This window comes from Amycolatopsis thailandensis (assembly GCF_002234405.1).
In the GTDB taxonomy this organism is placed as follows: Bacteria; Actinomycetota; Actinomycetes; order Mycobacteriales; family Pseudonocardiaceae; genus Amycolatopsis; species Amycolatopsis thailandensis.
Map to the genome: position 1 here is coordinate 1 of NZ_NMQT01000118.1, position 55,568 is coordinate 55,568.

Here is a 55,568-nt window from a genome sequence, read left to right on the forward strand (position 1 = left end):
AGGCCTTCAAGATCTCCTTCGTCGAGGTGACCGTGGCGAACCCGCCGCCGTGCAGGTTCGTCGCGGTCGCCTTCGACAGCTCGTCGGCGGTGAGCACACTCCCGTCCGGCCCGGCGAGGTCGAAGGTGAACGTGGCGTCGAGCGCGAAGGTCACGTCGTAGCCGAGGTTCCCGCCGACGCGCGCGGTGGTCTCGCAGCAGAAGTTCGTCTGGATGCCGGCGAGCACGAACGAGGTGATGCCGCGGGTCTTCAGCCAGCCATCGAGATCGACGTCGCCGTGGAAGGCCGAGTTGACCTTCTTGCCGAACACCAGATCCGCGCGCACGCCGTCGAGTTCGGGCTTGAAGTGGTTGCCCTCCTGGCCGGGGCGCAGCGACGAGCCGGGCTTCACGGAGTCGTGGTGCACCAGCACGATCGGCAGCCCGCGCTCTTGCCAGGCGTCGGCGAGCGCCTTGATGTTGGCCTCCGCGCCGGGGTTGTTGCGCGGGCCCCAGACGGGCTTGTCGAAGCCGCGCTGGGCGTCGATCACGAGCAGGGCCTTGGTTTCTGTGGTCATGAGTTCGAGTTTCGTGCTTCCGGCGACCCGCGAGGGAGTGGCAGAAGACGCGCGATGCGGTACTTTCCTGCCATGCGAACCGTGGGTGTGCTCCTCCTGCCGGGCAGCCGGTCCTTCGACCTGGGCGTGATCGGGGAGGTCTGGGGTGTGGACCGGACCGACAGCGGCATCGGCCCGTTCGAGGTCCGGCTCTGCGCTCCCGGCCGCGGCCGGGTCGCCATCCACCCGTTCGGCCAGGTCGAGGCGACCCACGGGCTGACCGGACTGGACGGCTGCGATCTCGTCCTCGTGCCCGGCCGGGTCGATCCGCACGCCGAGGTGCCCGCGGCCGCCGTCGCCGCGTTGCGCAAGGCGCACCGGGCCGGGATCACCGTGGCGTCGCTGTGCTCCGGGGCCTTCACCCTCGCCGCGGCCGGGCTGCTCGACGGCCGGTCCGTCACCACGCACTGGCGGCTGCTGGACGACCTCGAAACCGCCGCTCGCGACGCCGTCGTCCAGCGGGACGTCCTGTTCACCGACGAGGGTGACGTGCTGACGTCCGCCGGTGTGGTCGGCGGACTGGACCTCTGCCTGCACCTGGTGCGGCGCGATCACGGCGCCGAGGTCGCGGCCGCGCTCGCCCGCCGGCTCGTGATGCCGCCCGCACGGGAGGGCGGCCAGCGGCAGTATGTCGACAATCCGTTGCCGCCCAAGCCGTCACGGCCGAGTGTTTCGTCCACAATGGACTGGGCGCTGGAGCGGATCGCCGACGACATCGGCGTCGACGACCTGGTCGGTCACGCGGGGCTGAGCGAGCGGACCTTCCACCGCGAGTTCGCGGCGGCCACCGGGGTGACGCCCGGACGCTGGCTGCGCGCGCAGCGGGTGCGGCTCGCGCGACGGCTGCTGGAGACGACCGAGCTCCCGGTCGAGCGGGTCGCGCAGCGCTCCGGGCTCGGCACCGCCGCCAACCTGCGTCGACGGCTCCGCGCGGACGTCGGCGTCGGGCCCGATTCGTATCGCCGGACGTTCCGGTCGGTTACCGTCGAAGCATGGCCGAGTACGAGCACATCCTCGTGAAGCGGGACGGCGACACCGTCACCATCACCATGAACCGCGCCGCGCGGCGGAACTCGCTGTCGGCGGACCACCTCGCCGAGCTGCTCGCGGCGTTCCGCGAGGCGGGGGAGACCGACGCCACCGGGATCGTCCTCGCGGGCGCCGGACCGGTGTTCTCGGCGGGACACGACTTCGGCGACGTCGCCGCGCGCGACCTGATGGCCGTCCGCGAGCTGCTGCGGCTGTGCACGGACCTGATGGGCACCATGCAGTCGGTGCCGCAGGTCGTCGTCGCGCGGGTGCACGGGCTCGCGACCGCGGCGGGCTGCCAGCTGGTGGCCTCGTGCGATCTCGCCGTCGCCGCGGAGTCCGCCGGATTCGCCTTGCCCGGTGGCAAGGGCGGCTGGTTCTGCCACACCCCCGCGGTGCCGGTGGCCCGCTCGATCGGGCGGAAACGGCTGATGGAACTGGCGCTCACCGGCGACGTCGTCGACGCCGCGACCGCGCTGGACTGGGGCCTGGTGAACCGCGTGGTCCCGGACGATTCGCTGGACGAGGCCGTCGCGTCGCTGCTGGGGCGCGCGACCCGGGGGAGCCGGGCGAGCAAGGCGATGGGGAAGCAGACCCTCTACGCGCAGTTGGACCGGCCCGAAGCCGACGCCTACGCGCTGGCGCTGGAGGTGATGGCTTCGGCGTCGCAGCTGCCCGGGGCCCGTGAGGGGATGGCCGCTTTCCTGGAGAAACGCTCTCCTGTTTGGCCCGACTGACCCCTTGGCGCGCGCAATGAAGGGGCCTTTCATAGCAAATTTTGCAATGAAAGCGTCCTTCATTGCGCGCGCGGGTGGCGGGTCAGCGGCGTTCCCGCATGAGCAGCAGCGTGTAGGCGGCCAGCGTCTGCGCGTCGGTGATGTCACCCGAGGCGATCATCTTCTCGAATTCGTCGCGCCCGATCCACGCCGTCCGCATGTCCTGCTCCTCGACCTCGCGCTGGGCGTCACCCGGCGTGAGGTCGGTGGCCAGGAACACGCGCCCGCGCTGGCTCGACAGGCCGGCGGCGACGTCGGTCACGCCGAGGTCGGTCATCGTGCCCGCGATCAGCCCGGTCTCTTCGCGCAGTTCGCGGGCGGCGAGTTCGGGCGCCGGGAGGTCGGCGAGATCGGGCGCGGTGCCCATGGGGAATTCCCAGCGCCGCAGCCCGAGCGGGTAGCGGAACTGCTCGACCAGGTGAAACCGGGCGCCGTCGAACGGGATGACGATGGCGCACGTGGGTTTGTCGACGACCGCGTAGATCCCTTCGGAGCCATCGAGCCGCCGGACGACGTCCTCGCGCACGGTCATCCAGTTGTTCCGGTACACCTCACGGGAGCTGACACGCTGAACGGGGTCCATGCGCACAGTATCGCCATGCTTGTCCTACCCTCGCGTGGTGCGCCTAGTGATCGCTCGCTGCCAGGTCGACTACGCCGGCCGTCTGACCGCCCATCTGCCGATGGCCACCCGGCTGTTGCTCGTGAAGGCCGACGGCTCGGTGTCCGTGCACTCGGACGACCGCGCCTACAAGCCGCTGAACTGGATGAGCCCGCCGTGCTGGCTGATCGAGGACGGCAAACTGTGGATCGTCGAGAACAAACAGGGGGAGAAGCTCGTCATCACGATCGACGAGATCTTCCACGACCACGCCCAGGAACTCGGCGCGGAACCGGGACTGCAGAAGGACGGCGTCGAGGCGCACCTGCAGGAACTGCTCGCCGAGCACATCAAGACCCTCGGTGACGGCTACACCCTGGTGCGGCGGGAGTTCCCGACCGCGATCGGACCGGTCGACATCATGGCCCGCGACGCCGACGGCGCCAGCGTCGCCGTCGAGATCAAGCGGCGCGGCGAGATCGACGGTGTCGAGCAGCTGACGCGGTACCTCGAACTGCTCAACCGCGACCCGCTGCTGGCGCCGGTGCAGGGCGTGTTCGCGGCGCAGATCATCAAGCCGCAGGCGCGGGTGCTGGCCGAGGACCGGGGCATCCGGTGCCTCACGCTGGATTACGACGCGCTGCGCGGCATCGAGTCGGACGAGTTCCGCCTGTTCTGAGCGGATCTTGTCGCGAGTAGTCCTCTGGATGCGGTGGTCGCACTGGGTCTCCAGTCGACGCCTGGTTCGGACCCGCTCCTTCGGGAGGTTGTGAAAGCCACTTTCACAACCTTGGACGTTGCGAGAGTGGCTTTCACAACACACCGCCGCGGATCCGCGCCGGACCACCCCGCCGCCGCTCCGGGCGTCGCGAAAGCCACTTTCGAGACATCTGACGTCCCGAAAGTGGCTTTCGCGGCACCTCAAGCCTCGTCGCCCTAGACGTACCGCGGCTCTCCGCGTCCTCGAGAGAAGCGGCGTGGGTGCCGATTCGCGACGGCCCTTCTCCGGTGAACAGCCGATATCCAATCGAGTCCTCGGTTTTGTATCTGCATTCTTTCTCGCACCACAGAATGCCCCAAAGGGCGGCGGGAAATTAACGAACTCGACTCTTCCCGCAAAAGAACCAGCTGTTTCCGGGCCATTCGGGTGAACGCCGGATTGGCCGGTCTCGCGCTGTGTCACACTCGATTTCCGCGAGGGGTATCGCCGACATACGGCGGTCGCGGGTCCAGGGGTGATGTGCCATGGCTGATTCTTCGAAGCGCGTGGATCTGGTGCTGGAAGGCGGCGGCGTCAAAGGTATCGGGTTGCTGGGAGCCGTGCTGGAGTTGCACGACGCCGGTTATTCGTTCCCGCGGATCGCCGGGACGAGCGCGGGCGCGATCGTCGCGACGCTGGTCGCCGCTTATCAGAAAGCCGGGAAGGATCTCGGCGGCCTGGAAGCGGTGATGAACGACATGGACTGCCGCCGGTTCCAGGATCGGTCCCTGTTCGACCGGATCACCGGGCCGGTCGGCGATGGCGTCGACCTGCTCCTGCACGACGGAATGCACACCGGCGACTATCTCGCCGAATGGCTCACGCCGTTGCTGGACGAGGTCGGCGTGCACACTTTCGCCGATCTCGCCATCGACGATCCCGAAAGTACTTTGGCTCCATACCAACGGTATTCCCTCGTCGTCCACGTCAGCGACCTGACCCGCCGCGTCCTGGTCCGGCTTCCTTGGGATTATTCCCAGTACGGACGCGATCCCGGGGAAGAGAAGATCGTCGACGCGGTCCGCGCGTCGATGTCCATCCCGTTCTATTTCCGGCCGGTGCAGTTCGACGTCCGCCCCGAGGGCACGGTCACCTGGGTCGACGGCGGACTGCTGTCGAACTTCCCCATCACCGTCTTCGACCGGACCGACAAGAAGGAGCCGCGCTGGCCGACCTGGGGGGTGAAGCTTTCCGGCGAACCGGCCGGCGGCAGGGACAAACCGGTGAAGAGCGCGTTGCGGATCGCCATCGGTTCGCTCGAAACCCTGCTTTCGGACTGGAATCGTTACCGGTTGCACGAGGAGGGTGTGAACCGGCGGACGGTGTACGTCGACACGACCGGGGTTTCCGCCGTCGACTTCGGGCTCGGCGAAGAGGAGAAGAAGCGCCTCTTCGAAAACGGGCGGGAGGCCGCACGGCGGTTCCTGGAAAAGATTGTGCCGCAGTGAACTCGCCGGCGGTATTCCGGTGGGACGAGGGATAGGAGGATCCCATGCGTTATCGCCCGATCGGCAGTGACCCCGCGGACGGCCGCCTCGGCCGGTTCGTCCCGGACGACTGGCGCCACGTCGAGCGCTATCCGCTGACCGCGCTGGCCACCCAGGACCGGCCGACCCGGTCGCCGGTGGTCATCGGTGTCAACTGGTACAAGGAATTCGACGTACCGGAGAAGGACGAGAAGTCCGGCGAGTTCTTCGTCGCGAAGGGCGGCGCGAAAACGCTCACCCGGATCCGCGGCGGCCACTGCGTCTGCCTCGAACCCGGTGAATCGACCGACGGAGACAAGCAATACGCCTTCTACGACCAGGGCAGCGAGGGCGCTTGCGTCGGCTTCGGCTGGTCGCGCTGCATGACGTTGTTCAACGGCGATCTCTACGCCGCGCGATGGCTGTGGGACCAGTCGAAGCTGCGCGACGAATGGGACGAGACCAATCCCGGTGACAACAACGGCACGTCCGTCCGCGCGGCGGCCGAGGTGCTGCTGGAGCTGGGGCACGTCCCGTGGTCGGAGACCTACGCCGACGACGACCACGTCAAACGGGCCGCCTACACGCCCGACGTGAAGAACGGCATCCAGGCCTATCGCTGGGCGAAGACGGTCGACGAGGTGCACGAGGTCCTCGGCAACCCGCGCGCCGACGAACTCGGCGCCGTGCCGTTCCTCAACTCCTGGGGCCCGGGCTACCCGCATCGCACGTTCCTGCCGGACGACGTCCTCGCCCGGTTGATCAAGGAGGACGGCGAAGTAGGCCTGCCCACGGACCGGTAAACCCCCACCGGTCGCGGAAGAGGGCCGTTCTCGGCGGAAACGCCGGGAGCGGCCCTTTTTCGTACCCTTTCCCGTGCCCACAACACTTCCACAACATCCCCACTGACGACGGCGTGCACCATCGGCTTTCGGTGGAGGGCCCCGGCTCCGGACTCGGTTCCGGAACAGCCTGCCCGCCACGCGTTTTCAGAAAGGGAATGGAAATGGCTGCATCCCATCTCGCTCGCCGTCGGCTAGGGTCCCGGCGGAGAGCGGCTGTCTCGGTCATCGCGGTCGGGGCGACGGTGCTCGCGAGCGCGGTCGCCGGGCTGTACGCCGGCCCGGCGCTCGCCTCCAGTCACCGGGAAGCCCCGCTGATCTCGGGCGACCCGGCCGTGGACAACACCGACGTGTACGCGTTCGTCAGCCCTGACAAGCCGGACACCGTGACACTGATCGCGAACTGGTACCCGTTCGAGGAACCCAATGGGGGACCGAACTTCTACCCGTGGGCCACGGACGCCAACCACGACATCAACATCGACAACGACGGCGACGCGAAAGCGGACCTGACCTACCGCTGGACCTTCCGCACCGAAGACCGGCGGGGGAACAACACCTACCAGTACAACGACGACCCGGTCACCTCGCTGGACGACGAGGACCTGCTGTACCGCCAGTTCTACACGCTCTCGGTGATCGACTGGCGCGGCGGGCGGACCACGAACCTGGTCACCAATGGGAGGGTCGCGCCGTCGAACGTCGGCCCGGCGTCGATGCCGAACTACGGCGCGCTCCGGAACCAGGCGATCACCGCGGTCCCCGGCGGCGGGCAGACCTTCGCCGGGCAGGCCGACGACCCGTTCTTCCTGGACCTGCGGATCTTCGACCTGCTCTACGGCAAGAACCTGTCCGAGGTCGGGCAGGACACGCTGGCCGGCTACAACGTGAACACCGTGGCGTTGCAGCTGCCCAAGAGCGCGCTGACGCTCGCCGGCAACCCGGCCCGGAACCCGGTGATCGGGGTCTGGAGCGACACCGAACGCAAGTCGATCACGCTGCGCACCCCCAGTGCGGAGCGAGCGCTCGGCGCCGACGTCCAGGTTTCGCGCCTGGGCAACCCGCTGGTGAACGAGGTCGTCGTGCCCGCCGGGCTCAAGGACCGGTTCAACGCGCTCCTGCCGGAGCAGGACCGGACGGTGCCCGCGCTGGTGAACAAGGTGACCAATCCGGAGGTGCCGGATCTCGTCCAGCGGATCTACGGCGTGCCCGCGCCTGCCAAACCCCGCAACGATCTGACGGAGATCTTCCTGACCGGGATCACCACGAAATCCGGTGACCAGATCAACCTGGATCTCAACTCGCAGCTCGACAACGCCGACGTCAACCCGGCACGGTTCGCGCCGTCGGAGCAGCTGCGGCTGAACACGTCGACCCCCGTCACCGCGCAACCCAACCGGCTCGGCGTCCTCGGCGGCGACCTCCAAGGGTTCCCGAACGGCCGGAGGCTGGCCGACGACGTGCTCGACATCAGCATCCAGGCGCTGGAAGGCGCGGCGGTCAGCGGCATCGTCAAGGCGCTCGCCGCCGTCGACCGGGTGGACCGCAACGACGTCCAGTTCGGCACCGTCTTCCCGTACCTCGCCCTGCCGAACAACAAGGCGGTCAACTCCTCCGTCCGCTGATTTCCCTCCCCCTGGTGGCCGCCGTCGAAACGGCGGCGGCCACCCCTCTCCTCTTCCAGAAGGCGGACCCGATGTCCCACGACGTCCCCGAAAGCACCACAGGTACCCAGCGCCCCCGCTTCGGGAAGCGCTCTCGCCGGGCCGCGCTCCTGGGCGTTCTCGGCGCGAGTCTGCTCACCGTCGGTGTCGCCGCGTTCCTCCCGCCCGATTCACCGGACCCGGTCCTCGTCGGAGGACCGCAGGGTGGTGTGAGCACCCTCGACCGGGCGATCCGGACAGCGGAAGCCAAGCTCGCGAAGCATCAGCAGGACCCCCAGACCTGGGCCGAACTCGGCGCCGCCTATGTCGAGGTGGCGCGGGCCAAAGCCGACCCGGCCTACTTCCCCAAAGCCGAAGAGGCGTTGCGGAAGTCCTTGGCACAGCAGCCCGACGGCAACGGGATCGCGTTGGGCGGCATGGGCGCGCTCGCCAACGCGCGGCACGATTTCGTCGGCGCTCGCGACTGGGGTGAGAAGGCCAGGGCCGCGCTTCCGGACAACGCCGAGATCCACGGCGTGCTCAACGACGCCTACACGCAGCTCGGGGACACCGCCGCGGCCACCGCCGCGTTGCAGCGGATGCTCGACCTCAAGCCGGGCGTCTCCTCGTTCACCCGCGCCGCCTACGAGTTCGAAATACACGGCCGCGTCGACGACGCCCGGCACGCGCTCGATCGCGCGCTGGCCGACGCCGTCGATCCCGGTGACGTCGCGTTCTGCCGCAACCTCCTCGGCGAACTCGCCTTCGACAACGGGGACCTCGACACCGCGCAGTCGCACTTCGAGGCGGGCCAGCGCGCGGTGCCATTGGAAACCTCGCTACAGCAAGGAAAAGCCAAGGTCGCGGCGGCCCGCGGACAGACCGCCAAAGCGCTCGCCGGCTACCAGGATCTCGTGGCCCGTCAGCCGAACGTGGGAAACCTGCGGGAGTACGCCCTGTTGCTGTCGTCGTCGGGGGCGCCGGAATCCGCCGCGCGTCAGTACGAGCTCTTCGAGGAGCAGCGGCGCCTCGAAGTCGAATCCGGGGCGAACGTCGACCTCGAAGCGTCACTGGTCGCCGCCGACCGCGGCGACGCCGCGCAAGCGCTCCGGTTCGCGCAGGCGGAGTGGGACCGCAGACAGCCCGTGTTCGTCGCGGACGCCATGGCCTGGGCATTGCACCTCAACGGCCGGAACGCCGAAGCCCTGACCTTCGCCGACCGCGCGGCGAGCACCGGCTGGCGCAGCGCGTCGTTCGCCTACCACCGCGGCATGATCCTCGCCGCGCTCGGACGGCCGGGCGAAGCCGTCAAGGCACTCGCCGAAGCCTTGCGCGTCAACCCGAACTTCTCCTTGTCCGACGCTCGGACCGCACGGACCACGCTGGCGAACCTCGGCGGTGCCGGATGAGTCCGCGACCACGGGAACACGACCGGAAAGGCTGCCGACCCATGCGTAATCTGCCCACCGAACGGGTTCCGCGCCGAGCGCGCGGAACCGTCCTGAGCACGCTGCTCTTTCTCGCCGTCGTCGTGGCGTGCTCGGCGACGGCTCCTGACACCGGACCCCGGTTCGACGACGAAACCACCGACGGTGTCGCGGCGGAACTGACCTGCATGAAGCATCAGCCGCGGGCGCCGGGCACCCGCTACACCGACGACTCGATCCGGCGCACCGACGAGACCCTCGCCCTGCTTCGCTACTACACCGCGAACGGGGCCAAACCGTACTGCGACGGCAACGACGTCACCGATGTCGACCGCCAGTGGATCGACGTCTATGTCGCGCTGGGCGCGGACGCGGAAAAGGTGAAACGCCCCTGAGACAGGACAGGAATTGTCAAGAATCGCCCCGAAACAGACACTTGAGGGCGGTCGTCCCCCACCCGCACTGCCGTTCCTGAATCCATGCAGTATGGTCCGCGATTGACGCGATACCGGCGTTTCTCGTGGACATTTTCACTATGGAGGTGGGTCGGTTGCACGTGCTGGCCGATGCGAACCTGCGACTCGACGCAAGCCCGATCGACTACGTCCTGCTCGCCTTCTATTTCGCGCTGGTGCTCGGCATCGGGTACATGGCGCGACGGTCGGTCTCGAGCAGCCTCGACTTCTTCCTCTCCGGCCGCTCGTTGCCCGCCTGGGTCACCGGCCTCGCCTTCATCTCGGCGAACCTCGGCGCTGTCGAGATCATGGGGATGTCGGCCAACGGCGTGCTCTACGGCCTGCCGACCGTCCACTACTTTTGGATCGGCGCGATCCCGGCGATGCTGTTCCTCGGCATCGTGATGATGCCGTTCTACTACGGCTCGAAGGTCCGCAGCGTCCCGGAGTTCATGCTCCGCCGGTTCGGCAAACCAGCCCACCTCGTCAACGGCATCAGCTTCGCGAGCGCGCAGATCCTCATCGCCGGCGCGAACCTGTTCCTGCTCGCCAGCGTGGTGAACCTCCTGCTCGGCTGGCCGCTGTGGGTGTCGATCATCGTCGCGGCCGTGGTCGTGCTCTCCTACACCGCGCTCGGCGGCCTGTCCGCCGCGATCTACAACGAGGTCCTGCAGTTCTTCGTGATCGTCGCGGCGCTGCTGCCGCTGACCATCGTCGGCCTGGTCAAGGTCGGCGGCTGGCAGGGCCTGGTCGACAAGCTCAGCGCCGACCCCGGCGGCGAGGCGCAGCTGTCCTCCTGGCCCGGTGACAACCTCACCGGCTTCGGCAACAGCTTCCTCTCCGTCCTCGGCCTCGTCTTCGGTCTCGGTTTCGTGCTCTCGTTCGGTTACTGGACGACGAACTTCGTCGAGGTCCAGCGCGCGATGGCGTCGAAGAGCATGTCGGCCGCGCGGAGGACGCCGATCATCGGCGCCTTCCCGAAGATGCTGATCCCGTTCATCGTGATCATCCCCGGCATGATCGCCGCGGTCACCGTGTCCGAGTACGTCCAGGACAAGCAGATCCTGCTCGACGGCGGAGACGCGCCCAGCGGCGTCACCGCGAACAACGCGATCCTGCTGCTGATGCGCGACCTGCTGCCCAACGGCATGCTCGGTGTCGCGATCGCCGGTCTCCTCGCGTCGTTCATGGCCGGGATGGCGGCGAACCTGAGTTCGTTCAACACCGTCTTCACCTACGACATCTGGCAGTCGTACGTGAAGAAGAACGAGTCGGACGGCTACTACCTCCGCCTCGGCCGCGTGGTCACCGCGGCGGGCACCGTGCTGGCCGTCGGTACCGCGTTCATCGCGTCGAACTCCGGGAACATCCTGACCTACCTGCAGGACCTGTTCTCCTTCTTCAACGCGCCGCTGTTCGCCACCTTCATCCTCGGCATGTTCTGGAAGCGGATGACGCCGACGGCGGGCTGGGTCGGCCTCGTCGCCGGTACCGCGTCCGCGATCACCGTGTGGCTGCTTTCGCAGGCCGGGGTGCTCGGGCTCACCGGGCAGGGGATCAGCTTCGTGGCCGCCGGTACGGCGTTCGTCGTCGACATCGCGGTCAGCGTCGGGGTCTCGCTGGCCACCACGCCGAAGCCGGAGTCGCAACTGGTCGGGCTCGTCTACTCCCTCACCCCGAAGGAGTCGCTGAAGCACGACGAGACCGGCGACGACGCGGGCTGGTACCGCAAGCCGGGCCTGCTCGCGGGCATCGTGCTGATCCTGACCATCGCGCTCAACATCATCTTCTAGGAGGCCGGAGATGGCTGCGTCCCAAGCTCCCAAGAAGGCCGGCGTCTTCGACATCCGGCTGATCATCGCGCTGCTCATCGGCGGCTACGGGCTGGTGCTCACGATCATGGGCATCGGCTTCACCACCGAGGAGGAGCTGGCCAAGGCGGCCGACGTCAACATCAACCTGTGGGCGGGCATCGGCATGCTGGTGTTCGCGGCGCTCTTCATGCTGTGGGCGAAGCTGCGGCCGATCGTCGTGCCGCCGTCCACCGAGGACGGAGAGGGCGAATAGCCGGGTTGTCCGGACAGCGCCGGGGCGGTCCGGCTACCGTGCACTTCGTGCTGCTCAACGCTCGACGTCGCCGGATCGCGTCCGCGCTGGCCCTGGTCGCCGCGCTCGGCGCGGTGTCGGCCTGCGGTCAGAACCTCGGCAAGTCCAACTTCGCCCGCACCACCGTCGCCGCCGAAGCCGGTTCCGGCGGTGAGGTGCCGAGCGGGGACATCAACGACCCGGCGGTCACCCCCGCGGTGATGCGCACGATCGACCCGTGCCCGCTGGTGGGCAAGGAGGCGCTCAGCGGCCTCGGCACCCCGGAGGACCCGCGGCCGTCGCTCACCTCCTTCGGCAACTGCACCGGGAAGGCCACCGACGCCGGTGGCAAGAAGCTCACGGTCAGTATCGACATCGGCTCGTCGACCTTCTCCTCGGCCAGCAACGCGGTCGTTTCGGCGGTCGAGGGACTGCCGCAGATCGAGCGGAAGAACAAGGACGGCAACAGCTGCGACATCGGCATCATGACGCTGCGCAAACCCGAGCGGGGGATCAGTTTCCTGGTCACCTACGACGGTGGTGACCCCTGCGCGACAGGGCGGGCGGTGGCGGCCAAAGCCGTGAAGAGCCTGCACGCGTCGCCGGCGAAGTTCCCCGCCGGGGCGGGCTCGCTGACCACCGTCGACCCGTGCGCCGTCGCGGACCCCGCCGTCCTCGCCGAGGTCGTACCGCACGGCGCGACCTCGCCGAGCAGCTTCCACTCCTGCGACTGGACCCCGGGCTCCAACCCGAGGATCTCCATCGGCTTCCGCCACGGCCTGCCGCCGGAGGAACGCGACGGGACCAAGAAGATCGACCTCGACGGCACGCCCGCGTACCAGAAGATCGGCACCACCAGCGACGCCGAGTGCAAGATCGAGTGGCAGCACAGGCCGTGGACCGACGACGGGGTCGAGATCGTCAGCGTGATCTACAAGAACTACGACGAGAAGAAGGACGAAGCGGCGTCCTGCGGCAAGGCCGCCAAAATCGCCGAATCGGTGATCTCCAAGCTGCCGAAGGGCTGACGCTGGCGGCATCCGGCCGGGAGAGGTAGGAAGGGGACACCCCACCCGCCGACGGCCGGAGGCCACCTTGAAGAAGATCATCAACGACCCGAAAACGGTGGTCGCGGAATCCTTGCGCGGACTCGCCGCGGCGCACGCGGACGTCCTGCGCGTGGAGGACGACCCGGCGATCGTGGTGCGCGTGGACGCGCCCGTGGCAGGCAAGGTCGCGGTGATCTCCGGCGGCGGCTCCGGGCACGAACCGCTGCACGGCGGCTTCGTCGGGCAGGGCATGCTGGCGGCGGCCGTCCCGGGCGCGGTGTTCACCTCGCCGACGCCGGACGCCGTCGAAGCCGCCGTCAAGGCCACCACCGGGGACGCGGGCGCGCTGCTGATCGTCAAGAACTACACCGGTGACGTGCTCAACTTCGAGACCGCCGGGGAACTCGCCGCCGCCGAGGGGCTCGACGTCCGCAGCGTGGTCATCGACGACGACGTCGCGGTCAAGGACTCCACCTACACCGCCGGCCGTCGCGGTGTCGGCGGCACGGTGCTGCTGGAGAAGATCACCGGTGCCGCGGCCGAACGAGGCGACGCGCTCGACGCGGTGGAGGCCTTGGCGCGCAAGGTGATCGGCCAGGTCCGCTCGATCGGCGTCGCGCTCACCGCGCCGACCGTGCCGCACGCGGGCGAGCCGAGTTTCGACCTCGCCGACGACGAGATCGAGTTCGGCATCGGCATCCACGGTGAACCCGGCATCGAACGGACGGCCGTGGTGACGGCCGACGAACTCGTCGCCCGCATGGTCGAGGCGATCGTCACGGACCTCCCGTTCGGTGAAGGCGACAAGGTCCTGCTGTTCACGAACTCGATGGGTGGCACCCCGCTGGTCGAGCTGTACCTCGCCCACGGGATCGCCGAGCGGCTGCTGGCCGAGCGTGGGATCGTGGTCGAACGCCGCCTGGTGGGGCCGTACATCACCAGCCTGGAGATGCAGGGGATGAGCCTGACGTTGCTGAGACTGGACGACGAGCTGACCGAGTTGTGGGACGCGCCGGTGAACACCCCGGCCCTGAGGTGGGGAGTCTGATGGCCTGCACCGCCGACACGCTCGCCGCCGCCTTGCGGGCGGCGGCCGCGGTGATCGCCGAGCATCGCGCCGAACTGGTCGACCTCGACCGCGCGATCGGCGACGCCGACCACGGCGAGAACCTGGACCGCGGGTTCACCGCCATCGTGTCCGCTTTGGACACCGCGACCCCCGAAACCCCGGCCGCGGTCGCGAAACTCGCCGCCACGACGTTGATCTCGAAGGTCGGCGGCGCGGCGGGCCCGTTGTACGGGACGGCTTTCCTGCGGGCGTCGGTCAAACTGGGCGACGCGGCCGAAGTGGACGGTGCGCTGCTGGTCGAGGCCCTGCGTGCCGCGCTCGAAGGAGTGCAGGCGCGGGGCAAGGCCGTCGGGGGAGACGCGACCATGGTCGACGCGCTCATCCCCGCCGTCTCCGCTGCCGAGGCCGCTTCCGGTGAGGACGTCGCGGCGATCCTGACCGCGGCCGCGGACGCCGCCGACAAGGGGGCCGAGTCCACTGTGGATCTCGTGCCGCGCAAGGGGCGGGCGTCGTACCTCGGAGAGCGCGCGAAGGGGCATATGGATCCCGGTGCCCGCTCGACGGCACTGCTGCTGCGCGCGTTCGCGGAGGCGGCCCGGTGAGCGTCGGAATCGTGCTCGTCTCCCACAGCTCCAAACTCGCCGAAGGACTCGCGGAACTCGCCGCGCAGATGGCCCCGGACGTCACCATCGTGGCGGCGGGCGGCCTCGCCGAGGGCGGGATCGGAACGGATTACGACGAGGTCGTCGCCGCGACGCAGCGTGCCGATTCGGGGGCCGGCGTCGTCCTGCTGTACGACCTCGGCAGCGCGCAGATGACCGCGGAACTGGCCGTCGAATCGCTCGCCGACCCGTCGGCCGCCCTCGTCGTGGACGCGCCGCTCGTCGAGGGCGCGATCGCCGCCGCCGTCGCGGCGCAGGGCGGAGCGGATCGCCAGGCCGTCTCCGAAGCCGCCGCGTCGGCGGGCGCCCCGCCGGACCTGACGGTCGACGACGGCGTGCACGACGGCGAGAGCAGTGTCGAACTCACGCTGCGCAACGACGTCGGACTGCACGCGCGGCCCGCCGCCGTCCTGGTCCGGAGTATCGCCGGGCTGGACGCGGAGGTCACCGTGCGGCTCGGCGAGGAGACCGCGGACGCCAACAGCGTGCTCGCGCTGATGGCGCTCGGCGCGCGTCAGGGCGACCGGATCGAGGTGCGGGCCAAGGGCGCGCAGGCCGAAGAAGCGCTCACCAAGGTCAAGGACCTCGTGGACCAGAACTTCGGGGAGTGAGCCTTTCCTAGCGCCGGACGGGTGTAAAGGACGCTTTCCCTGCATGACACGCGGGGAAAGCGTCCTTCGGCCCTCGTCCGCGAGTGACACTTACTCGATTCGGAGGGTGACAGCGGCTGCTTTCCACACCCCGGCATGGCACGATCGGAGAAACTACCAGCGAGTAACCTCCGGAGGCCGGTTGTGGCGCGGGAAATCTCGAGTGTGGGAGTCATCGGTCTCGGCACCATGGGCGCCGGGATCGCCGAGGTGCTCGCGAGGAGCGGTGTGTCCGTCGTCGCGGTCGAGATCGACGACGACGGCGTGCGCCGGGGCCAGGGTCACCTGGAGCATTCGACCGAACGGGCGGTGTCCGGCGGCAAACTCGACGCCGACGGCCGGGGCGAGCTGCTGGGTCGGATCCGCTACACCACCTCGCTGGGCGAGCTGTCCGATGTGGATCTGGTGATCGAGGCGATCCCGGAGAACCTCGAAGCGAAATCCGACGTTTTCGCCGAGCTGGACAAGATCACCGGACCGGACACGATCTTCGTGTCCAACACCTCTTCGCTGTCGATCACCGAGATCGGCGTGCACACCGCGCGGCCGGGCAAGGTCGTCGGGATGCACTTCTTCAACCCGGCGCCGATCCTCAAGCTGGTCGAGATCGTCCGCACCGTCGTCACCGAACCCGGGGTGATCACCGACGTCGTCGCGTTCGCCGAACGTCTCGGCAAGACGCCGGTGGTGATCGGCGACCGCGCCGGGTTCATCGCGAACGCCCTGCTCTTCGGGTATCTCAACCACGCCGTGCGGATGTACGAACAGCGCTACGCCACGCGCGAGGACCTCGACGCGGCGATGCGGTTCGGCTGCGGATATCCCATGGGGCCCTTGGCTTTGCTCGACCTCATCGGGCTGGACACCGCGTACGAGATCCTCGACACGATGTACCACCAGTCGCGCAACCGGCTGCACGCGCCGGCGCCGCTGCTGAAGCAGATGATCACCGCCGGGCTGCTCGGCCGGAAGACCGGCCAGGGTTTCTACGCTTACGACGAGCCCGATTCGCCGACGGTGACCGACGCGGCCACGAAGTCCACAGTGGACACCGCGGCGCCGCGGGGAGTGCGCAAGGTCGGCGTCGTCGGGACCGGGACCATGGCGACCGGCATCGTCGAGGTGTTCGCGAAACGCGGTTACGAGGTCATCCTGCGGGCGCGGAGCGCGGAGAAGGCCGCGGCTTCGGTCGCGCGGGTGAAGAAGTCGCTGGACAAGGCCGTCGTCAAGGGCAAACTGTCCGAAGAGGACGCCGCCGCCGCGCTCGGCCGGATCTCGCCCGCGGTGGAGTTCGACGAACTGGCCGACGTCGACCTCGTCATCGAGGCGGTGGCCGAGGACCTGGCCGTCAAGCAGGCCGTCTTCGCCGCGCTCGACGACGTCGTGAAGCCGGGTGCGGTCCTGGCGACGACCACGTCCTCACTGCCGGTGATCGAATGCGCGGCCGCCACCTCGCGGCCTTCGGACGTGGTCGGCGTGCACTTCTTCAACCCGGCGCCGGTGATGAAACTCGTCGAGGTCGTCTCGACCATCGCCACCGCGCCCGACGTGATCGCGACCGTCGACGCCGTCTGCGCGGCGGTGGGCAAGCATCCCGTGCACTGCGGCGACCGGGCCGGGTTCATCGTCAACGCGCTGCTGTTCCCGTACCTGAACGACGCGGTGAAGATGCTCGAAGCGCACTACGCGGAGGCCGACGACATCGACACCGCGATGAAGGTGGGCTGCGGGCTGCCGATGGGGCCGTTCGAACTGCTCGACGTCGTCGGGCTGGACGTTTCGCTGGCGATCCAGCGAACCCTCTACAACGAGTTCCGCGAAGAGGGCTTCGCGCCCGCGCCGCTGCTGGAGCATCTGGTGACCGCCGGGCGGCTGGGCCGGAAGACGGGGAAGGGCTTCAAGGACTACTCGGCCCGGTAACTTCACGTACTGCAGGGTGGCCAAAAGCGGCGGCGGGGCGTCGGTCGGGGTCGGTACCGTGGAGGACATGCCGGTTTCCGCGGGGGTCAGGAAGCGGATCGCGGAGTTCCTCGATCCGGACGACGAGATCCACTACGTGTTCCCGGCGGACGTCTTCGGCAGTACCAATCCCGGCGTGTTCTTCGCGGTGACCCGCAAGACGATCACGATCCTGACCACCGGATACCTGAGCCGGAAGACGCCGAAGAGCGTCGTCTCGACGGGCCTGCGCAACCAGCGGATCGGGCCGGTCGACACGTCGACGGTCCCGTGGTTCAAGTTCAACGGCATCGACTACGAGATCGACGACGAGTACGTCCCGGTGATCCACGCCGCCGACGCGGAGATCATGCGGGAAGCGGCAAAACCTGTAGATCCGCTGCCGGACCTCTAAGCTCCCCTGGGTGCGTCAGTTGACATACGACGGGATGCCCATCCCCGGCCTGAACGACCTGGTCCGGACGGCCATCCGGCTGCACCCCGCGCCGGGCGAGCCCCGGCCCGACGAAAGCCACTTCGGCGGCCCGCTGCTCTGGCCGTCGGACGAGCCGTGGCCGGAGTGCCCGGTGACCTGGCCGCCCGACCCGGACGCGTCCGACGACGCGTGGCTGGGCGGGCATCCGCTCGACGAGCCGGTGCCGGCGATGGTCAGCGCGGCGCAGTTCTTCCGCGACGACTTCCCGGAGCTGCCCTTCCCGGAGGGCACCGACGTCCTGCAGATCCTGTTCTGCCCGCTGGACCACAACAGCCCCTACCATCAGGGCCCCGCGGTCCGGCTGGTCTGGCGCGACTCCGGCGAGGTGGGGGACATCGCGGTCCCGCCGCCTCCTCCCGAGGACGCCAAGGCCGATTACCTGCCGGAACCCTGCGTTTTCGAACCTTGCTCGATCGACGAACTGCCCCGGCTCTGCGACTTCCCGCCGGAGACCCGCGCCGCCCTCGGTATCCCCGAGGGCGCGAGCGAAGACCCGGAGGGCTGGCCCGAGCTGGACCAGTACTCGAAGATCGGCGGCTGGACGCCCTGGTACACCACCGATCGTGACGACCTCGGCTGCCGGGACTGCGGCGCCGAACTGCGGCAGACGATCGCCCTGTCCACGGTGGAACACGAGGTCGGCTGTGGGTGCGAGGTCGCCGAGGACGAGCCCGCGGGCTGGTCGTTCGCCCGCCAGGATGTGCTGAACATCTTCACCTGCCCCACCGACGTCACGCATCCGGTCAAGGTCCGCATCGACTGACCCGGCTCAGGCGGGCGGGAGCAAAGGTCCCCCGCTCCAGTGCTGGAAGACCAGGTTCGTGTGCACCCTGGCGACCTCGTCGCGCGCGGTCAGTTCGTCGAGGACCAGCCGTTGCAGCTCGGTCGCCGAAGCGGTGGCGACATGCGCGAGGAAGTCGTCCGGGCCGGTCAGGTGGTAGACGGCGCGCACCTCGGGCAGCGCCAGCAGGTGCCCGACGAACGAGTCGACCAGCGCCCGCCGGTGCGGGCGGACCTGGACGAACAGGAGCGCTTCGAGCGGGCGGCCGAGTTTGGCGGCGTCCACCTCGGCGCGCTGGCCGGTGATCACCCCGAGTTCGCGCAGCCGGTTGACGCGGTCTAGGCAGGTCGAGGGCGCGACGCCGACCTCGGCCGCCAGGTCCTTGTTGGAGATCCGTGCGTCGTTCTGGAGGAGCCGCAGAATCCGCAGGTCGACCGTGCTCAGTTCGACAGAATCCGACATTGGCGAATGATATCCGAGGATATTGCGTGTGATCCGGAGAAAATCGCACCATCTGGAGTATGACCGCAACGCTGCGCACCCGAGCCGTCCACGCCGGCCGTGACGATCTCACGGACCTCGGCGTCCACGCCGCTCCGCTCGACCTGTCCACGACCTACCCGTCGAGGGACAGCGTCGAAGAGGCGGGCCGCATCGACGAGTTCGCCGCCACGGGCTCGCTGTCCGGGCTCCCGGTCTACGGGCGGCTGAGCAACCCGACCGTCGAGCGGTTCGAGAAGGCGCTGGCGGAGCTCGAAGGGTTCGAGGACGCCGTCGCGTTCGCCACCGGCATGGCCGCGGTGTCAGCGTCGCTGCTCGCCGTCGTCGCGCAGGGCAAACGGCACGTCGTCGCCGTCCGGCCGGTCTACGGCTGCACCGACCACATGCTCACGTCCGGCCTCCTCGGCACCGAGGTGACCTGGGCCGATCCGGAAGACGTCGCCTCCGCGCTGCGTCCCGACACCGGGCTCGTGCTGCTCGAAACGCCGGCGAACCCGACTTTGCGCGAGGTCGACGTCGCCGAGATCGTGCGCGCCGCGGGCGAGGTCCCGGTGCTGGTCGACAACACCTTCGCGACTCCGGTGCTCCAGCGGCCCGGACGCCACGGCGCCCGCTTCGTCCTGCACAGCGCGACCAAGTTCCTCGGCGGCCACGGCGACGTCATGGGCGGCGTGGTCGCGTGTAGCGCCGAAGACGCCGGGATGCTGCGGCAGATCCGCTTCGCCACCGGCGGCGTGCTGCACCCGCTGGCCGGGTACATGCTGCTTCGCGGCCTTTCGACCTTGCCGCTGCGGGTCAACGCCGCGTCCGCGACGGCCGCCGAACTCGTCGAGCGGCTGCGCGGGCACGCGAACGTGAGCGCCGTGCACTACCCGGGCATCGGCGGCCCGCTGATCGCGTTCGAGGTCGACGGCGATCCGCACGCGCTCATCGGCGCGGTCCGGTTGATCACCCCGGCCGTCAGTCTCGGCAGCGTGGACTCGCTCATCCAGCATCCCGCGTCGATCAGTCACCGGATCGTCGCCGAGGACGACCGGCACGGCGCGGGCGTCACCGACCGGCTCATCCGCATGTCGGTGGGGCTGGAGGACGTCGAGGATCTCTGGCACGACCTGGACCAGGCACTCAAAGCGTGCTGAATCACTGCGATCGTGATCACCGGGATGTCGACAAATCGTCCGGCCTGGCTAACCTGGTCGGGTGAAAGATCTGGTCTCGTCCTGGGTGGAATCTTCGGCTCGTAGCACGCTTTCCCGGCTGCACCAGCAGATCGGTGTGGCCGGGCTGGCCGCCGCGGCTGCCCTTCCCGGGCTTTCGGCCGTCTTCGATCAGCACTCGGCGGCGGTGCGGGACATCCTCGCGGCCGGGGTCGAAGGTTCGGCGGCGGTCGCCGGGGTCGTCCTGCTCGCCGGCTACACGCGCGGGCTGCTCGACGAGGCGAAGACCAAGGGATGGACGTTCCGCGCTCCGGCCGACCTGGCCGCCTGGAACACCAGCGACTGGCTGACCGCGCGCCTGGTCGGCGTGTGTTCGCTGGCCGCCACGATGGACGACCAGCGGACCGGGCCGACCGGGAACGGGTAGGGCGGCCGGACGCCCCACCCGCTCCCGTGGAAGGTCAGCGGTACTCCGGCGGAGGGGGCATTGACCCACCGGGGGGCCGCTGGCCGGGATCCTGGTGCTGCGGCACCTGACCCTGGTTCGGCGGGAACTGCTGGTGCTGCGTCATCGCGTTCGGGTCGGCCGCGTGGTGCCCGGCGGAAACCGGCTGGGCGGCCGTCCGCTCGGTCGGCACGTCACCCGAGCGGCCCGCGTCCTCGCGACCGCGCTGATAGGCCTCGGCCTGCGCCTTCGCGGCGGGGATCTCCGCCTCGGCCCGGCCGAGCCAGGTCTCCCAGCGCTGCTGCATCGGCTTGATCAGGCCGCCGCCGACACCGACGACGGCGATCCCGCCGACCGTGGCGAGCACGGTGATCAGCACCGGCAGCGTGACCGCGGTGGCCACCCCGATCTGGTTCAGCGCGGCGATCGCGCCGAGGCCCCAGATGAACACCGAGGCGATGGTGGCGAGCACCTTGCCGTAGGAGACGCCGCCGAGGGCGTTGCCCACCAGGTCCTTGACCGCCTTGGCGACGGCGCCGGCGATCACCACGATGACGATCGCGACGATGGCGCGCGGCAGCCAGGCGACGATCTCGTTGAGCAGCGAGCTCACCGGGTTCGGGCCGAACACGCCGAACGCGAACTGCAAGGCGATCAGCAGGATCGCGTAGTAGACGATCTTGCTGATGATGCTCGACGCGTCGAACTGACTCCGCGCGAGCATCTGCTTGAAGCCCCCGCGTTCGAGGAGGCGGTTGAATCCGACCTTTTCGAGGACCATGCTCACGGCCTTGGAGATCGCCTTGGCGATCAGCCAGCCGATGAACAGGATGACCAGGAACGCGAGCAGTTTCGGGACGAAGGTGGCGACCGAACTCCAGGCGCTGGACACGCCTTGACCGAAATCGACGGCCGCCAGTGCTGATGTGGCCACTGGACGTTCTCCCTTCCCACCGCTGGAGCTTCCAGACCGGTGGGAAAGGGGTACCCGCCAAATGGGCTATCACACGTTAGGTCACTCAGTCGAGTGATCAGCTGCAGCAGCCGCCGCCGCAGCAGCCGCCCCCGCCACCCGCGGGGACGGGGGCCGGGCCGGCCGCCGACCCGGTCAGCGCGACGGTCGTCAGCAGCTTGACGGTGTCCTGGTGGCCCTCCGGGCACGGCGCGGGCGCACCGGACTCGCTCATCGGCCGCAGCAGTTCGAAGGTTCCGGCGCATTCGCGGCAGCGGTAGGCGTAAGTCGGCATGCCCGGCATTATTTCATCTCCTCACCCGCCGGGGGATGGCAAGCTGGCCGGGTGGAACTGCCTGTCGCGGCGCATGTGCCGCACCTCGGCCAAGTCGTCCCGTCCGTGCTTTCCGCCCTCGGCGCCGCGGAGTTCGCCAACACGCTGAGCCTGTCCGAGGCGTCCAGCGCCTGCGTCCTGCTCATCGACGGTCTCGGCTGGGAACTGCTGGCCGAGCACGCCGCCGACGCGCCCGTGCTCACTCAACTGGCGAAGTCGCCGCTGCGGGTCGGTTTCCCGGCGACGACGGCCGCCGGTCTCGGCGCGATCGGCACAGGGCTGGCCTCGGGGGAGCACGGCCTGGTCGGCTACAGCTTCGAGGTGCCGGGCGCCGGCGTCCTGAACGCGTTGCGCTGGCGCAGTCACGTTGACGGCGGCGATCTCCGCGGCGCGCTTCCGCCACGCGAGGTGCAGCCGCTGCCGACGACGTTCGAGCGCGCGGCGGCCGCGGGGATCACGACCAGCGTGGTCTCTTCGGCGAAGTTCGCCGACACCGCGCTGACCCGCGCGACGCAGTCCGGCGGCCGCTATGTGGGCGTGCACGCGCTGGGCGACCTGGCCGCCTGCATCCTGCACTGCCTCGCGGCGCGGCCGGCGTTCTGCTGGGGCTACCACAGCGAACTCGACATGCTCGGGCACATCTACGGGCCGGGTTCGTCGCCGTGGCGGATGCAGTTGCGCCACGTCGACAGGCTGGTCGAGTCCATCGTGGACGGCCTGCCCGCCGGCGCGCTCCTCGCGGTCGTCGCCGACCACGGCATGGTGACCGTCGAAGGCGCGCTCGACATCGACGAGACCCCCGCGTTGCTCGGCGGCGTCCGGGCCATCGGGGGCGAGGTCCGGGCCCGGCACGTCTACAGCGAACCGGGCGCGGAGGCCGACGTCCTGGCGGCCTGGCGCGAGGTGATCGGTGACCGGGCGTGGATCCTCTCGCGCGACGAGGCCGTCGACGCGGGCTGGTTCGGACCGGTCGCCGACCGGGTCCGGCCGCGGATCGGCGACGTCGTCGTGGCGGCGAAGGGGCGCTTCGGGCTCGTGCGGGAACTGGCCGAGGCCGTCGAGTCCTCCCTCGTCGGTCAGCACGGCTCGCTGACCCCGGCCGAACAACTCGTGCCGTTGGTTCTCGCGCGCGGCTGACCCCGCGTTTCGTCCTCTGAATGCGGTCCTTGCGCGTGCAACTACCGCATTCAGAGGACGAAATGCGTCAGGCGGGCTTCCGGGCGGAGAACTCGATGCTGCGCTTGGGAACGTGGCCGACCTTGATGTCGGTGAACCCGGCGCCGGTGAGCCGGGGCCAGACCGAAACCGGGTCGAGCGCGTTCATCGTGTCGCCGAGGTGGAGGAGCCGGAACGGGAAGCTCTCCAGGCTGTCCATCGCGCGCAGGATCCCGCCGGGACGGAGCACACGGAACGCCTCGGCGAAGATCGCGTCCTGCAGCGCCGTCGTCGGCACGTGGTGCAGCATCGTGAAGCAGACGACCGACGAGAACTCGCCGTCCTCGAAGGGCATCGCCGCGCCGTCGCCCTGGACGATCCGCACGCGGCCGTCGAACTCCCGCTTGAGGAGTTCCGCCGACGCCTCGTCGATCTCGATGGCGGTGAGCCCGGGGACCAGCCCCACGAGCGCCCGGGTGGTGGCGCCGAAGCCCGGCCCGATCTCCAGCACGGACTCGCCCAGGTCGAAGCCCGCGACGTTGCCCGGCATCTCGGCGGCCACGGCCTTCGCCCACAGCGCGGAACTGCACAGTTTGCGGTGCACCAGGTTCATCGGCATGAATCCGACGCTAACGGTGACCGGCAGGCGATAGGCTGCCAAGTGATGTCGAATATCGGACGCCTTCCGCCGATGTCGACGGCGATGACGCTCGGCGAGATGGACCTGCCCGCCGGCAGCTGGCTCCCGTGGCACGAGCACGACGGTCACCAGCTCGCCTGGGCGGCACGCGGGATCCTCAGCGTGAACGTCGGCGAGCGGCACTGGGTGCTGCCGCCGACGCGTGCGCTGTGGATCCCGGCCGGGGTCGTCCACCGGACCGGTGCCACCGCGCAGACCGTGCTGCGGGGGATCTACGCCGCGCGGGATCGGTGCCCGGTGCGCTGGCCCGCGCCGACCCTCGTCGCCGTCCGGCCGCTGCTGCGGGAACTGCTGGAGCACCTCGGCGCGGCCGACCTCACCGACGACGCGCGCCGCCGGGCCGAAGCCGTCGCCTTCGACCTGCTCGAACCGGTCGACGTGGTGCCGATCAACGTGCCGATGCCGTCGGACGAGCGCGCGCTGACCGTCGCGCGGGCGGTGATCGCCGATCCGGCGGACCGGCGGTCGCTCGCGGACTTCGCGCACGACGCGGGCGCGAGCGAACGCACGCTGGCACGGCTGTTCCTCGCCGAATGCCGGACGACGTTCGGCGCGTGGCGGGTGCAGGCCCGGTTGCGCGCGTCGCTGCCGCTGCTGGCCGGAGGCATGCCGCTGAGCGCGGTCTCCCGCCGGATCGGCTACTCCTCGCCGAGCGCGTTCGTCGTCGCCTTCCGCCGGGCCGTCGGGGTGACGCCGGGCGCCTACTTCGACGGTTAGCGGCACGCGATCGCGTGTGATCAGACGGACGGCGCGCGTGTTTGGAGGGACGGCGCGCGTGATCAGACGGACGACACGTGTGCTTGGAGGGACGGCACGTGTGATCAGACGGACGGCACACGTGCGGCACGGGCCAGATACCGTTTCGGACGTGCCTCGACGTAATCGGCCCGACCGCGGTGGACGCCCCGACCTGGGCGCGTCGACCGGCTGGGCGCGCTCCGAATCGGCCAGCGACGGGGAATGGCTGGTCCGGACGGTGCCCGGCGCGCAGGCCACCAAGGACTACCGCTGTCCCGGCTGCGACCATGAGATCCGGCCGGGAACCCCGCATCTGGTCGTCTGGCCCGCCGACGACACCGGCGGTGTCGCCGACCGCCGCCATTGGCACAAGCCGTGCTGGGACGCGCGGTCCCGGCGCCGCCCCGGCCGCTGGTGAGTCAGCGCCGCAGGTGCAGTGAAGGTTCTCCCTCGTACTCCTCCTCCGTGTGGATCTTGAAGCCGAGCCGCTCGGCGACCCGGACCGACGGTTGGTTGGACACCATGATGTTGGCGATCACCGGGACATCGGGGATCTCCCGCTCCGCCCATTCGACGACGGCCGCCGCCATCTCCGTCGCGTAGCCCTTTCCCCAGGTGGACGGCCAGAAACGGTACGCGAGGTTCAGTACGCGCTCGCCGTTCCATTCGTGGTACCGCACGCCGCCGAAACCCAGGATCACCTCGGGATCGTCCAAAGCGGACACCACGAGATAACCGAAGCCGTGCTCGGCCCATTGCTTCAGCCAGGCGTCGTAAAGCTCGTTCGCACCCTCGACGGTGTGCGGCACCGGGTTGAACTTGTTCGTCTCCGGATCGGCCTGGAGCGCGACGATGTTCTCGCGATCCGCCTCGCGCAGCCGCCGCAGCAGCAACCTCTCCGTCTTGATCTCTGTCAGCACGGATCCGACGGTAGCGCGGGGGTGCGACAGAATTATCGCCATGAAGGAACTCCCGCTGGTACTGCTGCACGCCTTTCCCGTCGACGCCCGCATGTGGGACGGGGTGCGAGCGCCGCTTTCCGAACGCCTGAGGCTGATCACCCCCGACCAGCGCGGTCTCGGCCGCAGCCCGTTGCCGGAAACCGACCGTGAGCCGGACCTGGACGACGCCGCCCGCGACGTCGTGGCGCTGCTCGACCGGCTCGGACTGGACAAGGTCGTCCTCGGTGGCTGTTCGATGGGCGGCTACCTGACGATGGCGGTGCTGCGTCTCGCGCCGGAACGCGTGGGCGGGCTGGTGTTCATCGACACGAAGGCGACGGCCGACACTCCCGAGGCCGTGCGGGCCCGGCACGACGTCGCGGCCCGTGTCGAGGCGGAAGGCGCCGGATGGATGCCCGAAGCCGTCACGCCCGGGCTGCTCGCGGAGAAGGCCGCGCCTGAAGTCGCGGAGCGGCTTCGCGAGCTGATCACGACGCAGCCGCCGTCGGGGATCGCGTGGGCGGCGCGCGCGATGGCGGCCCGGCCCGATTCGCTCGAAACGCTGCGCTCGGCCGACGTTCCCGCGCTGGTCGTGGTCGGCGAAGAGGACGGCCTTACCCCGCTGGAAGCGGCGAACACCCTGGTGGAAACGCTGCCGGACGCGACACTGGTCGTGCTTCCGGAGGCGGGACATCTGACGCCGCTGGAGGATCCGGCCGGAGTCGTCGAAGCGATCTTGGGCTGGTACCCCGCGTAAGAAACGGTTTCCCTTGCCCCTTCAAAGGTATAGCGGACCCCGGGGCTTGCGGCAAGCCCTCATTCCCGGTCCACAATTCGTGCCTTCACGTATTTGCCGAAGGGGGATTCCCATGCGTGTACTCCTGTCCACGATCGGGACGAGGGGTGAGGTGCAGCCGCTGGTGGCATTGGCGGTGCGATTACGGGAACTCGGTCAGGAGGTCCGGCTCTGCGCGCCGCCGGATTTCCGTGACTGGGCCGAAGGTCTCGGGATCTCCTTCGCCCCGCTGGGGCCGGAACTCCGGTCGACCGCGAAACCGGATTCCGCGATGACCAAGGCGATGGCTTCACCCGAAGGGCGGCGCGAGATGGCCGAGGCCATGGTCGTCGACCAGTTCGAGACGATGCCGGAGGCGGCCGAGGGTTGCGACGCCGTCGTCGCGGGAATGGCGTTGAACATCGCCGCCCATTCGGTGGCCGAGCGAAAAGGGATTCCCTATTTCTTCACCGCCTACTGCCCGATAACGCTGCCTTCCCTGCACCATCGTCCGCCCGTTTTCCCGGGGTGGGCGCCGGAGAATCCCGACGCCGCCATCCCGGCCTTGTGGGCCGACGACGCGGAACGGTGGAACGCTCAATGGGGTGGTGTGCTCGGCGCGCGGCGGAAACTGCTCGGCCTCCCGCCGGTCGACGACGTCCGCGGGCACATCTTCACCGAGGCGCCGTGGCTGGCCGCCGATCCGGTGCTGGCGCCGTGGCGGGGACCGTCGGCGCTGGACGTGCACCAGACCGGCGCCTGGATCCTGCCGGACGACAGTCCGCTGTCCCTGGAGCTGGAGGCGTTCCTCGACGACGGGGAACCGCCGGTCTACTTCGGCTTCGGGAGCATCCGCGCGCCGGAGGAGATCGCGAAGGCGATGATCGAATCCGCGAGGGCGCACGGGCGGCGGGCGATCGTGTTCCGCGGCTGGACCGAACTGGCGCTGATCGACGACGAACCCGACTGCCTCGCCATCGGGGACGTCAACCAGCAGGCGCTCTTCCCGCGCGTCGCGGCGGTCGTGCACCACGGCGGCGCCGGGACGACCACGGCGGCGACCCGGGCCGGGGTGCCGCAGGTGCTCGTCCCGCAGATGTTCGACCAGCCCTACTTCGCGCGGCGTGTCCGGGAACTCGGGGTGGGGACCTCGATCACGGGAGAGCCTTCCGCCGATGCGCTGACGCTCGCCTTGGAGGAGGTGCTTCGGCCCGACGTCGCTTCGCGCGCCGCTCGAGTCGGTGGTGAGGTGCGGACGGACGGCGTCGACGTGGCGGCGAAGCTCCTGATGGCGGCCGTCTGAAACCCCGCATTTAGTCCTCTGAATGCGGTAGTTCGCACTGCCAACGACCGCATTCAGAGGACTAAACGCGGGAGAAGTAGCGCGCGAGGGCGGCTTCGGCCTCTCCGAGTCGCTCCGGGAACCGCCGCGCGATCACGAACCGCCAGGGGATCTCGAACAACCGTCGCAGCGCGATGAACGGCTCCAGCGACTCGGGGGAGACCTCCGCCGGGTACGCCTCCAGAGCCGCCGGCCCGGCCTCCGCGTAGAGGACACCGAGGTCCCAGCCGAGCGGTCCGCGCCAGGTGTCCTCGAAGTCGAGCCAGCAGGGCCCGGCCGCCGTCGCGACGACGTTCCCCCGATGGGCGTCACCGTGCAGCGGCCGGGCCCCGGCCGACGGCAGGGCCGCGGCGACCCGTTCGAGTTCTTCGTACAGCCGGGGCGCCGCTCCGGCCATCGTGTGCCCGTGCCGGTCGAGCAAGGTCCGGAGTTCACGGACCGGCCCGAGTCCGGGCAGCTCCCCGGGGTAGTCCGCGAGCGCGTCGTGCACCCGGGCGAGCGAAACCGCGACCTCGCGCGGCGACAGCGTGTGGCCCGGCTCGTGTGGCGTGTAATGCCAGAGAGTGACCGGCAGGCCGTCGGCGAAATGCGGTCCGGCCGGGGGATCCGTGGTGGGTGAGACGACGAGCACATCACGTTCCGTGAGGTGCCTCGACAGCTCGACGTCGCGCGCGAGCCAGTCCTCCGGGGACGGACGGGCGAAGCGCGTCGTGCCCGGCACCCGCGCCACCACCGGACCCAGTCTCACCAGCACGTTCGACTTGAAATGCAGTACCTCGGGAGTCCCCGTCGGAAGCCCGAACCGGTCACCGACAGCGATCGCCGCGGCCACTCCCGCACGGGTGTGTTCGTCGGTCACGGCCCGATCTTGCCAGCCGGTGCGCGCGACTGTCGGTAGTGAGGGCTACGATCCCCACTAGCCGCCGAAATGGGTCCCCCGACCCGGCCCGACGGCAGAACATTGACCACCACAAGGTTTGAGTGTTGGAGGCAGGAGTGACGGCCGTAGCCCCCAAGCCGATCGCCACGCGCCCGTATCCCGCGCGCGAGTCGGTTAAGGGTTCGTACCTGCTGCGGTTGTTCCGCACGACGGACCACAAGCAAATCGGCATCATGTACCTGGTCACGTCGTTCGCCTTCTTCATGGTGGGCGGCGCGATGGCGATGCTGATCCGCTCCGAGCTGGCGCGTCCCGGGCAGCAGTTCCTTTCGCAGGAGCAGTACAACCAGCTGTTCACGATGCACGGCACGATCATGCTGCTGCTGTACGCGACCCCGATCCTCTTCGGATTCGCGAACTTCGTGCTGCCGCTGCAGATCGGTTCGCCCGACGTGGCCTTCCCGCGGCTGAACGCGTTCTCGTACTGGCTGTACCTCTTCGGCGGCCTGATCGTGATGTCCGGCTTCCTGACCCCGGGTGGCGCCGCCGACTTCGGCTGGTTCGCCTACACCCCGCTGTCGGACGCCATCCACTCGCCCGGCGTCGGCGCCGACCTGTGGATCTCCGGTCTGGTCGTGTCCGGTCTCGGCACCATCCTCGGTGGCGTCAACATGATCACCACGGTGGTCTGCCTGCGCGCCCCGGGTATGACGATGTACCGGATGCCGATCTTCACCTGGAACATCCTGGTCACCAGCATCCTGATCCTGCTGGCGTTCCCGATCCTGACCGCGGCGCTGATGGGCCTGCTGGCGGACCGGCATCTCGGGGCGCATGTGTTCGACCCCGCGAACGGCGGCGTGATCCTCTGGCAACACCTCTTCTGGTTCTTCGGCCATCCAGAGGTCTATATCGTGGCCCTGCCGTTCTTCGGGATCGTGTCGGAGATCTTCCCGGTCTTCAGTCGCAAACCGATCTTCGGATACAAGGGCCTGGTCTGGGCGACGCTGGCGATCGCCGCGCTGTCGGTGGCCGTGTGGGCGCACCACATGTACGCGACCGGCGCCGTGCTGCTGCCGTTCTTCTCCTTCATGACGTTCCTGATCGCGGTCCCGACCGGCGTGAAGTTCTTCAACTGGATCGGCACGATGTGGAAGGGCCAGCTGTCCTTCGAGACGCCGATGATCTTCTCGATGGGCTTCATCGTCACGTTCCTCTTCGGCGGTCTGACCGGCATCATGCTGGCCGCGCCGGCGATCGACTTCCACGTGTCGGACAGCTACTTCGTCGTCGCGCACTTCCACTACGTGCTCTACGGCACGATCGTGTTCGCCACGTTCGCCGGGATCTACTTCTGGTTCCCGAAGATCACCGGCCGCATGATGGACGAGAAGCTCGGCAAGTGGCACTTCTGGACCACGTTCATCGGCTTCCACGCGACGTTCCTCGTGCAGCACTGGCTGGGTGCCGAAGGCATGCCGCGCCGGTACGCGGACTACCTCCAGTCCGACGGGTTCACCACGCTGAACACGATCTCCACGATCGGCGCGTACATCCTCGGTGCCTCGACGCTGCCGTTCATCTGGAACGTCTTCAAGAGCTACCGGTACGGCGAGATCGTCACGGTGGACGACCCGTGGGGCTACGGCAACTCGCTCGAATGGGCGACTTCCTGCCCGCCGCCGCGGCACAACTTCACCGAGCTGCCGCGGATCCGGTCCGAGCGTCCGGCGTTCGAACTGCACTACCCGCACATGGTCGAGCGCATCCACAAGGAGGGTGAGATCGGCTTCTTCGGGAAGCAGAAGGTCAACACCCACCGCGCGCCGTCCCAGGTGCTCACCGACGCGGCCATGCCGGGTGATCACTCCAAGGACAACGCCAGCGAGCAGTGACCCGATAAGCGGAAATGGCGCGTGCCCTGCCTCACACCGAGGCGAGGCACGCGCCTTTTTCATGCCTGCCTGAGGGAGACTGACCCGGTGACGCAGACACCAGTTCTCATCACCACGACCGGTCCCGACAAGCCTGGTGTGTCCTCGGTGCTGTTCGCCGTGCTGTCGCGCCATGACGTCGACGTCCTCGACGTCGAGCAGGTGGTCATCCGCGGCCAATTGGTGCTCGGCGTCCTGGCCGGCGTGTACCGCGACCCCGAGGGCCTGCAGGAGTACGTCGAGCAGGCGATGGCGTCGGTCGGCATGGAGGTCGAGGTGAAGATCGGTTCGGCCATCGGCGCGGACCCGTTCGCCAGCGGCCAGAAGGACTCGACGCATGTCCTGCTGATGCTCGGCCGCCCGGTGACCGCGCGGGCGTTCTCCGACGTCGCGCGCCGCCTCGCCGCGCTGGACGTCAACATCGACTCGATCCGCAGCGTCGCCGATTACCCGGTGACCGGGCTGGAGCTGTACGCCTCGCTCGCCCAGGACACCCCGGAGGCCGACGCCGCGCTGCGCACCGCGCTGGCGGACGCCGCCGTCGAGGCCGGGATCGACATCTCGGTCGAGCGGGCGGGCCTCGCCCGCCGCGCCAAGCGCCTGGTCGTCTTCGACGTCGACTCCACGCTCATCCAGGGCGAAGTCATCGAGATGCTCGGCGCGCACGCCGGCGTCGAACCGCAGGTCCGCGAGATCACCGAGGCCGCGATGCGCGGCGAGCTGAACTTCGGCGAGTCGCTGGAGCGCCGCGTCGCGCTGCTCGAAGGGCTCCCGGAAACGGTGCTCGACGAGGTCGCCGCGTCGATCGAGCTCACCCCGGGCGCGCGCACGACGATCCGCACGCTGAAGCGGATGGGCTTCCGCTGCGGGGTCGTTTCGGGCGGCTTCACCAAGATCATCAAGTCGCTCGTGGACGACCTCGGCCTCGACTTCGCCGCCGCGAACGAGCTCGAAGTGGTCGACGGCAAGCTCACCGGCCGCGTCGTCGGGGAGATCGTCGACCGCGCGGGCAAGGCGACCGCGCTGCGCCGCTTCGCCGAGGAGTACGAGATCTCGCTCCAGCAGTGCGTCGCGGTCGGTGACGGGGCGAACGACATCGACATGCTGTCGGTCGCCGGGATGGGTGTCGCCTTCAACGCGAAGCCCGCGCTGCGCGAGGTCGCCGACACCGCGCTTTCGCACCCGTACCTCGACGCCGTGCTGTTCCTGCTCGGGGTCACCAGGGCCGAGATCGAGGCGGCCGACGCGGCCGACGGTCTCGAGCTTTCCCGCCCATGAGCGTTCTGGAGCCGCTGGCCGCGCGCTACGCGTACTGGCTGGGTCTGCCCGCCGAAGACACGGTGGACACCTCCGACGAGGATCCCGCCGAGGTCCGCGCCATGCCGGTGATCCTGCGGATGGAACGTGCCGAACCGCCCGCCAGGACAGCGTTGCTGGAGGCCGCCGCGGCGGCCGCGGTCGCGGTCTGTCTCGACGAACGCGCCGCGCCAGAGGGTGAATGGCACGAACCGCTCAAGGCGTGGGTCGACGGCCGGATCCGCAAGGTCGCCCGGCGGGCGCGTGGCGCGCACTGGCAGGCGGTCCAGGAGCTGCCGGGTATCACGATCGAGGTGGACGGCGCCGAGGCGCGGGCGTTGCTCCCCGGCCGCGTCGTCGATACGCCGAAAGAGGTCTCGCGGCTCCAGATCTCCGGGAGCGAGCTCCCGGCCGACGAGCCGGGATCGGCGCCGGACGGGCTTCCCCGGCTGCTGCTGAACCCCGAGGTCACGATGACCGTCGGCAAGGGGGCCGCCCAGGTCGGGCACGCGACGATGATCCTGGCTTCGCTGCTGGACGAGGCCGAACTGGCCGCCTGGGCCGGGACCGGGTTCCGCTGCTCGGTGCGGACCCCGCCTGTCGTGACCTGGAAGGCGTTGTGCCCGATCGAGGATCCCGAGGGCTCGTGGCGCCGTGACGGCGTCGTCGCGGTCCGGGACGCCGGTTTCACCGAAGTCGATCCCGGAACAGTCACGGTCCTAGCCCAAAGGGCTTAACCTTTTATACTCCCCGCATGGGTGACCGGCTGATAGCCGGGCGCTATCGCTTGGAGGAGCGGATCGGCGCCGGGGGCATGGGTGTGGTCTGGCGTGCCACCGATCAGGACCTCGGGCGGGTCGTCGCGCTCAAACGGTCGCAGGCCGGGGACAGCGGCCAGATCCGGCGTGAGGCGCGGATCGGCGCGGGTCTGCATCATCCGAACGTGGTCACCGTGTTCGACGCCGTGATCGACGGTGACGACCGCTGGCTCGTCATGGAGTACCTGCCGTCGCGCAGCCTCGCCGACATCATCGACGCCGAGGGGCCGCTTTCACCCGGCAAGGTGGCGAAGATCGGCGTCCAGCTCGCCTCGGCGCTCGCGGCCATGCACGAGAAGGGCATGGTCCACCGCGACCTCAAACCGGGCAACGTCCTGGTGGCCGAGGACGGCACCGCCAAACTCACCGACCTCGGCATCGCGCAGTGGGCCGAGGTCACCCGGACCGGTGGCGGCCTCGACGTCGGGACTCCCGGCTACGTCGCACCCGAGATGGCCGAAGGGCAGCAGGCGGGGGCCGCCGCGGACGTGTTCTCGCTCGGCGCGACGCTGTTCACCGCCGTCGAAGGCACCTCGGTGTGGGGAGACGCGAGCGTGGGGCCGTTCGTCCAGCTCCGCCGCGCGACCTCGTACACGCTGGAGCCGATCCGCCGGGCGGGACCGCTGGCGTCGGTGCTGACCGAGTTGCTGCGGCGCAAACCCGCCGGGCGGCCGGACGCCGTCCGCGCCGCCGAACTCCTGTCCGAAGTCGCGGACGTCGCCGCTCCCCCGCGGTCGCGGCGGTTCCGGGTGACCAGGCGGGCCGTCGTGATCGGAGCCGTCGCGGCCGCGCTGGTGCTGGCGGGCGGCCTGGTCTACGTCACGAGGGAACCGGCGTCGGTGGCGGCCGCCACGACCCCGATGGACTCGGTCGGCGATCCGCGAACGGCCGACCCGTGCTCGCTGGTGGACCCGTCCGTGCTGAAGCAGTTCGGGACTCCCAGCCTGGACACCGCCGACGGCACCTTCAACTCCTGCGGTGTCCTGCTGCGGATGAGCCCCGACGACGGGGACATCGTCGACGTCCGGCTCGAACTGACGATTCCGGGATCGCCGATGCTGGAGAAGCCCGCGCCCGGGCACCTGAGCGTGCGCGAGTTGCCGAGCGACACCGAAGAGAAGTGCCAGCGGGCCATTCCGCTGCCGGACGGCAACCAGCTGTGGGTGCACGCCCGGCACATCCAGAACTGGCACGCGCACCTGTGCGACTTCGTCGATCCGGTCGCCGCGCACGCGGCGGCCGTGCTGAACCGGGAGCCGATCAAGCGACGTCCCACGCCCTTCCCCGCCGGGACGCTCGGGAGTCTCGACGCTTGCGAGCTGGGCGGGCGTCCGGCGCAGGCGATCGTCGGCGCACCGGTCACGCCGGATCCGGTCTTCGGCAACTGGGAGTGCTACTGGAACCATCGCGACATGGAGGTGACGATCCGGTTCGAACGGGAGTGGGCGCCGTTCGAAGACGACGGCAGGCGCGTCGCTCTCGGATCGCGGGAGGCCTTCGTCGAAGTCTCGTCGGAGTGGAAGGCTTGCCAGGCGGAGATCCCGCACCGGAGGTTCACGGGCGACGGTCGTGCCATGATCGAGACGGTGGAGATCTACGTTTCGGACAAGGCCAAACAGCCGCAGGAGATGTGCCCCGCCGCGGAACGGCTCGCCGGCGAGATCGCCCCCAGGCTGCCGCCCCTTTGAAAGGAAAGCCGTGTCTTTGGAAGTCCAGCGCGACGGTGAGCACCGCTTCATCGGCCGCAACGAACGTGGTGCCGAGGTCGCGATCGGGCGCAAGGGCGCCGAGGGCGCCTTCTCACCCGCCGAACTGCTTCAGATCGCGGCCGCGGGCTGCTCGGCCGTCACCGCCGAGAACCTCATCACGCGCCGGATCGGGGAGGACTCGAAGTTCCGGGTCGGCGTGACCGCGGACAGGCGCGAAGGCGCTTCGGAGCTTGACGCCGTCCACGTCGCCTTCGACGTCGACGTGTCCTCGCTCTCGGCCGAGGACCGGGAGGCCCTCGCGACGGCGGTGGACCGCGCCATCGAGCGGCTGTGCACGGTGAGCCGGACGCTCAAGAAGGGCATCCCGGTCACGGAAAGCTTCCCCACCGCGTAAGTCTCCCTCAAGTGCAATGAAGGGGCCTTTCATAGCAAATTTTGCTATGAAAGGCCCCTTCATTGCACTTGGCTAGTGCTTCGCGGCGTGGCCTTCGGAGCTCCAGACCACGTACGCCTCGTCGGCGTCGGTGGTCATGGCCTCGATGAACTTCTCGTTGTCGAAGCCCGGCAGCGTTTGCAGCCGCTCGATCAGCGCGTCGGCGGCCGGGTCGCCGCTGGGGATCGCGGTGCCCTTCCCGTCGGCGCCGGCGAGCATGAAGAAGACGTCTTCTTTCCACGGGCCTTCAGGGATCACTCTGACCACCACCGCGGACAGCTCGGACCACGTGACGGCTTCCTCGCTTCCGTCCGCGAGCTGGCGCCGCACTCCGGTGTCATCGACGCTGACCGTCCGGGATTGTGCGTTGGGCGACTCGTGGGACAACCGGTTCTCCCTGTCTTCGGCGTTCCGTTAACGGTACTCGGCCGTGTTCCAGGCCACTCAGGCCGGGGCGGCGGCGTCGAGGCGGCGCAGCGCGTCGCGGGCGACCTTCGGGTCCATGGTCGGCCAGAACGGCGGCAGCGACGCGCGCAGGAACCCGCCGTAGCGGGCGGTGGCCAGCCGCGAGTCCAGGATCGCCACGACGCCGCGGTCGGTGACCGAGCGGTGCAGCCGTCCGGTGCCCTGGGCGAGCAGCAGGGCGGCGTGCGTGGCCGCGACGGTGAGGAAACCGTTGCCGCCCCTGGCCTCCACGGCTCGCTGCCGGGCCGACGAGACCGGGTCGTCCGGACGCGGGAACGGGATCCTGTCGACCACCACGAGCTGGAGCGACGGACCCGGCACGTCGACGCCCTGCCACAGCGACAGCGTGCCGAACAGGCAGGTGCGCGCGTCCTCGGAGAACTTCTGCACCAGGAGGCCGGTGGCGTCGTCGCCCTGGCAGAGGATCGGCAGGTCGAGCCGCTCCCGCATCTCTTCGGTGGCCTGCTTCGCCGCGCGCATCGAGGAGAACAGGCCGAGTGTGCGCCCGCCGGCGGCCTCGATCAGCTCGGCCAGCTCGTCCATCGTCGAGGGCTGCAATCCGTCCCGTCCCGGCGGCGGCAGATGCTTGGCCAGGTAGAGGATGCCGTTGCGCTTGTGGTCGAAGGGGGAGCCGACGTCGAGACCGGTCCACTTCGGGCCGTCGGCGTCGTCGGTGTCGGCCGGGGCGGCCTTGTCGGTCGCCGCGCCCGGCGCCTTCTCGACCCTGGCCCCGCCGGGCGGGAGACCCCACTGCCGGGCCATGGTGTCGAACGTGCCGCCCAGGGTCAGCGTCGCCGACGTGAGGACGGTCGTGTGCTGGTTGAAGACCCGCTCCCGCAGCAGACCCGCGACACCCAGCGGAGCGACCTTCAGCGCGGGCGGCCGCGGGTTCGTGGAGAAGCGGTCCCCGGTCAGCCAGACGACGTCGCGCTGGTGCGCCTTGTCGTCGTCGAAGGCTTCGAGCAGCCGGACCGCGGTGTCGTGGACTTCTTCGAGCAGCGACCGCGCGAGTTTGCGGGCGGTGGCCTCGTCGACGTCCTCCTTCCGGTCCTTGCCGAGCGAGGTGAGGCAGCGGTGCGCGGCGTCGCGGACCGCGGGGATCGCGCCGTTGAGGGCCTGCGGCAGCGAGTCCATCCGGCCCGACGGCATGTCGTCGAGGATCAGGGCCAGCCCGTCGCCCGCCTCGAGCAGCTGGTCCGCCACCTCGTCGTCGACCAGTTTCCCGCAGCGCCGGGCGGCGGCGGAGACCATGCCGCTGGTCAGCTCGCCGGTCGCCACGGAGGTCACGCGATCGACGAGGTCGTGCGCCTCGTCGATGATCACCAGGTCGTGGTCCGGGAGTACCTGGTAGCCCTGCAACGCGTCGATCGCCAGCAGCGCGTGGTTGGTGATCACGACGTCGGCCTTGCCCGCCTCGGCGCGGGACCGTTCGGCGAAGCAGTCCGTGCCGATGGGGCAACGTGAGGCGCCCAGGCATTCCTTGGCCGTCACGGACACCTGACGCCACGCCTGGTCCGAGACGCCGGGGACCAGCTCGTCACGGTCCCCGGTCTCGGTGTCGGACGACCATTCCCGCAGCCGGGTGACCTCCTTGCCCAGCCGGGAGACGGCGAACGGGTCGAACAGCTGCTGATCCTCCGGCTCGTCCGGGGCGCCGGAATCGAGCCGGTGGAGGCAGAGGTAGTTACGACGCCCCTTGAGGATCGCGAAGGTGGGTTCACGGCCCAGGGGCTTCTTGAGCGCCTTCGCCAGCCGGGGGAGGTCCCTGTCGACCAGCTGGCGCTGCAACGCGATGGTGGCCGTGGAGACCACGACCGTGGCCTCCTTCTCGACCGCGTGCCGGATCGCGGGAACGAGGTAGGCCAACGACTTCCCGGTGCCGGTGCCCGCTTGGACGGCCAGATGCTCGCCGGTGCGGATGGCGCGGCCGACCGCGTCCGCCATCTGGACCTGGCCCTCGCGCTCGGCACCGCCCACGGACTCGACCGCGTGGGTCAGGAGTTCGAGGACACCGGGGAAATCAGCACGGGAGGGCACGGGACAAGACGATAGCCGGGGGCACCGTCAAGATCGTCCGCCCCGTGCAATGAAGGGGCCTTTCATAGCAAAATTTGCCATGAAAGGCCCCTTCATTGCAGCGCGTGGGGCGGTGAAAGGGCCGGTCACGACTCCTTGCGGAAGCGGGAAACCAGCGCCCAGGTGGCCGGAAGCAGCGCGGCCGCGACGGCGATCTTCAGCGCGTCCCCGATCAGGAACGGCACGACACCCTTTTCGAGCGCGGTCGACAGGCCGAAGCCGGTCGACGCCATCAGCCACGGCACCCCGACCGAGTAGATGACGAGGTTGCCCAGCACCATCGTCCCCGCGGTGCGCAGCGGCGTGCGGTCCCCGCCGCGACCGGCGAGCGCGCCCACCAGCGCGCCGGCGAAGACGAAACCGACGATGTAGCCCGCGCTGGCGCCGAACAGGCCCGACGAACCGTTCTGGAACCAGCCGAAGCCGGCCGCGCCGACGGCGAGGTACAGCGCCATCGACAGCGCGCCGCGCTTCCAGCCCAGCGCCGCGCCGACGAACAGGGCGGCGAACGTCTGGCCGGTCATCGGCACCGGCGAGCCGGGCACCGGGATCAGGATCTGGGCGGCCGCGCCGGTCAGGGCGGCGCCACCGGCGACCAGGACGGCGTCACGGACCAGCGCGCCGGGAACGAGGTCGGCGAGAACCGGACGGGTGCCGGCCACAGACAGCGAAGACACTCAGACCTCCTATGAGTACACGAATGTGAACCGAGGTTAACGGCAGAAGGCGGGCCTTGGACCGAATGTCGGCCACCTCACGGTCATGGCCCGTCCACTCGTCCGGGTGGCGTGGGCCTGCGCGGGTCAGGCTCTTGGTGGAGGCTGCCGGACATGAGGAAACCCGTTTCGAGGCTGTTGTCGGTGACGATGCTGACCGGGGCGCTGGTGACGGGAGGCCCGGCGATCGCGTCGGCCGATCCGGCGCCCGCGACGGCGTCCGCGTCGGTGGGTTCGCTCGACGTGGAGATCGGCGACGAGCACGTGGTCACCGGCGAGCTCGCGCCCTGTGACGTCGACGGTCCCCTGACCGCGACGACCCGGGGCGGCTCGACCGGCGACTTCGCCCGGTTCGGCGGGGGTGAGTCGCGCTGCGGCCGCAACGGTGCGGCGGCCGTCGGCGAGGCGGCCGGGCGGCGCTTCGAGACCACCCTGCTCAAGCGTTTCGGCGGCCCGGTGATCAAGGTCCGCACCTTCATGGCGAAGTGCAGCACCACCAAGGACGGCAGCCTCGGCTACATCGAGTTCGGCGACGTCACCGGGTTCACCCTGCCGGAGAACATCCCGCAGAACTACCGGCTGACCATCGCGGGCGGCAAGGGCGGCACGGCGCTGGCGTCGCTCACGGTCAACGAGACCGTCACGCCGACACCGCCCGACGGGAGCCTCGTGACGCACATGCTGCACATCAAGCTGTTCCCGCAGGGCGGCGGACCGGCGAAGGGCGACATCTACCTCGGGACCGCGCGCTGCGACCCCTACGGCAAGAAGAAGCCCTGACCCCCTTCGCTCGCCCGAGTGTCATGAAGGGTCCCCTTAGGACAAGTTTCGTCCCATGGGGACCCTTCATGACACTTCGCGAGCCGAAACGCGGAAGGGGCTCAGGGGCGCGAGACGTATTTCGCGGCCGCGGCGACGAACTCGCCCGCCCGGGTCGCGAGGTCCGTCAGCGACCCGCCGGAGGTGAGCGCGTCACCGAGCAGCGGCGTGGCGGCCGCGACGGCGATCGAACCCGCTTCGAGGTACTTCCCGACGTCGGCCAGGTGCACGCCACCGGTCGGCACCAGCGGGATGTCCGGCATCGGCGCCCGGATCGCCCGCAGGTAGGCGATCCCGCCGACGGCGGCGATCGGGAACACCTTCACCGCCGCCGCGCCGAGCCGCCAGGCCTGGTCGATCTCGGTGGGCGTGAGCGCGCCGCAGATCACCGGCAGCCCGCGTTCGTGCGCGCGTTCCAGCACCAGCGGGTTCACCGTGGGCGTGACCACGAACGTCGCGCCCGCGTCCGCCGAGAGGTCCACATCGGACACCTCGCGGACGCTCCCGGCGCCGACGTGCGCGTCGTCGCCGAGCTTCTTGCGGATGGTCGTGATGGCGTCCGGGGCGCCCGGCGTCGTCAACGCCGTTTCGAGCACCCGCACCCCGGCCGCGTGCAGCACCGTCGCGGCGTCGGCGAACCGGCTCGCGTCCGCGGCCCGCAGGATCGCGACGAGCCGGTTCTCGATCAGGGTGTCCTGGAGGTCGTGCTGGATCATGCGGCCGGGACCGGCGCCTTTCCGGTGTAGGTGACGCCCGCCTCGTCGAAGTCCTTGAGCGCGGCGTCGACCGTCGGCTGCGAACCGCCGACGGTGAGGTCCAGCAGCACCCGCACCTTGAAGCCGGCCTTCGCCGCGTCGAGCGCCGTCGCGCGGACGCAGAAGTCGGCCGCGATGCCGACGACGTCGACCTCGGTGACGTCCCGCTCCTTCAGCCAGGCGTCGAGTGTCTTGCCGTCACGCGCGTTGCCTTCGAAGCCGGAGTACGCGGCGGAGTACTCGCCCTTGGAGAAGACCTCGCTGATCGGGACCACGTCGAGCGCGGGGTGGAACGACGCGCCGGAGGTGCCGGCGACGCAGTGCCGCGGCCAGCTGTCCTTGAAGTCCGGCGTCTCGCTGAAGTGGTCGCCCGGGTCGATGTGGTAGTCGCGGGTGGCGACGACGTGCGCGTAGCCACCTTCGGCGGCCTGCTTGGAGATCGCTTCGGCGGCGGCGGCGCCACCGGGCAGGCCGAGCGACCCGCCTTCGCAGAAGTCGTTCTGCACATCGACCACGATCAGGGCGGTCCCCATGGGTTTCTCCTGAGTTCTTTTCAGACGAATACGGTCGGGATGGCGGGGTCCCCGTGCGAGAGCTTGAGCCCTTCCCACGGCAGGCTCACCAGCGCCCGCCGGAGCCGCTGGCGCGCGTCGTCCAGCGTGGGCAAATCATCCACCGTCCGGCCGTCCCGGACCAGCGGAATCTGCAATTCGTGGTCGTTCGGTCCCCGTTCCGGTACCGCCGAGCCGGCGGTCCAGATCACCTCTTCGACGGCGGTGCCGGTCTCGCGGTGCCGCCGGATCGCGGATTTCCGCCCGCCGCGGGACTCTTTGTGCGCGCTGCGCTTGGCGACCGGCTTGCCGTCGACCTCGACGAGCTTGTAGACCATCCCGGCGGTCGGCGCGCCGGAGCCGGTGACGACCGAGGTCCCGACGCCGTACGCGTCGACCGGTTCCGCCCGCAGCGCCGCGATGGCGTGTTCGTCGAGGTCGCCGGACACCACGATGCGGGTGTCCTTGGCGCCCAGGGAGTCCAGCTGCTCGCGGGCCTTGCGCGCCAGCGGGCCGACGTCGCCGGAGTCGATGCGGATCGCGCCGAGCTCGGTCCCGGCCACCCGCACGGCGGTCTCGATGCCCTTGGTGATGTCGTAGGTGTCCACCAGGAGCGTGGTGTCGGCGCCCATCTTGCCGACCTGCGCGCGGAACGCCTCTTCCTCGCTGTCGTGCAGCAACATGAACGCGTGCGCGACGGTGCCCCGCGTCGGGATGCCGTAGCGGCGGCCCGCTTCGAGGTTGGAGGTCGTCGCGAAACCGGCGAGGTACGAGGCCCGCGCGGCGGCGACGGCGGCCCACTCGTGCGTGCGGCGCCCGCCCATCTCGATGATCGGCCTGCCGTGCGCGGCGCCCGACATCCGCGCCGCCGCGGACGCGATCGCGCTGTCGTGGTTGAGGATCGAGAGGATCAGCGTCTCCAGCACGACGGCGTCGCCGAAGCCTCCGGTGACGGTCAGGATCGGGGAGCCGGGGAAGTACAGCTCGCCCTCGGCGTAGCCGTCGATGTTCCCGGAGAAGGAGTAGTCCGCGAGCCACGAAAGGGTGGCGTCGTCGACGACGGCCGTCGCTTCCAGCTGGCTCAGTTCGGCGTCGGTGAACCGGAAGTCCGCGATCGCGTCGAGGACCCGCCCGGTGCCCGCGACGACGCCGTAGCGGCGGCCGTCGGGGAGCCGACGTGCGAAGACCTCGAAGACGCACGGCCGGTCCGCGGTCCCGTCGGACAGCGCGCTGGCCAGCATGGTCAGCTCGTAGTGGTCGGTGAGCAGCGCGGTGCTGGCGCCAGTGGCCGCCTCGGGGAAACCCATGGTGCCAGCCTATTCACCCACATGGCCGGACCTGCCAACCCGTACCGGGTTGGGCCCGTGACACCATGGAGTGCATGTCCACGCCTGTCGCATCCGAGCAGACGCAGGTTGATCCACAGGGAGTAGAAGTCGTCTCTGAGGACAAGCCCTGGCGGACGGTCGTCTGGAACGATCCGGTGAACCTCATGTCGTACGTGACGTACGTGTTCCAGAAGCTGTTCGGTTACAGCCGGGACCACGCGACGAAGCTGATGCTCGACGTGCACCAGAAGGGCAAGGCGATCGTGTCCTCCGGTTCCAAGGAGAAGGTGGAGACCGACGTCGCGAAACTGCACGCGGCCGGCCTCTGGGCCACTATGGAGCAGCCCTCATGAACGGATGGCGCCGCAAGGGCGAGACCATCGTCGCCGGTTTCGAGCAGCAGGAGGCCGCGGTGCTGCGCGGTCTGGTCAGCCAGCTGGAGGACATGCTCACCGCGCGCGCCGAGGAGGCGCCGCAGGACGAGCTGGCGGAGCTGACCGGGATCCGGACGGGACCGACGGAGTCGCCGGACGATCCGGTGCTCTCCCGGCTGCTGCCGGACTTCCACAAGCTGGACCCGGACAACCCGACCCGCGAGGACATCGACTCGGCCGCCGCGATGCGGTCGATCCACGAGCCCGATCTGCTGGACAAGAAGGTCGGCGTCGCCAAGATCGTGCTGGACACCCTGCCGCGTGACGGCGGGAACGTGCGGCTGACCTTCGAGCAGGCCGACGCGTGGCTGGGCGCGCTCAACGACGTCCGGCTCGCGCTGGGCACCGCGCTCGACGTCACCGAGGACATGCCCGACGAGCTGCCCGAAGACGATCCCCGCGCGCCGCATCTCGGCGTCTACCACTGGCTGACGTGGGTGCAGGAGACCCTCATCCAGTCGCTGACCTCGTGATCACCGACGTTCCCGGCGTGCTGGTCGGGCACCACGAGCGGGTCGGCGACGGCTGGGCGACCGGGACGACGGTCGTGCTGGTCCCCGATGGCGCCGTCGGCGCGGTCGACCAGCGCGGTGGCGCGCCGGGTACGCGGGAGACCAATCTGCTGGAGCCGGAGAACCTGGTCCAGCACGTGAACGCGATCTGCCTGTCCGGCGGGAGCGCGTACGGCCTGGCCGCGGCGGACGGCGTCATGCGCTGGCTCGCCGAGCGGAACCTGGGGATCCCGGTCGGGACCCAGCCGCACGAAGTGGTGCCGATCGTGCCCGCGGCGGTGCTGTTCGACCTGCCGCGCGGTGACTGGGGCAACCGTCCGGACGCTTCCTTCGGTTACGCGGCTTGCGAAGCGGCCGCCGGGGGTCCTGTGCCACTGGGGACCGTCGGCGCGGGCGCCGGGGCGAAGGCAGGATCACTCAAAGGCGGGATCGGGACCGCTTCGGAGCGGGTGGGGGAGTTCACCGTCGGCGTCGTCGCCGCGGTGAACGCCGCCGGCGAGGCCGTCGACCTCTCGACCGGCCGCGCCTTCGCGGCGGATCACGAGGTCGACGGCGAGTTCGGTGTCCGCTGGCCCGACCGGCCCGGCGACGTCGAGACGAAGGCGGCGGGGCTCAACACGACCATCGGCGTCGTGGCTGTCGACGCGGCACTGTCCAAAGCGGAGGCACGGCGGCTCGCGGTGGCCGCGCAGGACGGTCTCGCCAGGGCGGTCCGCCCGGCGCACACGATGTTCGACGGCGACACGGTGTTCGCGCTGGCGACCGGCGACCGGGAGCTGCCCGGCGGCGCGGGTCCCGTCGCGGCGGCGCGGCGCGCGATGGTGCTGGACACGCTGTGCTCGGCGGCCGCGCGGGTGTTCGGGCGGGCGATGGTGCACGGCGTGCTTTCGGCCACTTCGGCCGGTGACATGCGCGCGTACCGCGACGTCTGGCCCGAAGCCCTCTCCTGACCACTGATCTTCGCATTTCGTCCTCTGGATGCGGTAGTTGCACGCGCAAGGACCGCATCCAGAGGACGAAACGCGGGATCGAGTGGCGGCAATCTCAGAGTGTGGACCGACCGCGTCCAGCACCTAAGATGTGCGGTGTGCTCCGGATCCGCCGTGAACTAGTCGACGAGATCGTCGCCCATGCCCGTCGTGACCATCCCGATGAGGCGTGCGGGGTGATCGCCGGTCCCGAGGGCTCGGACAGTCCCGAGCGATACATCCCGATGCTGAACGCGGCGCGCTCGCCCACGTTCTACGAATTCGATTCGGGCGACCTGCTCAAGCTCTACCGCGAGATGGACGCCAACGACGAGGTCCCGGTGGTCATCTACCACTCGCACACCGCGACCGACGCCTACCCGTCCCGCACCGACGTCTCGTACGCCTCGGAACCAGACGCGCACTACGTGCTCGTCTCCACCAAGGACCCCGATTCGCATCAGTTCCGGTCGTACCGGATCGTGGACGGGGAGATCACCGAGGAGCCCGTCGAGATCATCGGCTGAACCCCCGTCCGGAATAACCCGGACCGGCCCGAACGTCTGCGTAGTAGAGAAACCACCGGAGGTAGAAAACCATGGCCGTGACCGTGTCCATCCCGACCATCCTGCGTACGCACACCGGCGGCGAGAAGTCCGTCGAGGCGACCGGCAAGACCGTGCTCGAGGTGATCGACGACATCGAGTCCCGCCACGGCGGCCTCAAGGCCCGCCTGGTCAAGGAAGAGAAGCTGCACCGCTTCGTCAACGTCTACGTCAACGACGAGGACGTCCGTTTCTCCGGTGGCCTCGAGGCCGAGGTCAAGGACGGCGACACCCTGACCATCCTGCCCGCCGTGGCCGGTGGCTGATCGATGGCTCGCTTCGAGTCGCTGCTCGACGCGCTCGGCGGCACCCCGCTGGTCGGCCTTCCCCGGCTTTCGCCCACCCACGACGTGCGGTTGTGGGCGAAGCTGGAGGACCGCAACCCGACCGGTTCGATCAAGGATCGCCCCGCACTGGCGATGATCGAGGCCGCCGAGCGTGAAGGCACCCTCCGGCGCGGCTCCACCATCCTGGAGCCGACGTCGGGGAACACCGGGATCGCGCTCGCCATGGCCGCGAAGCTCAAGGGCTACGGCCTGGTGTGCGTCATGCCGGAGAACACCTCCACCGAACGCAAGCAGCTGTTGCAGGCGTACGGCGCGCGGATCGTCTTCTCCCCGGCCGCGGGCGGGTCCAACGAGGCCGTGCGCCGGGCGAAGGAACTGGCCGAGGCCAACCCGGACTGGGTCATGCTCTACCAGTACGGCAACCCGGCCAACGCCGACGCGCACTACCGCGGCACCGGACCCGAACTGCTCAAGGACCTGCCGACGCTGACGCATTTCGTCGGCGGCCTCGGCACCACCGGCACCCTGGTCGGCGTCGGGCGGTACCTGCACGAGGCGAAGCCGGACGTGCAGATCATCGCGGCCGAACCGCGCTACGGCGAGCTGGTCTACGGTCTGCGGAACCTCGACGAAGGCTTCGTCCCGGAGCTCTACGACGCCAGCGTGCTCAACGGCCGGTTCTCCGTCGGCGCGTACGACGCGCTTCGCCGGACTCGCGAGCTGCTGGAGCACGAAGGCATCTTCGCGGGCATCTCGACCGGTGCCGTGCTACACGCCGCGCTGGCCGTCGCCGAGAAGGCCGCCGCCGCGGGTAAGCCCGCCGACGTGGCCTTCGTGGTCGCGGACGCCGGGTGGAAGTACCTCTCCACGGGCGCTTACTCCGGCTCGCTCGACGAAGCGGCCGAGCGGCTTGACGGGCAGCTCTGGGCCTGACCTGGCTTCCGGATGTCATGAGGGGTCCCCATGGGACAGATTTCGTCCTATGGGGACCCCTCATGACACGCGCTGGCACGATGGCGGGCATGAAGGTCATCGGGCTGCTGGGCGGGATGAGCTGGGAATCGTCGGCCGGGTACTACCGGCTGGTCAACGAGCGCGTCCGTGAGCTGCGCGGCGGGTTCCACTCCGCGCGCACCGTGCTCTACTCCGTGGACTTCGCCGAGATCGAGGCGATGCAGGCCGAAGGCCGCTGGGACGACGCCGGACGGGAACTGAACCGCGCCGCACGCGCCCTCGAAGCCGCCGGAGCGGACTTCGTCGTCCTGTGCACCAACACGATGCACAAGGTCGCCGATCAGCTCACCGAAGGCCTCGGCGTCCCGCTGCTGCACCTCGCCGACGCCACAGCCGCCGCGGTCAAGGCCGCGAACATCCACAGAGTCGGCCTTCTGGGCACCGGCTTCACCATGGCCCAGCCCTTCTACCGCGAGCGCCTCGCCGCGCACGGGCTCGACGTGCTCGTCCCGGACGAGCGCGACCGTGACACGGTGCACCGCGTCATCTACGACGAACTCGTCCACGGCATCGTCACCGAGGACTCTCGCGAGCGGTACCGCGAGGTCATCGCGAGGCTCGTCGAAGCAGGCGCCGAGGGCGTGATCTACGGCTGTACCGAGATCGAACTGCTCGTCGGCCCCGATGACAGTCCCGTGCCGACCTTCCCCACCACCCGGCTGCACGCCGAAGCGGCCGTGGACTACGCGTTGGGCAAGTCCTCGCTCCCTCCCGCCGTATGACGTTCGTGCTGACCGACGGCCTGCCGCCAAAGCCTGTCCTGTTCTTCACCGGTGAAACCGCCGCGAGCCACCCCGAAGACGTCCTCGATCGCCGTCCACCACTCGGCCGGTGATTCCAGCACGGTCTTGCCGCCCGGCAGGCCGCTCAAGGTCAGCGCGCGCAGCGAGTCCACGCCCTCGGCGTCGCGCCGCTGGAGCACCAGCGTGCGGACGAATCCGGAGTCCTCGGACGTGGACAGTTCGACGTGTTTCTCGGCGAAGTCCGCCATCACGGCCGCCTCCGGCGCGAAATCCATCCCGACGAAACTGCCCTGCGGATCGTGGTCGAACCGCCAGCCGCCGGGGGTGACCTCCGACGGCCGCATGCGGAACACCAGCGGCCCCTGTTTGTACTCGCCTTCACGCAGGGGGAGCGGCTCGTGGATGCCGTCCCCGAGGCCCACGTCGACCAGCCAGCCGTCCTCGGGTGCCTCCGGCAGCCCGGTCACCGTCAGGGCGAGGTGGTTGAGGTGGATCCCGGCCTGTTCGCCGGCGAGCTGCGCCCCGCTCGGATGCCGGGTGACCTGGTAGCCGAGCGCTCGCAGCAGGGCCGAGAACGCGCCGTTGAGGTGGTAGCAGTAGCCGCCGCGACCGGCGGCGATCCGGCCGAACGACACCGCCGGATCCAGCGACGTCACCCGGCCCAGCTGGACTTCGAAATCTTCGTACGGCACCCGCTCCACGTGTGCCTTGTGCAGCCTGAAGAGCGCGTCGAGGCCCGGCGGCTCGTGTTCGAGGCCGAGTCGCGCGAGGTAGACGGGCACGTCGACGTGCTCGGAAGCAGAGATCCCCATGCGAGCGACCGTAGCGGCACCCACCGACAATTCAGGGTTCTCACGGAGGCGATCCCGCTGTTCCGCTCGTAGCCTGGGATGGTGACCACTTTGCCTCCCCAGCCGGTCCCGGCGAGCGAGTCGCCCGGTGCGGATCCGGCCAAACGCGTCCTGCCGCCGAACCCGAAGGCCGCCGCGATCGTGGCGCTGGCCTTCACCGTGCTGCTCTACCTGGTCGAACTGGTCGACGTCGTGCTGCCCGCCGACCTCGACCAGGGTGGCATCCTCGCCCGCGACCTGTCCGGGCTCGACGGCGTGATCTGGGCGCCGTTGCTGCACCACGGCTGGGGCCATCTGTTCTCCAACACCGTCCCCGTCCTGGTGTTCGCCTTCCTCGCGATGGCCGCGGGCATCGGCCGGTGGGTGCTGGTGACCGCGATCATCTGGGTGCTCTCCGGCCTCGGCGTCTGGCTGATCGCGCCGAGCGGCACGGTGACCGTGGGAGCGTCCGGCGTCGCCTTCGGCTGGCTCGCGTTCCTGCTGGTCAGGGGCATCTTCAACCGGGCGGCCGGGCAGATCCTGGTCGCCGTCGTGCTGCTCGGCATCTGGAGCGGAATGCTCTGGGGACTGCTTCCGGGTACGCCGAACGTCTCGTGGCAAGGCCACTTGTTCGGCGCGCTGTCCGGGATCTTCGCGGCCTGGGTGGTCGCGCGGATGGACAGGTCCCAGGCCAGGAAAGCGACCGGTCCCGGTAACCTCGCCGGGTGACCAAGCCGAGCGCCGACGCCCCGATCGGCGTCTTCGATTCCGGGGTGGGCGGGCTCACCGTCGCCAGGGCGATCCTGGAGCAGCTGCCCGGTGAGCAGTTGCGCTACGTCGGCGACACCGCCCGCAACCCGTACGGGCCGCTTCCGATCGCGACGGCACGCCAGTACGCGCTGGAAGCGCTGGACGACATCGTCGAAGGCGGGGTGAAGGCGCTGGTCATCGCCTGCAACACCGCCTCGGCCGCCTGCCTTCGCGACGCGAGGGAGCGCTACGACGTACCCGTGGTAGAGGTCGTCCTCCCGGCCGCGCGCCGGGCCGTCTCCGCCACGCGTTCGGGCCGGATCGGCGTGATCGGCACCGAGGGCACCGTCCGGTCCCGCGCCTACGACGACGCCTTCAACGCCGCGCAGGACGTCGAGATCACCAGCGTCGCGTGCCCGCGGTTCGTGGACTTCGTCGAACGCGGCATCACCACCGGGCGTCAGGTGCTCGGGCTCGCACAGGGCTACCTGGAACCACTGCTGGACGCGCAGGTCGACACGCTGGTCATGGGCTGCACGCACTACCCGTTGCTGTCCGGGGTGCTGCAGATCGTCATGGGTCAGGACGTCACGCTGGTGTCCAGCGCCGAAGAGACCGCGCGTGACCTCGTGCGTGTCCTCACCGAGGACGATCTCCTCGCCGAGCGCGACACCCCGCCCCGGCACGAGTTCGTCGCCACCGGATCCGCCGAGCCGTTCACCAGGCTCGCTCAGCGGTTCATGGGCTTCGCGCCGGGTGTGCTCGCTCCCACCAGTGCGTAAAATCGCCGATTCCGTGCTTAAGGTGTCACAGTGCGTCTCACGATCCTCGGCTGCTCAGGCAGCATCCCCGGGCCCAACGCCGCCGCGTCCGGCTATCTGCTCGAGGCGGACGGGTTCGTCCTGGGGCTCGAATTCGGCAACGGGACGCTCGCCAGGCTTCAGGCCCTGCGCGACCCGTTCGACCTGGACGCGCTGATCCTTTCGCATCTCCACCCCGATCATTGCGCCGACGTCAGCGCGCTCACCGTGCTGCGGCGCTACCACCCGGCGCTGCCGTATCCGGCGAGGCCGGCCCGGCTGCCGGTGTACGGGCCGTCCGACGTGCACGAGCGGCTCGCCTACGCCTACGCGGCGAACGAGGAGGAGCGGGCGACCACCGATCTCTCCGACGTCTTCGCCTTCCACCCGCTGAGCGCGGAGCCCGAGCGGATCGGTCCGTTCGAGATCACCGCGGTCCCGGTCGACCACCCGACCCCGGCGTTCGGCCTGCGGATCGCGCACGGCGGCAAGACCCTCGCCTACACCGGCGACACCGGCGTCTGCGACACCCTCACCGACCTCGCCGGTGGTGTCGACGTCCTGCTCTCCGAAGCGTCCTGGACCGACTCGCCCGACCGGCCCGCCGGTGTCCACCTGTCCGGCAAGGAAGCGGGGGAGCTGGGCCGCAAGGCCGAGGTGGGGCGGCTGCTGCTCACCCACGTCGCGCCCTGGACCGACCGCGCCGCCGTCCTCGCCGAGGCGGCCGTCGCGTACCCCGCGGCCGAGCTGGTCGAACAGGGCGCCGTCTACGACCTCTGACGCGGGGTTCTAGAGTGGCGGCCGTGGCGAGAAAAGACGGCAGGAACGACGACCAGCTTCGCGACATCAAGATCACCCGCGGTTTCCAGCGGTGGCCCGCGGGCTCGGTGTTGATCGAATTCGGCGACACCAGGGTGCTGTGCGCGGCGAGCGTCACCGAAGGCGTCCCCCGCTGGCGGGCCGGTTCCGGCCTCGGCTGGGTCACCGCCGAGTACGCGATGCTGCCGTCGGCGACCAACACCCGTAGCGACCGCGAATCCATCAAGGGCCGCGTCGGCGGCCGCACCCACGAGATCTCCCGGCTGATCGGCCGGTCCCTTCGCGCCTGCATCGACCTGGCGGCGCTGGGGGAGAACACGATCGTCATCGACTGCGACGTCATCCAGGCCGACGGCGGCACCCGCACGGCCGCGGTGACCGGTGGCTACGTCGCGCTCGCCGACGCCGTCACGTGGCTCGGCGCCGCGGGCCGCCTCGCCGACCCGCAGCCGCTTTCGTCCTCCGTGGCCGCGGTGAGCGTGGGCGTCGTCGACGGCCGGGTGCGCCTCGACCTGCCCTACGAAGAGGACTCGCGCGCGGAGGTCGACATGAACGTCGTCGCCACCGACGCGGGCACCCTCATCGAGGTGCAGGGCACCGGCGAGGGCGCCACCTTCGCGCGGTCCACTTTGGACACCATGCTGGACATGGCACAGGCCGGTTGCGAAGAGCTGACCCGGCTCCAGACCGAGGCCCTCGCGCTGCCGTATCCCGGCGAACTCCCCGAGCCGCGCCCGGACAAGAAGAAGGGCGCGAAGTGACCCAGCTGCTCCTGGCCACCCGCAACGCGAAGAAGCTCGGAGAACTCCGGCGCATCCTGGTGGCCGAAGGGATCGAAGGCGTCGAGGTCATCGGCCTCGCCGACGTCCCCGAGTTCCCCGAAGCACCCGAAACCGCTCCGGACTTCGAAGGCAACGCGCTCGCGAAGGCGCAGGACGCGGCCGCCGCGACCGGCCTCCCGGCCATCGCCGACGACTCCGGCATCGCCGTGGACGCGCTCAACGGCATGCCGGGCGTGCTCTCGGCCCGCTGGTCGGGCAAGCACGGCGACGACGAAGCGAACCTGGACCTCGTGCTGGCGCAGCTTTCCGACACTCCCGACGAGCGGATGGGCGCGGCCTTCGTCTGCGCGGCCGCGCTGGTCGTCCCCGGCGGCGAGGAGACCGTGGTGCGCGGGGAATGGCGAGGCTCGCTGATCCGGGAGCGCCGTGGTGCCAACGGATTCGGGTACGACCCGATCTTCGTGCCGGAGGGCGGGACGCGGACCTCGGCCGAGCTGGATCCGTCCGAAAAGGACGGTGCTTCGCATCGGGGGAAAGCTTTGCGCGCGTTGGTGGGGGAGCTGCGGAAGCTGGCCGGTTGAGGTGGTCGTGAGTGGCGATTCGGGTTCTGGCGGACTCGTCTTTACCTACCCACCGGTGTGATCGGCGGTCGAGTGATGCCGGTGTGGTCGACGGGGGAAGATTCCGGCCGTTGGACGTCCGGAATCTTCCCTCGTCATCTCGTCTGCAGCCGGTCGCGCCCTGGCAGCCGCGGAACCACCACTCTCGCCCAGTTCAGGCGTGGGTAGGTAATACCGGTCCGCTCTGACCCGAATCGCCACTCACGATTCAGGACGCCAGGTCGAGGTCCCGCAGCAACTTCGCGACGTGTCCCGTCGCCCGCACGTTGTACTGCGCCACGGCGATCTTGCCCTCGGCGTCGACGACGAACGTCGAGCGGATGACACCTTCGTAGACCTTGCCGTAGTTCTTCTTCTCACCGAAGGCGCTGTATGCCTTGAGGACGGTCTTCTCCGTGTCGGAGAGCAGCGGGAAGGTCAGCCCTTCCGCTTCGACGAACTTCGCCAGCTTCGCGGGCTTGTCCGGCGAGATGCCGAGGACCTGGTAACCGGCGTCGTTGAGTTGCGCGAGACTGTCCCGGAAGTCGCAGGCCTGCTTCGTGCAGCCCGGCGTGCCGGCGTTCGGGTAGAAGTACACGACGACCGACTTGCCGCGGAAGTCGCTGAGCTTGACGTCGTTGCCCTCGCTGTCGGGGAGGGTGAAGTCGGGCGCTTTGTCGCCGGGGGAGAGTCGCTGCTCGGTCATGACGCACACGGTAGCGAACCGGCGGCGTCAGACCTTCCCGCAGTACTTCGCGGCGACCGGCTCCGAGGGGCTCGGCCGCACCTGGAGGCGCAGCTTCACCGGCCTGTCCGGCACGGCGAACGCCAGGTTCAAGTGGACCGACCGGCCGGGCGCCACGTCCTTGCCGGCGTCCGCGATGCCGTTGTAGCCCTGTGTGGGGTCGACGACCTGTTTGACCGACGGGCTTTCGCCGTCCACCTCGCCGGTCACGGACAGGCCGGAGAGCCGGTACGTGCCGTCGCCCGCGTTCGTCACCTCGATGCCGAAGGCCACCGCGCGCGGACTCTGCGGGTACGCCGACGCGCTGGGGCGGAACGACTTCGGCGCGGACACGGCGATCGTCACCCCGGTCGCGAACCGGTGCGGGGCGCCGAACGCGAGGTCACCCTCCGCGTGCGTCGCCGCCAGCCCCGGTGCCGGGGCGTCCGCGCCGAGCACGGCGGCCCCTTTTTCCGGTGCCTGAACCCCGCACGCGGCCGCCAGCATCAGTGAGCAGGCGGCGATCAAGAGCTTCGGGGTGCGCGGGGGCGCCATGTGCGGTTACTCCAGTCGGCGGTGCGGGTGGGCCGTTCGAGGTAGTCATTAGTGCCGAAGAGTCCAGAGTGACGGTCTTCCGCAGCCGAGAGGAGCGGCACGGCCGGGTTGACGCGCACCTGGTGTACAGCCGTGGCCGATCCGTGATCGGAAGGGCACGGCTAGTGACAGCAGTCACCTCGGTGACACACCCGCCGGGATCAAACGGCGAAGGCGAAGAACAGGATGAAGATCGCCAGACCGGACACCCAGGCCACGATCAACCAGCCGAAATCGCGCATCGGATCGACCGCCCGGCTCTCCTCGCCAGGGACGTAGACGCCGCGCTCTTCGAACCAGTCCGCCCACCGGGTCATCCAGCGAAAGGGGCTTCGAGACGCCATGACACTCACAGTACGGGTACGGGTGAGCCGGGTCAGCCAGGGAGGGGCCGCCCAAAAGGGCGAATCGGACGTACCTGTAATCGCCCACTAGGCCCTTTTGTCCAACAGGTACACCCGTCAGGCTGTAACGATGGCGCTGGGAATAGATATCTACAGCCGCTTTCAGACCGTTACCGATTGGCAAGCCGTCAAGGATCATGGGGTGACGTTCGTCTTCGTCAAGCTCACCGACGGTGGTGGCTTGCCGAACGGCGGCCGCAACACCGGCGAGGCGCTGGTGGCAGGCGCGAAATCGGTGGGAATCCCGGTGGGCGGCTATCACTTCGCCCAGGCGAATCCTTCGCCGGAAGCGCAGGCCGACGTGCTGATCAACGAGGTCCGGCGGCTCGGGGCGACCGGATGTGTCCCGATGCTCGACCTCGAAGACAACCCGCCCGGCTCGGGTATGCCGGACATCCCCGACGGGCGCAAGCGCGACTTCGCGATCAGGTTTTGCAACCGCGTGGCGGAACACGGGTTCCGTCCCGGTGTCTACATGAACAACGCGCACGCCAAGATGCTGCGTCCGGACCAGTTCGGCGTGCGGGACCTGGTCATCTGGATCGCGCGGTTCGGTGCGAAACCCGATCCGGCCGCGGGCCGCTACGACATCCACCAGTTCACGGAATCCGGTCAGGTCCCCGGTATCCGCGCGAGCAGTGTCGACCTCGACGAGTCCTACACGAACGCCCACTTGACCGGCGGCGGTGCCGCCCCGAAGCGGAAGGCGAGCTCAGAACTCATGGAACGCAGGACCATTCCGGCGAGTACCGCCACCACGTCCGTGCGGCTGCTGCTCTCCGGCAGCGAGTCGGCAGCGATCGTCGTCCGCCCGCGCGTCGACGGCGACGGCGTCACCGACTCGCCCGTATGGCAGGGCAACATCTACGCCTGGGGCAGCGACAAGGTCGGTGTCGGCGGGAATCCCTTGAAGACACCCGGATTCAACCCCAAGACCGTGTCGCACCGGCGGTACGCCCTGCCGGGCGCGGTATGGGCGGACTACGAATACAGCTCGGACGTGGAGTTCGAGATCGACATCATCGGCTGAACCTGGAAGTCCGTGAAGGCCTCCTTCCCTACTCTGAAGGTAGGGAAGGAGGCCTTCACGGACTTCCAGGGGGCGTGCCGCGTCCACGATGAACTGGCACCGGGATATCGCACCTTGTCCACGCCCGGCGCGTGGCTCTCGGACACCCGCATGTCCGGCAGGTTCGCCCGCACGTCCTCGCCGGTGACCACGGCTTCACTTTTCCGAACCGTTGGCATCGTGCACAGGGGTCATGGCCTCGCGGTCCGCCACCGGGAGCCACTGGCGATCCGGGTCGAAGGGCCGGTAATGAGACCGGACGTGCTCGATCAGCAGCGGCAGCGTGGGGTGCCGGTTCTCGTGCCGCCACAGCAGAGAGAACGGGTACACCGGCGTCGGGTCGACGAGCGGGATCTGGACGACGTCCGGATGCCAGGGCACGTGCATCTTCGCGCCGACGAAACCCAGGCGGTCCTTCGACTCGCCGAGCACCTCGATGTGGTGTTCGAGCCCGAAGTTCGGGCCGTCGGTGTCGACGAGGATCCCGAACGCCGGGCACAGCTCCTGCCAGAACTCCGCCCATTCGCTGGCCCGCGCGTTGTACGGCATCCACGCCGTCAGACCGGCGAGCTCCGCCATCGCGACCCGGCGCCGTCGTGCGAGCGGATGCCGTCGCCCCACCAGCAGGTTCGCCGGCTCCAGGTAGGCCGGTATCCGGCCGATCCCGGGGTCTTTCACCGTGTTGACGCGGGCGAAGGCCGCGTCGACCGAATCGGGCAGCATCGACCGGCGCACCGCGCCCAAACCCGGCGTGACGAGCTCCAGTTCGTCGTCGTGGTCGGCGTGGAAGGCGCGGATCACCTCCATGGTCGCCAGCCGGGTGCCGAGGACGTCGACACGCAGGGGGCGGCGCCTGCCTTGAAGACGTTCGACGGCCTGGTCCGCGAGGCTGATCAGCGCCCGGGCGTGGACGAGGAACTCCTCGCCGACTTCGGTCGGCTCGGCGCCGCCGCGGGTCCGCGAAAGCAGCCGCACGCCGAGATCCGCTTCGAGTTTGGCGACCCGTTTGGAGATCGCCTGCTGACTCACGTCCAGCCGGATCGCCGCCTCGCTGAAGTACCGGTCCTCGGCCACCGCGAGGAACGCGCGCACCGCGCCCAGGTCCAGCTCCACCTTGCTCTCCCTACAACTTCTGGTTGTCACTGATCGCGTGTCGCTTGTTGGACATCGCCTGCGTGACTTGGGTCCAATCGTCGCGTCGGACCGGAATCGTACAACCGTGGGGAGTGGCCGGTGGACTCCTTCGTGCACCTGCACGTTCATACCGAGTATTCGATGCTCGACGGCGCGGCCAAGATCGCGCCGCTGTTCGCCGAGGCCCAGCGGCTCGGCATGCCCGCCGTGGGCATGACCGACCACGGGAACATGTACGGCGCCGACGAGTTCTACCGGCAGTCCGTCCGTGCCGGGCTCAAACCGGTGATCGGCATCGAGGCCTACCTCGCGCCCGAGTCGCGTTTCCACAAGAAGCCGGTGTTCTGGGGACGGCGTGGCGACGGCGGTGACGTGTCCGGCGGCGGCGCCTACACGCATATGACGATGCTGGCGGAGAACGCGACCGGGTTGCGGAACCTGTTCAAACTGTCCTCCCTGGCCAGCCTGGAGGGTTACTACCGCAAGCCCCGGATGGACCGCGAACTCCTCGCCCGGCACCACGAAGGCGTCATCGCCACCACCGGCTGCCCGTCCGGTGAGGTGCAGACCAGGCTCCGGCTCGGTCAGCCGGACGAGGCGATCCAGGCGGCCTCGGACTACCGCGACATCTTCGGCGCGGACGATTTCTTCCTGGAGATGATGGACCACGGCCTCCCGATCGAACGGTCCGTGCGGGACGGGCTGCTGGACATCGGCCGCAGACTCGGCCTGAAACCCCTGGCCACCAACGATTCGCATTACGTCACCCAGGATCAGGCGGACGCGCATTCGGCACTGCTGTGCGTCCAGTCCGGCAAGACCCTCGACGATCCCGGCCGGTTCAAGTTCGACGGCGACGGCTACTACCTCAAGTCCGCGGAGGAGATGCGCCGGTACTGGGACGCCGAGGTCCCGGGCGCGGCGGACTCCACGCTGCTCATCGCCGAACGGATCGAGCCCTACGACGACGTCTACCGGCACGTCGACCGCATGCCGGTCTTCGACGTCCCGGAAGGACACGACGAGGAGTCCTGGCTGCGCGAGGAGGTCGCGGCCGGGCTCCGGCGAAGGCTGCCGGACGGCGTCCCCGACGCCTACGTCGCCCGTGCCGACTTCGAAATCGGCGTGATCGCCGAAAAGGGCTTCCCGGCGTACTTCCTGATCACCGCCGACCTGATGAACCACGCCCGCCGCGTCGGCATCCGGGTCGGACCCGGCCGCGGTTCGGCGGCGGGCTCGCTCGTCGCGTACGCGCTCGGCATCACCAACCTGGACCCGATCGACCTCGGCCTGCTCTTCGAACGGTTCCTCAACCCGGAACGGGTGTCCATGCCGGACATCGACATGGACTTCGAC

General features: G+C 69.4%; 63 protein-coding genes (1 of these 63 running past the window's edge). 44 read left to right on the top strand and 19 right to left on the bottom strand.

The genetic code is table 11. The features are described 5' to 3' along the window. A partial coding sequence (locus CFP71_RS31495; RefSeq protein ID WP_143267219.1) for a cysteine hydrolase family protein occupies positions 1-556 on the bottom strand: 556 nt, incomplete at its 3' end. A 72-nt stretch (positions 557-628) separates the two neighbouring features. Between CFP71_RS31495 and CFP71_RS31500 the strand changes: the two genes are divergently transcribed. Together CFP71_RS31500 and CFP71_RS31505 are read left to right on the top strand one after the other, a co-directional pair. After that, complete coding sequence (locus tag CFP71_RS31500) at positions 629-1,615, top strand: GlxA family transcriptional regulator (RefSeq protein WP_093937594.1); 987 nt, start codon at positions 629-631, stop codon at positions 1,613-1,615. Next, a complete protein-coding gene (locus tag CFP71_RS31505; RefSeq protein ID WP_093937595.1) occupies positions 1,588-2,361 on the top strand; it encodes an enoyl-CoA hydratase-related protein in 774 nt (257 codons plus the stop codon). Before CFP71_RS31500 ends, CFP71_RS31505 begins: the two co-directional genes overlap by 28 nt. Positions 2,362-2,443: 82 nt before the next feature. Here the strand turns inward: CFP71_RS31505 and CFP71_RS31510 are convergent, their stop codons facing one another. Further along, on the bottom strand, positions 2,444-2,983 hold the full coding sequence (locus CFP71_RS31510; protein WP_093937596.1) for an NUDIX domain-containing protein: 540 nt from the start codon (positions 2,981-2,983) through the stop codon (positions 2,444-2,446). A 37-nt stretch (positions 2,984-3,020) separates the two neighbouring features. Between CFP71_RS31510 and nucS the strand changes: the two genes are divergently transcribed. The 15 genes from nucS to CFP71_RS31585 all read left to right on the top strand — a co-directional run bounded on the left by nucS (position 3,021) and on the right by CFP71_RS31585 (position 18,306). After that, complete coding sequence (gene nucS, locus CFP71_RS31515; RefSeq protein WP_034308895.1) at positions 3,021-3,680, top strand: endonuclease NucS; 660 nt, start codon at positions 3,021-3,023, stop codon at positions 3,678-3,680. A gap of 566 nt (positions 3,681-4,246) precedes the next feature. Beyond that, positions 4,247-5,209, top strand: coding sequence for a patatin-like phospholipase family protein (locus tag CFP71_RS31520; RefSeq protein WP_093937597.1), 963 nt, complete (start codon positions 4,247-4,249; stop codon positions 5,207-5,209). Between the two features lie 44 nt (positions 5,210-5,253). Next, complete coding sequence (locus CFP71_RS31525; protein WP_093937598.1) at positions 5,254-6,030, top strand: hypothetical protein; 777 nt, start codon at positions 5,254-5,256, stop codon at positions 6,028-6,030. Between the two features lie 203 nt (positions 6,031-6,233). Beyond that, positions 6,234-7,694 carry a DUF4331 domain-containing protein gene (locus tag CFP71_RS31530; protein ID WP_093937650.1) on the top strand — a complete coding sequence of 487 codons (1,461 nt, stop codon included), beginning with the start codon at positions 6,234-6,236 and terminating at the stop codon, positions 7,692-7,694. 14 nt (positions 7,695-7,708) lie between these two features. Then, positions 7,709-9,121 (top strand): tetratricopeptide repeat protein, encoded by a 1,413-nt coding sequence (locus CFP71_RS31535; protein ID WP_167406340.1) that lies wholly within the window; start codon positions 7,709-7,711, stop codon positions 9,119-9,121. Between the two features lie 41 nt (positions 9,122-9,162). Beyond that, positions 9,163-9,534: a hypothetical protein gene (locus CFP71_RS31540; RefSeq protein WP_093937599.1), complete on the top strand. Its 372-nt coding sequence runs from the start codon at positions 9,163-9,165 to the stop codon at positions 9,532-9,534. 155 nt (positions 9,535-9,689) lie between these two features. Further along, positions 9,690-11,387 carry a sodium:solute symporter family protein gene (locus CFP71_RS31545; RefSeq protein WP_093937652.1) on the top strand — a complete coding sequence of 566 codons (1,698 nt, stop codon included), beginning with the start codon at positions 9,690-9,692 and terminating at the stop codon, positions 11,385-11,387. 10 nt (positions 11,388-11,397) lie between these two features. Next, on the top strand, positions 11,398-11,661 hold the full coding sequence (locus CFP71_RS31550; protein WP_093937600.1) for a hypothetical protein: 264 nt from the start codon (positions 11,398-11,400) through the stop codon (positions 11,659-11,661). A gap of 47 nt (positions 11,662-11,708) precedes the next feature. Then, positions 11,709-12,707 carry a DUF3558 domain-containing protein gene (locus CFP71_RS31555; RefSeq protein ID WP_244199911.1) on the top strand — a complete coding sequence of 333 codons (999 nt, stop codon included), beginning with the start codon at positions 11,709-11,711 and terminating at the stop codon, positions 12,705-12,707. A 67-nt stretch (positions 12,708-12,774) separates the two neighbouring features. Next, a complete protein-coding gene (dhaK, locus tag CFP71_RS31560; protein ID WP_093937602.1) occupies positions 12,775-13,776 on the top strand; it encodes a dihydroxyacetone kinase subunit DhaK in 1,002 nt (333 codons plus the stop codon). Further along, positions 13,776-14,399: a dihydroxyacetone kinase subunit DhaL gene (dhaL, locus tag CFP71_RS31565; RefSeq protein ID WP_093937603.1), complete on the top strand. Its 624-nt coding sequence runs from the start codon at positions 13,776-13,778 to the stop codon at positions 14,397-14,399. The genes dhaK and dhaL overlap by 1 nt, the downstream gene beginning before the upstream one ends. Then, positions 14,396-15,070 (top strand): dihydroxyacetone kinase phosphoryl donor subunit DhaM, encoded by a 675-nt coding sequence (gene dhaM / locus CFP71_RS31570; RefSeq protein ID WP_093937604.1) that lies wholly within the window; start codon positions 14,396-14,398, stop codon positions 15,068-15,070. The genes dhaL and dhaM overlap by 4 nt, the downstream gene beginning before the upstream one ends. Positions 15,071-15,253: 183 nt before the next feature. After that, on the top strand, positions 15,254-17,029 hold the full coding sequence (locus tag CFP71_RS31575; RefSeq protein ID WP_093937605.1) for a 3-hydroxyacyl-CoA dehydrogenase family protein: 1,776 nt from the start codon (positions 15,254-15,256) through the stop codon (positions 17,027-17,029). 67 nt (positions 17,030-17,096) lie between these two features. Further along, entirely contained in the window at positions 17,097-17,462 is a 366-nt protein-coding gene (locus CFP71_RS31580; RefSeq protein WP_093937653.1) for a hypothetical protein, read from the top strand. 10 nt (positions 17,463-17,472) lie between these two features. After that, positions 17,473-18,306 (top strand): YwqG family protein, encoded by an 834-nt coding sequence (locus CFP71_RS31585; protein ID WP_093937606.1) that lies wholly within the window; start codon positions 17,473-17,475, stop codon positions 18,304-18,306. 6 nt (positions 18,307-18,312) lie between these two features. On the opposite strand, the gene CFP71_RS31590 is transcribed toward CFP71_RS31585, so the two are convergent. After that, positions 18,313-18,786 carry an Lrp/AsnC family transcriptional regulator gene (locus CFP71_RS31590; protein WP_005165609.1) on the bottom strand — a complete coding sequence of 158 codons (474 nt, stop codon included), beginning with the start codon at positions 18,784-18,786 and terminating at the stop codon, positions 18,313-18,315. Positions 18,787-18,845: 59 nt separating this feature from the next. Between CFP71_RS31590 and CFP71_RS31595 the strand changes: the two genes are divergently transcribed. Beyond that, positions 18,846-19,964 (top strand): trans-sulfuration enzyme family protein, encoded by a 1,119-nt coding sequence (locus CFP71_RS31595; RefSeq protein ID WP_093937607.1) that lies wholly within the window; start codon positions 18,846-18,848, stop codon positions 19,962-19,964. 61 nt (positions 19,965-20,025) lie between these two features. After that, complete coding sequence (locus CFP71_RS31600; RefSeq protein WP_093937608.1) at positions 20,026-20,409, top strand: DUF6401 family natural product biosynthesis protein; 384 nt, start codon at positions 20,026-20,028, stop codon at positions 20,407-20,409. 34 nt (positions 20,410-20,443) lie between these two features. Here CFP71_RS31600 and CFP71_RS31605 read toward each other — a convergent pair whose 3' ends face one another. After that, the gene (locus tag CFP71_RS31605) at positions 20,444-21,361 is read right to left on the bottom strand and encodes a mechanosensitive ion channel family protein (RefSeq protein WP_093937609.1); all 918 of its coding nucleotides are present in this window, start codon (positions 21,359-21,361) and stop codon (positions 20,444-20,446) included. A 97-nt stretch (positions 21,362-21,458) separates the two neighbouring features. Further along, the gene (locus tag CFP71_RS31610) at positions 21,459-21,674 is read right to left on the bottom strand and encodes an FmdB family zinc ribbon protein (protein WP_093937654.1); all 216 of its coding nucleotides are present in this window, start codon (positions 21,672-21,674) and stop codon (positions 21,459-21,461) included. A gap of 51 nt (positions 21,675-21,725) precedes the next feature. Between CFP71_RS31610 and CFP71_RS31615 the strand changes: the two genes are divergently transcribed. Beyond that, positions 21,726-22,850, top strand: a complete 1,125-nt coding sequence (locus CFP71_RS31615; protein ID WP_093937610.1) for an alkaline phosphatase family protein — start codon at positions 21,726-21,728, stop codon at positions 22,848-22,850. Between the two features lie 67 nt (positions 22,851-22,917). Here the strand turns inward: CFP71_RS31615 and CFP71_RS31620 are convergent, their stop codons facing one another. Continuing rightward, the gene (locus CFP71_RS31620) at positions 22,918-23,481 is read right to left on the bottom strand and encodes a class I SAM-dependent methyltransferase (RefSeq protein WP_093937655.1); all 564 of its coding nucleotides are present in this window, start codon (positions 23,479-23,481) and stop codon (positions 22,918-22,920) included. 51 nt (positions 23,482-23,532) lie between these two features. Between CFP71_RS31620 and CFP71_RS31625 the strand changes: the two genes are divergently transcribed. Both CFP71_RS31625 and CFP71_RS31630 read left to right on the top strand, forming a co-directional pair. Next, positions 23,533-24,285 (top strand): AraC family transcriptional regulator, encoded by a 753-nt coding sequence (locus CFP71_RS31625; RefSeq protein WP_244199912.1) that lies wholly within the window; start codon positions 23,533-23,535, stop codon positions 24,283-24,285. A 151-nt stretch (positions 24,286-24,436) separates the two neighbouring features. Next, on the top strand, positions 24,437-24,724 hold the full coding sequence (locus CFP71_RS31630; protein WP_093937656.1) for a hypothetical protein: 288 nt from the start codon (positions 24,437-24,439) through the stop codon (positions 24,722-24,724). Position 24,725: 1 nt separating this feature from the next. Here CFP71_RS31630 and CFP71_RS31635 read toward each other — a convergent pair whose 3' ends face one another. Continuing rightward, complete coding sequence (locus CFP71_RS31635) at positions 24,726-25,226, bottom strand: GNAT family N-acetyltransferase (RefSeq protein ID WP_093937612.1); 501 nt, start codon at positions 25,224-25,226, stop codon at positions 24,726-24,728. Between the two features lie 40 nt (positions 25,227-25,266). On the opposite strand from CFP71_RS31635, the gene CFP71_RS31640 reads away from it, so the two are divergent. After that, complete coding sequence (locus tag CFP71_RS31640; RefSeq protein ID WP_093937613.1) at positions 25,267-26,004, top strand: alpha/beta fold hydrolase; 738 nt, start codon at positions 25,267-25,269, stop codon at positions 26,002-26,004. Positions 26,005-26,116: 112 nt separating this feature from the next. Further along, positions 26,117-27,325, top strand: a complete 1,209-nt coding sequence (locus CFP71_RS31645) for a glycosyltransferase (RefSeq protein ID WP_093937614.1) — start codon at positions 26,117-26,119, stop codon at positions 27,323-27,325. 61 nt (positions 27,326-27,386) lie between these two features. Here CFP71_RS31645 and CFP71_RS31650 read toward each other — a convergent pair whose 3' ends face one another. Then, the gene (locus CFP71_RS31650; RefSeq protein ID WP_093937615.1) at positions 27,387-28,223 is read right to left on the bottom strand and encodes a phosphotransferase; all 837 of its coding nucleotides are present in this window, start codon (positions 28,221-28,223) and stop codon (positions 27,387-27,389) included. Positions 28,224-28,360: 137 nt separating this feature from the next. Between CFP71_RS31650 and ctaD the strand changes: the two genes are divergently transcribed. The 5 genes from ctaD (at position 28,361) to CFP71_RS31675 (ending at position 34,395) form a co-directional block, all read left to right on the top strand. Next, positions 28,361-30,139, top strand: a complete 1,779-nt coding sequence (gene ctaD, locus CFP71_RS31655; protein ID WP_093937616.1) for an aa3-type cytochrome oxidase subunit I — start codon at positions 28,361-28,363, stop codon at positions 30,137-30,139. A gap of 87 nt (positions 30,140-30,226) precedes the next feature. Further along, entirely contained in the window at positions 30,227-31,456 is a 1,230-nt protein-coding gene (gene serB, locus CFP71_RS31660; protein WP_093937617.1) for a phosphoserine phosphatase SerB, read from the top strand. Then, the gene (locus CFP71_RS31665) at positions 31,453-32,211 is read left to right on the top strand and encodes a peptidyl-tRNA hydrolase (RefSeq protein WP_093937618.1); all 759 of its coding nucleotides are present in this window, start codon (positions 31,453-31,455) and stop codon (positions 32,209-32,211) included. The genes serB and CFP71_RS31665 overlap by 4 nt, the downstream gene beginning before the upstream one ends. Before the next feature lie 17 nt (positions 32,212-32,228). Beyond that, entirely contained in the window at positions 32,229-33,980 is a 1,752-nt protein-coding gene (locus CFP71_RS31670) for a serine/threonine-protein kinase (RefSeq protein WP_093937619.1), read from the top strand. 10 nt (positions 33,981-33,990) lie between these two features. Further along, complete coding sequence (locus tag CFP71_RS31675) at positions 33,991-34,395, top strand: OsmC family protein (protein ID WP_093937620.1); 405 nt, start codon at positions 33,991-33,993, stop codon at positions 34,393-34,395. 72 nt (positions 34,396-34,467) lie between these two features. Here the strand turns inward: CFP71_RS31675 and CFP71_RS31680 are convergent, their stop codons facing one another. From CFP71_RS31680 to CFP71_RS31690, 3 genes are all read right to left on the bottom strand, one after another. Further along, positions 34,468-34,821, bottom strand: coding sequence for a hypothetical protein (locus CFP71_RS31680; protein WP_026466908.1), 354 nt, complete (start codon positions 34,819-34,821; stop codon positions 34,468-34,470). 57 nt (positions 34,822-34,878) lie between these two features. Further along, a complete protein-coding gene (locus tag CFP71_RS31685) occupies positions 34,879-36,936 on the bottom strand; it encodes an ATP-dependent DNA helicase (protein ID WP_093937621.1) in 2,058 nt (685 codons plus the stop codon). A gap of 125 nt (positions 36,937-37,061) precedes the next feature. Further along, the gene (locus CFP71_RS31690) at positions 37,062-37,652 is read right to left on the bottom strand and encodes a biotin transporter BioY (RefSeq protein ID WP_093937622.1); all 591 of its coding nucleotides are present in this window, start codon (positions 37,650-37,652) and stop codon (positions 37,062-37,064) included. A 153-nt stretch (positions 37,653-37,805) separates the two neighbouring features. Between CFP71_RS31690 and CFP71_RS31695 the strand changes: the two genes are divergently transcribed. After that, complete coding sequence (locus CFP71_RS31695) at positions 37,806-38,471, top strand: choice-of-anchor P family protein (protein WP_093937623.1); 666 nt, start codon at positions 37,806-37,808, stop codon at positions 38,469-38,471. A 101-nt stretch (positions 38,472-38,572) separates the two neighbouring features. On the opposite strand, the gene CFP71_RS31700 is transcribed toward CFP71_RS31695, so the two are convergent. The 3 genes from CFP71_RS31700 to CFP71_RS31710 are packed head-to-tail and all read right to left on the bottom strand — an operon-like array spanning position 38,573 to position 41,123. Further along, positions 38,573-39,226: a bifunctional 4-hydroxy-2-oxoglutarate aldolase/2-dehydro-3-deoxy-phosphogluconate aldolase gene (locus CFP71_RS31700; RefSeq protein ID WP_093937624.1), complete on the bottom strand. Its 654-nt coding sequence runs from the start codon at positions 39,224-39,226 to the stop codon at positions 38,573-38,575. After that, positions 39,223-39,798 carry an isochorismatase family protein gene (locus CFP71_RS31705; RefSeq protein ID WP_093937625.1) on the bottom strand — a complete coding sequence of 192 codons (576 nt, stop codon included), beginning with the start codon at positions 39,796-39,798 and terminating at the stop codon, positions 39,223-39,225. Before CFP71_RS31705 ends, CFP71_RS31700 begins: the two co-directional genes overlap by 4 nt. Before the next feature lie 20 nt (positions 39,799-39,818). After that, the gene (locus tag CFP71_RS31710) at positions 39,819-41,123 is read right to left on the bottom strand and encodes a nicotinate phosphoribosyltransferase (protein WP_093937626.1); all 1,305 of its coding nucleotides are present in this window, start codon (positions 41,121-41,123) and stop codon (positions 39,819-39,821) included. 74 nt (positions 41,124-41,197) lie between these two features. On the opposite strand from CFP71_RS31710, the gene clpS reads away from it, so the two are divergent. From clpS to CFP71_RS31745, 7 genes are all read left to right on the top strand, one after another. After that, complete coding sequence (clpS, locus tag CFP71_RS31715; protein ID WP_005165655.1) at positions 41,198-41,497, top strand: ATP-dependent Clp protease adapter ClpS; 300 nt, start codon at positions 41,198-41,200, stop codon at positions 41,495-41,497. After that, positions 41,494-42,051, top strand: coding sequence for a DUF2017 domain-containing protein (locus CFP71_RS31720; protein WP_037320714.1), 558 nt, complete (start codon positions 41,494-41,496; stop codon positions 42,049-42,051). The genes clpS and CFP71_RS31720 overlap by 4 nt, the downstream gene beginning before the upstream one ends. After that, a complete protein-coding gene (locus CFP71_RS31725) occupies positions 42,048-43,040 on the top strand; it encodes a P1 family peptidase (RefSeq protein ID WP_093937627.1) in 993 nt (330 codons plus the stop codon). Before CFP71_RS31720 ends, CFP71_RS31725 begins: the two co-directional genes overlap by 4 nt. A 137-nt stretch (positions 43,041-43,177) precedes the next feature. Beyond that, on the top strand, positions 43,178-43,585 hold the full coding sequence (locus CFP71_RS31730) for a M67 family metallopeptidase (RefSeq protein ID WP_007028263.1): 408 nt from the start codon (positions 43,178-43,180) through the stop codon (positions 43,583-43,585). 71 nt (positions 43,586-43,656) lie between these two features. Continuing rightward, positions 43,657-43,929, top strand: coding sequence for a MoaD/ThiS family protein (locus tag CFP71_RS31735; protein ID WP_005165659.1), 273 nt, complete (start codon positions 43,657-43,659; stop codon positions 43,927-43,929). 3 nt (positions 43,930-43,932) lie between these two features. Then, a complete protein-coding gene (locus tag CFP71_RS31740) occupies positions 43,933-44,883 on the top strand; it encodes a PLP-dependent cysteine synthase family protein (protein ID WP_093937628.1) in 951 nt (316 codons plus the stop codon). A gap of 89 nt (positions 44,884-44,972) precedes the next feature. Next, positions 44,973-45,686: an aspartate/glutamate racemase family protein gene (locus tag CFP71_RS31745; protein WP_093937629.1), complete on the top strand. Its 714-nt coding sequence runs from the start codon at positions 44,973-44,975 to the stop codon at positions 45,684-45,686. Here the strand turns inward: CFP71_RS31745 and CFP71_RS31750 are convergent. Beyond that, the gene (locus CFP71_RS31750; protein WP_093937630.1) at positions 45,647-46,519 is read right to left on the bottom strand and encodes an arylamine N-acetyltransferase family protein; all 873 of its coding nucleotides are present in this window, start codon (positions 46,517-46,519) and stop codon (positions 45,647-45,649) included. The genes CFP71_RS31745 and CFP71_RS31750 overlap by 40 nt on opposite strands. A gap of 81 nt (positions 46,520-46,600) precedes the next feature. Here CFP71_RS31750 and CFP71_RS31755 point away from each other — a divergent pair, with 81 nt between their 5' ends. Genes CFP71_RS31755 through rdgB form a run of 5 tightly spaced genes read left to right on the top strand, consistent with a single transcriptional unit; the run spans position 46,601 to position 50,269 of the window. Next, positions 46,601-47,266, top strand: a complete 666-nt coding sequence (locus CFP71_RS31755) for a rhomboid family intramembrane serine protease (protein ID WP_378277604.1) — start codon at positions 46,601-46,603, stop codon at positions 47,264-47,266. Next, positions 47,263-48,069: a glutamate racemase gene (gene murI, locus CFP71_RS31760; RefSeq protein WP_093937632.1), complete on the top strand. Its 807-nt coding sequence runs from the start codon at positions 47,263-47,265 to the stop codon at positions 48,067-48,069. Before CFP71_RS31755 ends, murI begins: the two co-directional genes overlap by 4 nt. 30 nt (positions 48,070-48,099) lie before the next feature. Beyond that, on the top strand, positions 48,100-48,867 hold the full coding sequence (locus CFP71_RS31765; protein ID WP_093937633.1) for an MBL fold metallo-hydrolase: 768 nt from the start codon (positions 48,100-48,102) through the stop codon (positions 48,865-48,867). 23 nt (positions 48,868-48,890) lie between these two features. Then, complete coding sequence (gene rph / locus CFP71_RS31770; RefSeq protein WP_093937657.1) at positions 48,891-49,667, top strand: ribonuclease PH; 777 nt, start codon at positions 48,891-48,893, stop codon at positions 49,665-49,667. Then, positions 49,664-50,269 (top strand): RdgB/HAM1 family non-canonical purine NTP pyrophosphatase, encoded by a 606-nt coding sequence (gene rdgB / locus CFP71_RS31775; RefSeq protein WP_093937634.1) that lies wholly within the window; start codon positions 49,664-49,666, stop codon positions 50,267-50,269. The genes rph and rdgB overlap by 4 nt, the downstream gene beginning before the upstream one ends. Before the next feature lie 247 nt (positions 50,270-50,516). Here the strand turns inward: rdgB and bcp are convergent, their stop codons facing one another. From bcp to CFP71_RS31790, 3 genes are all read right to left on the bottom strand, one after another. Beyond that, positions 50,517-50,993: a thioredoxin-dependent thiol peroxidase gene (bcp, locus tag CFP71_RS31780; RefSeq protein WP_093937635.1), complete on the bottom strand. Its 477-nt coding sequence runs from the start codon at positions 50,991-50,993 to the stop codon at positions 50,517-50,519. A gap of 27 nt (positions 50,994-51,020) precedes the next feature. Continuing rightward, entirely contained in the window at positions 51,021-51,566 is a 546-nt protein-coding gene (locus CFP71_RS31785; RefSeq protein ID WP_093937636.1) for a hypothetical protein, read from the bottom strand. Between the two features lie 200 nt (positions 51,567-51,766). After that, the gene (locus tag CFP71_RS31790) at positions 51,767-51,949 is read right to left on the bottom strand and encodes a hypothetical protein (protein ID WP_026466904.1); all 183 of its coding nucleotides are present in this window, start codon (positions 51,947-51,949) and stop codon (positions 51,767-51,769) included. A gap of 130 nt (positions 51,950-52,079) precedes the next feature. Here CFP71_RS31790 and CFP71_RS31795 point away from each other — a divergent pair, with 130 nt between their 5' ends. Next, the gene (locus CFP71_RS31795) at positions 52,080-53,039 is read left to right on the top strand and encodes a glycoside hydrolase family 25 protein (protein ID WP_279629257.1); all 960 of its coding nucleotides are present in this window, start codon (positions 52,080-52,082) and stop codon (positions 53,037-53,039) included. Between the two features lie 195 nt (positions 53,040-53,234). Here CFP71_RS31795 and CFP71_RS31800 read toward each other — a convergent pair whose 3' ends face one another. Continuing rightward, entirely contained in the window at positions 53,235-54,191 is a 957-nt protein-coding gene (locus CFP71_RS31800; RefSeq protein WP_093937637.1) for a LysR family transcriptional regulator, read from the bottom strand. 120 nt (positions 54,192-54,311) lie between these two features. Here CFP71_RS31800 and dnaE point away from each other — a divergent pair, with 120 nt between their 5' ends. After that, on the top strand, positions 54,312-55,568 hold the start of the coding sequence (gene dnaE / locus CFP71_RS31805; protein WP_093937638.1) for a DNA polymerase III subunit alpha. Its footprint extends 2,256 nt past the window's final position; the window shows 1,257 of its 3,513 coding nt (coding positions 1-1,257); the start codon lies at positions 54,312-54,314; the stop codon falls past the right edge of the window.

Bases quoted from the DNA above. Each gene is read 5' to 3' on its own strand.
- CFP71_RS31500 (WP_093937594.1), top strand. From the start codon at position 629: ATGCGAACCGTGGGTGTGCTCCTCCTGCCGGGCAGCCGGTCCTTCGAC.
- CFP71_RS31505 (WP_093937595.1), top strand. From the start codon at position 1,588: ATGGCCGAGTACGAGCACATCCTCGTGAAGCGGGACGGCGACACCGTC.
- CFP71_RS31510 (WP_093937596.1), bottom strand. From the start codon at position 2,983: ATGGACCCCGTTCAGCGTGTCAGCTCCCGTGAGGTGTACCGGAACAAC.
- CFP71_RS31520 (WP_093937597.1), top strand. From the start codon at position 4,247: ATGGCTGATTCTTCGAAGCGCGTGGATCTGGTGCTGGAAGGCGGCGGC.
- CFP71_RS31525 (WP_093937598.1), top strand. From the start codon at position 5,254: ATGCGTTATCGCCCGATCGGCAGTGACCCCGCGGACGGCCGCCTCGGC.
- CFP71_RS31530 (WP_093937650.1), top strand. From the start codon at position 6,234: ATGGCTGCATCCCATCTCGCTCGCCGTCGGCTAGGGTCCCGGCGGAGA.
- CFP71_RS31540 (WP_093937599.1), top strand. From the start codon at position 9,163: ATGCGTAATCTGCCCACCGAACGGGTTCCGCGCCGAGCGCGCGGAACC.
- CFP71_RS31550 (WP_093937600.1), top strand. From the start codon at position 11,398: ATGGCTGCGTCCCAAGCTCCCAAGAAGGCCGGCGTCTTCGACATCCGG.
- dhaL (WP_093937603.1), top strand. From the start codon at position 13,776: ATGGCCTGCACCGCCGACACGCTCGCCGCCGCCTTGCGGGCGGCGGCC.
- CFP71_RS31580 (WP_093937653.1), top strand. From the start codon at position 17,097: ATGCCGGTTTCCGCGGGGGTCAGGAAGCGGATCGCGGAGTTCCTCGAT.
- CFP71_RS31590 (WP_005165609.1), bottom strand. From the start codon at position 18,786: ATGTCGGATTCTGTCGAACTGAGCACGGTCGACCTGCGGATTCTGCGG.
- CFP71_RS31595 (WP_093937607.1), top strand. From the start codon at position 18,846: ATGACCGCAACGCTGCGCACCCGAGCCGTCCACGCCGGCCGTGACGAT.
- CFP71_RS31610 (WP_093937654.1), bottom strand. From the start codon at position 21,674: ATGCCGACTTACGCCTACCGCTGCCGCGAATGCGCCGGAACCTTCGAA.
- CFP71_RS31620 (WP_093937655.1), bottom strand. From the start codon at position 23,481: ATGAACCTGGTGCACCGCAAACTGTGCAGTTCCGCGCTGTGGGCGAAG.
- CFP71_RS31625 (WP_244199912.1), top strand. From the start codon at position 23,533: ATGTCGAATATCGGACGCCTTCCGCCGATGTCGACGGCGATGACGCTC.
- CFP71_RS31640 (WP_093937613.1), top strand. From the start codon at position 25,267: ATGAAGGAACTCCCGCTGGTACTGCTGCACGCCTTTCCCGTCGACGCC.
- CFP71_RS31645 (WP_093937614.1), top strand. From the start codon at position 26,117: ATGCGTGTACTCCTGTCCACGATCGGGACGAGGGGTGAGGTGCAGCCG.
- CFP71_RS31665 (WP_093937618.1), top strand. From the start codon at position 31,453: ATGAGCGTTCTGGAGCCGCTGGCCGCGCGCTACGCGTACTGGCTGGGT.
- CFP71_RS31670 (WP_093937619.1), top strand. From the start codon at position 32,229: ATGGGTGACCGGCTGATAGCCGGGCGCTATCGCTTGGAGGAGCGGATC.
- CFP71_RS31695 (WP_093937623.1), top strand. From the start codon at position 37,806: ATGAGGAAACCCGTTTCGAGGCTGTTGTCGGTGACGATGCTGACCGGG.
- CFP71_RS31700 (WP_093937624.1), bottom strand. From the start codon at position 39,226: ATGATCCAGCACGACCTCCAGGACACCCTGATCGAGAACCGGCTCGTC.
- CFP71_RS31705 (WP_093937625.1), bottom strand. From the start codon at position 39,798: ATGGGGACCGCCCTGATCGTGGTCGATGTGCAGAACGACTTCTGCGAA.
- CFP71_RS31710 (WP_093937626.1), bottom strand. From the start codon at position 41,123: ATGGGTTTCCCCGAGGCGGCCACTGGCGCCAGCACCGCGCTGCTCACC.
- clpS (WP_005165655.1), top strand. From the start codon at position 41,198: ATGTCCACGCCTGTCGCATCCGAGCAGACGCAGGTTGATCCACAGGGA.
- CFP71_RS31720 (WP_037320714.1), top strand. From the start codon at position 41,494: ATGAACGGATGGCGCCGCAAGGGCGAGACCATCGTCGCCGGTTTCGAG.
- CFP71_RS31735 (WP_005165659.1), top strand. From the start codon at position 43,657: ATGGCCGTGACCGTGTCCATCCCGACCATCCTGCGTACGCACACCGGC.
- CFP71_RS31740 (WP_093937628.1), top strand. From the start codon at position 43,933: ATGGCTCGCTTCGAGTCGCTGCTCGACGCGCTCGGCGGCACCCCGCTG.
- CFP71_RS31745 (WP_093937629.1), top strand. From the start codon at position 44,973: ATGAAGGTCATCGGGCTGCTGGGCGGGATGAGCTGGGAATCGTCGGCC.
- CFP71_RS31750 (WP_093937630.1), bottom strand. From the start codon at position 46,519: ATGGGGATCTCTGCTTCCGAGCACGTCGACGTGCCCGTCTACCTCGCG.
- bcp (WP_093937635.1), bottom strand. From the start codon at position 50,993: ATGACCGAGCAGCGACTCTCCCCCGGCGACAAAGCGCCCGACTTCACC.
- CFP71_RS31785 (WP_093937636.1), bottom strand. From the start codon at position 51,566: ATGGCGCCCCCGCGCACCCCGAAGCTCTTGATCGCCGCCTGCTCACTG.
- CFP71_RS31790 (WP_026466904.1), bottom strand. From the start codon at position 51,949: ATGGCGTCTCGAAGCCCCTTTCGCTGGATGACCCGGTGGGCGGACTGG.
- CFP71_RS31795 (WP_279629257.1), top strand. From the start codon at position 52,080: ATGGCGCTGGGAATAGATATCTACAGCCGCTTTCAGACCGTTACCGAT.